The sequence below is a fragment of the Chitinophaga sp. YR627 genome, from assembly GCF_900114995.1.
In the GTDB taxonomy this organism is placed as follows: Bacteria; Bacteroidota; Bacteroidia; order Chitinophagales; family Chitinophagaceae; genus Chitinophaga.
In genome coordinates this window covers 1,614,802-1,672,472 of sequence record NZ_FOUX01000002.1, presented here as the reverse complement: position 1 = coordinate 1,672,472, position 57,671 = coordinate 1,614,802, and the positions used below count along the sequence as shown (strand labels likewise).

Here is a 57,671-nt window from a genome sequence, read left to right as displayed (position 1 = left end):
TGGGACAGGAAATAGAGAAAGCTAATCGTGTATATACAGCTCCCCGTAGCGAACAGGAAAAGTTGATTGTAAAGATCTGGGGTGATTATCTCTATGTCGGGAAAATAGGTATAAAAGACGATTTCTTTGAATTAGGAGGCACCTCCATCGTCGCTATGCAGATCATGGCACGGATAGAAAAAGAGACCGGAAAAAGACTCCCGCTGGCCAGTCTTTTCACCGCTAACACCGTTGAGAAATTAGCCACCGAAATGGAACTGGATGATCAATCTATTTCCTGGGATCTGCTCGTTCCTGTTAAACCTACTGGTACCAAACCTCCGATATTTATCGTGAACGGACTGGATATGAATGTGCTGTTCTTCAATAATATCGCCCGTAATATGGATCCTGATCAGCCAGTATATGGTTTTCAGCCCCGCGGACTCAATGGTGTAGACGAGCCTTTCGAAACACTGGAAGATATGGCTGCGGAGTATATCGCCGCACTACTCGAAAGAGACTTCCCTGATGGGTATGCACTGGCGGGATATTCTTACGGCGGAGTGGTGGCCTATGAAATGAGCCGGCAATTACAGGCCATGGGAAAGAAAGTAAAAATGCTGGCCATGTTTGATACCTACGCCTACAACAAAGGCCACTTTGAAATGGGCATGCCGAAGTACATCCGTAAGATCAAACGGCAGTTTCCTAAATTCCTTTTTATTACGCAATCTTTAATCCGGCATCCAAAGGAAACGCTGGACTATCAACAAGCTTTTTTTGTAAGGAAATACAATGAGTTAGCCGTCTATATCGGACTGCAAAGACCGCCCGAATCTGATAGCGCAGAAGATAAGATCAATGAGAAGTACGAAGCTGCTTATCGCAAATACCATATGCAGACATCTGACGCATGCGCTATTGATCTGTTCCGTGTAGATACCCGTCTTTATTATTTAGATGATCCGCTTTATCTCGGATGGAAGCCCTATGCATTGAAAGGGATCAACGTGCATGATGTAAAAGGTGACCACAAAACATTTCTCATGCCACCTAATGATAAAGATTTCGCTATCTTGCTGCAACAATTGGTAGATGAGCGAATGAAAGCCTGACGCCAGTTGCAAAAACTGATGACCTAAATGAAAAATCGTATCCTATCGTGCTCCTTAGCACTGCCATTCCTGTTGTTAAGTTTACACAGCTCCGCACAGGACAATACCAGACAAAAAGTAAATGAGATTGCAGCTACCGCCCGTGGACATGTGGGTATGGCAATGATGTCCCTGGAAAGTGGAGACACCATGACGCTCAACGGAAATGACCATTTCCCGATGCAGAGCGTATTTAAAGTACCGTTGGCGATCGCTGTACTGGATCAGGTAGATAAAGGCAAATTGTCACTCGATCAGGTGATTCATATCACGAAGAAAGAATTACTGCCCTTCACCTGGAGTCCGATAAGAGAAAAGTATCCGGAAGGAACTGATCTGAAACTGAGAGAAGTATTGGCTTATACCGTATCACAGAGTGACAACAACGGTTGCGATATTTTATTTAATCTGGTAGGCGGTACCGCTTACGTTGAACAATATATCCATGGCCTGGGTATCGATAGCATGGCTATCAAAGCAAACGAAGAAAGAATGGCATCAGCATGGAAGGTGCAATATACCAACTGGAGTTCTCCGCTGGCCACATTGCAGTTATTGAAAGGTATCCATACCGGAAAGTACCTGTCTAAGAGCAGCAATGATTTCCTGTTAAAGATCATGAAGGAAACAACCACTGGTCCTAAGAGACTGAGAGGCATGCTGCCTTCAGATGCAGTGGTCGCACATAAAACTGGTTCTTCTGATACAAAAGACGGTTTGACTGCCGCTACCAATGATGCCGGTATTATTACATTACCTGATGGATCGCACCTGGCGATCGTTGTTTTTGTAAGCGATACCAAGGTAAATGAAGCAATCAGGGAAGGTGTTATCGCGAGAATGACCCGCCTTTTCTGGGATGCTGCTAACTAAGCTGCTGCTGCTTTAGCATTGCTACCCTGGATTCATAATATTTACTCAGAAAATGATAGATCACCAGTTCATGTTTCCGTTGATTAGATGACAACATCCTGTTCAGGAACATGTGAATATAGCTGGATAATAAGTCGTCCCATGTGCGAACAGCCACTTCCTGTATAGTGGATCGTATATGGGACGATCTTTTTTGCAGCAACTGAATAGCTTCTTCGATCTCATTATCAGCGTCCTGTTGCGGATCAAGGAAACTACTGATCTGCCGCATATGCTTCCGGTAACCGGTATTCAGTTGTGTCTGCAGCGCCTGACCGCCACCAAATTCCCGGAAGAAGTAGTGTTGTAATCTTTTCAGATAGGTTGATTTATGAGTGAGTGTATATCCGAAATCATCCATCAGCATATCCACGCCACGTATGGCCAGCAACCAGCGGAAATGCTCTCCTTCTTCTCCTTCCAGGAGGTCTATACAACCTAATACTGCTTTGCTGTCATAAGAGAAAATGTGTTCACTGACAGCCATCGTAGTTGCGCCATATCGTTCCAGTTCCCTTACATAGGTATCTGTCTGTATCCTGTGGATCAGTCCCGGATCTATCGTTTCGGCTAAGCGCGCATGTAATGCAGCCAGTACAATTGTCCAGAAGTCTTTGCGCGAAGAATGATGAAAGCGTAACCTGATATGATCTTCCGGATCGGTATACCGGATGAAAAACCATTGGTCAATAATGCCATTTTCCTCCAGTTGCTCCACCAGTGGTTTAATAACGCTTGTCAGTATTTTCTCAGCCGTATTGATCCCCGCATAGATCTTCACATACAGCCACTCACTACCAGGAGGAAAGTGTCTTTGTGTATGGGTTGTTGTCAGTCCCCTTGTTATAGCCGCCGGTTGTACCATACTGCTTTTAAAAGGGAGGATGATCTCATTGGTAAACCTCCCCGCAACTCCCGCTACCCAGCATTGTTCCGGTGTCTGTAACACCTCCTGTAATGTCAGCTGCTCCCTTTTCAACAGGGTTGTCACCAGCAGATGTACACAGGAGGTATTTTCAAGGTCAATAAACAGCTCATTGTCCCCGTCGGCTATACTTATGTACCTGGGAAGCTTTAAGGCTTCTTTTATGGCTGAAAATGCCTGGAAATGTAATTGTACGGAAGCGTTCTTCTGTAGTGCAGGATGATCTTTACTGTGGATAAGCCAGGTAGATTTTTGCAATACGATATCTTTATATCGTACTCTCGGCAGAAACGGTGCCTCTACCGGCAACTGCCATTGCCATCCGGTTGCATGCCGTAATTGCTGGAATTGTAAATCACAGAGGAACTTGTACATAGGTAAACTACCCTTCGTGAAATTATGTGCCGTGCTTAGTCTTGGGATGATCCTTTTATTGAATCGCTTTGAGCGTAATATCACCTGCTCATTTTGTACACACACCATCAGATCCGTCACGGGGATCTGATTTTCCTCCGCAACACTGCCATTGCCCAGATAGACAATTTCATAATCCCGCAGCTGTGGTCTTAACAGAATATTGCCCGTCCTGGCTTCCGGTAAGTGGATAATCTCTGCATAGATCACGTCTGGTTGCTGATCCGCCTCTTCGTCCAGACACTCCCTGACCAGCTCTTTTAATGCCGGATCACCATGACAAAAACGCCCCAGCAGGTTACCCGCCGATGGTCCGCCACAGGAAGTGAAATCAAAGAGATAATCCCCTTTATCCATAGCTGCTGCGCTTTCGCTGACAATACTCCCCATCATATAGAAACTATCAGGAATGGGGACTGTTACTGCAGTAGCGAGACTGTCAATATCCTCATCCGTCAGTACTACTTCTGATTGCTGCGCCTGCAGACAGGCCATATACTGCTTTAGCTGAAATTCCCGCATATTGTTCCAGGGGATCGTATCTGGTGTCCCGGTGGTTTTGGTCACTATCTCTTCCAGTAATGGAGCATAAGCCGCATAATGGCTGGTATAAGCGCCATAACCGATACCGGTCTCTGTATCCAGCGCAAGCGCCAGGGAGATTTCCTGCTCCTCATAACGCTGACTGAAGGCCTTGCAGAATTGCAGCAGATCGCCTTGTTTATTTGCCGCAGATAGTTTCCATAACATTTCCATCTGGGCCTGTATATTATTGATAACAGTGGTGCTGATCGTGTTGGTAGTAGTAGCCAGAAAAAGATCTGTCTGCACCAGGTCTTTATTTTTCGTTTCCGGTAATAACTGCTTTACCAGTGCATGTGTATGCAGATACTTTTCTATACCTGGCTGTGAAACGCCCAGTTGCTCCCGGATAGCATAGAGTACCTCATATACAGGCCGTACGTCTTCCAGCTGGCTCAGTTTATCTATCAGTACATGAAAGAATTCTTCACCGGTAACAGTTGGCTCCAGTTCACTGATCAGTATTTGACTGTCAATTAGTTCATCGATAAATACACGAAATTCTTCTACTGTGATATCATCATCTGTAATATGTTGATAAAGCGCCTCTCTGGTGACTCCTTTCTCCGCCAGTGTCAGTACGTTTTCCAGATAAACGGAATGATTCACCGCCGTCAGATCATACTGACGGAATTTATTCTTTACTGTAAAGGCAGCATAACGATAAGTATCTCCGGTCCGGTAAATGGAATTATTAGGGAAATAACGTAGTTGCTCCTGTACAGCTGGTATGCGTGCGATCGTCTCCGCCAGTTCGGCGACATAATTCATATCCAGGCGGCAATGCTGTTTATGTGCCTCGACAGGTTGTATGTACACGTCTGTGACTGATCCTGTATAGCCGGTACTGCAACCGGCAAACAATCCATAAGGCGTGCAACGGGTGCTCATCCGTAAAAGGTAGCGGAAGAGCGATAAAACCAGTTTTTCCTGGTCCTTTTCACTAAAAACCTGACCTTCCTGCCATTTCCTCAGTTCACTGCTCAGTTCCGGAGAAGCAATATAGATCGCTTCAGCAAGATAGGGGGTAGTAAATACCTGTTTTATTTCATCAGCCAGCTCTTCGTAAGGCAGCTGTAAAAAGCGGGTTAAAAATTCTACCGGCATCAGCGGAGCCCTGAGCAGGTAAAAGCCTTTATTAGTTATCATAGTGTTCCGGATACAAACAATAAGTTAACTTTTATCCCTATAGGGACAGCCCCCCTTAAAAGGTGATATTTCAATAACTCGAAAAAAAATACAGAAAATCCCCCTTTCCAGTGATAGAGCCGAGCGGCCTTTATCCTTATCTTTAAGAAAGATGAAACCCGGACCCTCATTGCCCACAATAAACCTGACTGCTAAAGAACAGTATTCATTTCTTAATATTTAAACCACTTGTTAACTATGAAAAAAGCGTCAAGCCGTAAGCTGAACCTTGGCAAGATCAAGATCGCCAGACTAAGCACAACAAAGCAGGAAGTTGCCAATCAGCAAGCTAATGCGCCAACTTACACTGGTTGCAGCCTGTTTAAATGTCCTCCTCCTCCGGATGCCAGAAACTAAGTACAGCAGTTTATTCAAAATCTAAAACCGCATTCTTATGAAAAAGAAAGTTGAAAAGAAACTCGATCTCGGTAAGATCAAATTAGCCAGTCTGAACCGTGAAAAACAGGACGCTATGAATGGTGCAGCGTTTGCTCCTACCACTACCGTGCTCTCCTTTAAAGTGTGTACAGACGATATTAGCCAGGGCGCGCCAATTTGCAGCGTAGATTCCTGCCGTTTCTAATTTTACGATCATGGTGCGGCGGTGTAGTAACGCAGACCGCACCATGATTTGTTGTGATGATCGTATATGGATTATAAGAAAAGTGCCGGGAAGATCTTACAGGATATCAGCAGCTCGCTGGACAGTTTTACAGAAAAGGATGCCACTCCCGGTTTACTGGGAGGCTATACAGGCGCAGCTTTATTCTATGCTTACTACTATCAGCTGACAGAGAAAGAAGAACACCTGAACAAAATACATCAGCTGCTGGAACGTGCGGTGCATGATCTGGCGGCTACTGCATTGCCATTCTCTCATTGTAATGGTATTGCGGGAATGGTTTGGGGTATACAACATCTTATCAAAGCAGGCTTTGCCGGTGAAGATGAACTGGAAGATATCTTTGAGGAAGTAGATGAAGTGCTTGGTAAAGAAATGCTCTCCGCTTTACAACAGGGTGGTTATGATTTCCTGCACCAGGGCCTTGGTATTGCCCTGTATTTTCTTGAAAGGAACCATTACACTGCTGCTGATAAATGGTTGCCCGCACTGGTGGATAGCCTCCAATCCACCGCTATTGAAACGCCTGCCGGTATTACCTGGAAAGATCAGCTGACCGGACTGGCTGAGCTTCCTGCAGGGACACATTCATTCAACCTTGGACTTGCCCATGGCGTACCGGCTATTATCGCTGTACTGGGAATGATCCACAGTAAAGGTATCGCTGTTGCACAAACAGAAAATCTGGTCAGGAAGGGCCTCAGCTGGCTGGAAGCCTGTCAGAATCTGCCTGAAGAAGAAAGCGCTTCCCTATACCCCGTACTGGTAGATCAGCACCATAGGGCGCTTACTGGTAAACAAAGCCGTTTAGGCTGGTGCTATGGTGATCTGGGTATTGCCACAACGCTGCTGAATGCGGGTAACTGGCTACAGGATGATAATTATACAGAAAGTGCGCTGCGCATCTTCCATCACGCTATACGAAGCAGGAATCAACATAACAGTTATGTACATGACGCCTGCCTATGCCACGGAAGCGCAGGTATCTCACATATTTACAGACGCGCCTGGCTGAAAACCAAAGAATCCTTTTTACTCAGTGGCGCAACGGATTGGTTACAACACACCTTACAAATGAATACACATAAGGAAGGCCCCGCAGGCTTCCGCTTTTTAGGTAAAGATGACTACGAGAACAGCTATGGCATCCTCGAAGGCGTGGCTGGGATAGGACTTTCACTCATGGCGGCTATCGATCCCGACACGGATCCTGCATGGGACCGGTGTATCTTATTATGCTGATATTTTCCCTATATTACATATAAAGCCGGTTGCCTCTTGTAAGTCGAATGTTACCCATTACTGTCCGCATTGGCATATTTTAAATGGATACACAATGATCCGCCTGTATTTCGTAAACAATCATCCCCTCATCCTCGAAGGCCTGCATTCATTTTTTGATGACGAAAATGATATACTGATCGCAGGACACGCCAGGAGTGGTTATGGTTGTCTTAAATTCCTGATGCACAACAGCGTCGATATTATCATTATTGATACCTGCCTGCCTGATATAGACAGTGCAGCATTATGCGCCAACATCAGAATGGAATATCCAACTGTGATGGTACTGGTACTGAGTTTTCTGAAAGAAGAAAGGTATATCGACCGGCTATTGCAGAGTGGTGCCGGTGGTTATGTACTCGATACTGCTGATAAAGATGAGCTGCTTTATGCCGTTCATTCCGTGTATGCCGGAGATGTCTATCTCTCCCCGGCTATCAAACAGGCCATGAGTAGTGAACGGGTTGGGCTACAAAAAAATTTCCCTCCTCTGACGAGAAGGGAAAAAGAAGTTTTGAGTCTGATATCTGAAGGAAATACAAATGCTGAAATTGCAGAAAAGCTGTTTATCAGTGCAGATACTGTGAATAGTCACCGGAAAAAATTACTGGCCAAACTGGAAGTAAAAAATACGGCTATGCTGATCAAGTATGCTGTTGATAACAAACTGCTGGTCTGATCAGTTGCTTACAAAAGTGATCTTTTCTATCACAACGCCCAGTTTCTTCATCGCTGAAGCATCACTTTTCACTTTCTTATCACCAGTAACCTGATCGTATAATTTAGGATCGCTGGAGTTGTTGGCTTTAAACATGATGTTCACACCTTTACCTGCGAAGGCGCCGCCTTCCCAGTCTGCTATTTCTCCACCGTTATCCCATTCGAAACCATTGATTCTGAAGTCACGGCCGTTCACTTTCACTACTTTATCCAGCGGGTCGCCTACCTTGATACCAAATGGTGGTTTCCATTTTGAGTTTTCTTTCGTGAAAGTAACACCGGTTTTAGTGCCTTCGAATGATACTTCCATCTCATTATCAGTATCGGGGAATATAAAGTAGGCAGTACCTGCATCATTTCCCTGGAAATCCTGTGCAGAACGTGCTACCACATTATCCTTTCCGTAAAGTGCATATAATTGCTCCGGCTCACGCACTTTGAAGATAGGTCTTACATCCCAGTTAAAGTTATCTGCTGAAGCATTCGCAGGGGCAGCTGGTGCACTTCCTGGTTCCGCAGGTACGGCATTACCGCTGGCGGTAGTCGTTGCTGTACTTGTTGATGACTCGCTGGTAGTACTGGTGGCATCCGGAGAGCTGCTGTTGCCATTGTCAGCAAGTGCCGGTGCCGGCAGCTGTAATGGCGGCAGGGTAGCCGGAATAGCACCTGTTGTATAAAGGGTCGATTTTTCTTCCAGGAGGGCCTTGTTTTCACCCTTGAACTTATTCACCGTGTAAGTTGCCAGTGGAAATACGCTGTTGGTTTGCAGATTCATCGCGCGCAGATGGGCAATGAACTGTTGCCTGTTGGCATTACTGTACTGGTAAATAAACTTCAGGGAAGCATCCAGCGCAGCAGGATCTTTCACCAGTTCTGTCATTGTCTTATCAATATCCAGTCCGGCAGCCCCGCTTCTTGACATCTGTTCGGTCACAAAAACGATGAGAGAGTCATTCCTCACTTCATAACGTTTTGCAAACTTAGTGGCATAGTCTTCTGCGATCTTGTCCTCCAGTTTTGTCTGCGCTTGTATGGTAAGGGGTAAAGTGAATGCTAATATGGCAATGATGCGTTTCATGCATGGTCGTTTTAGTAACAGGAAATTGGCCTGGTAACAACCAGACTATTACCATTACTAAATTATAGAATAATCCTGATTGTTAGTGCGGATATAGCTTTTTTACCTTGCGAACCGGCTGAAGGGTGAAGAAAACTGCCATCCCCCCGGCCAGTATCCCTGAGAGCACCGACAGTAATATTCCGTTAAAACTGTAGTTCTCCGGTAAACAGAGATATACTCCAACCATAGCGGCTAACGTCAGAACCAGCGTAATTATTGCGTTAATGGTAGCCGTTTTTAGCATGAAACGCAGCTTTATCTGTTTCGAAGGAATAAAGCTGACCAACTGCCGTTTTTCCAGTAATGTGGTGGTTTTGTTTAATATATCTATGGTGATAAAGAATGGTAGCAACAATGCCATCGGTAACAGGAACCTGGCAACAGGATGCTCGCCCTGAAACAGGTATACATTATTCAGATCATCAAACCCATAGTAGGGTACCAGCGCATTGATCACCAGGTTGGTCGTAAAATAAAAGATCGCCTGGCGTTGCGAGAACTTCTCCAGAACATTATTGATGCGCGGGTTCATGCTGATGGTTTGTGGATAGTAAAACCTGCATTTGCTGCAGAATGGTCCGGGCTTTTTCTTCGGGTAGAAACAATTCCTGTGAGATAAAAGAAAAGTCGGCCTCTCCGCCGAAAGTGCTGATCACAAGTGTGTTGGCATTCCTCCAGGGGAAGGCGGCACTGGGGCTATAAATAGTTTCCAGGACAAAATGTTCATACTGCTCCGGAATATCCAGTCTGCCCATATTGGACAGCGTAACGTCATGTGTACCGTCTGTCTGTCGTAATAACCTGACCATATATTTGCCTGCTGAATGAAAATAATCACTGGTGAACAGGAGTTTTCGTATATCCATTTTATCTATAGCATCCGTCAGGTCGTTTTTCAGCTGGCGTGCCCTGGCCCAGAAATCAGCGCCTTTTTCTGCACTGGTTGACAATTCGGCTATCGGCGCAAAAGCAAATAACTGATCCTGTTTGATCTCAGGAATAAACCGGCGGATATCCACAGGAGAGATCACCTTCCCATAGGAGGCTGCTCCCATGACCTGCCGGTGCGCTTCCATAAAAGCTACGGCAAATGCGGCATGCATGGTCGTTTGTTCCGTTTTACAGCGGGCCGCCAGTTGTATAGTTGCCGCTTTGTCCATTTTAAAGTGTACCAGGTAGTGATTACCCGGCGCCGGTATTTTCCCGCGTGTTTTAAAACGCAATACCAGCCAGGCAAGTCCTGACAGTAAACGTAACCTGATCTTTAGCCCAACATTATTGATCAGGGTATTGGGAATAAATGTCCGGATGTCTTCAAAGGCCGGATAGGCGATCAGTCGTGTCTCCGGTTGATCCAGCACCTGCAGTAACTCCCGCATCAGGGTCAGAATAGAAGTGCCATCACAAATGCAATGTGCACACACCAGCATCAGCTCCGAAACCTCCGCTGATCGCAGCCATATCAGTCGGGCCAGCGGCCCTTTACCCACATCAAACGATTGCCGCCATTGCTCAGCAGATATACGCTGCCAGTCTTCATCTGAACGACGCTCTGTTATCTGTACCGGAATAGGGGGAATCTTGGTATCCGACACGAAATAGGGCCTGCCTTTCTCGTCCTCCCTGATCACAACACCCAGCAAAGGATGTTTCTGCTGGATCTTTGCCAGGGCATAGATCAATCCTTCCAGGGTGAGCTGACCAAGTACCTTCGCTGTAAAAATACAGTTCACGGTAGCTGAGCTGTCCACATACATGATCCGCTCACCCAGTATTAGTTTTCTGTTCATACGCTGGTTATATAATTGATGACAGGGCCTCCGCTGGCGCCTGTACCGGTAAATCTTCCGTCAGCAATGCCATCGCCTTTTCCTTTATAGCCAGTGCATCCTGGTAATCCAGTACTTGGTAATTGGATACAAAGGAGAAATCAATCTGTCCTTTATAAGTGGAGGCAATGATGGTGGTCGGATTGGAAAAAGGTCCTATCACCGTCGGACTAAAAATCGTGTCTACAGCGAACGTCTGATACTGCTCGGGTACATCCAGTTTACCCATATTGGAAAACATCAGGTCATACACCGGTTTGCCATAGGTCAGGAACTTCCGCATATATTTAATGCCGCCATGTGCATATTCAAAAGGCAACATAAACGCATAAGGATTCATCTTTTTTATCTTCCGGGATGCAACCGCCTGCAACAACCTGGCTCGTTGCCAGAAAGAAACATCCTGTGCATTATTGAGTGATAATTCCAATGACAACCCAAAAGAGAAGATCACGTCTTTTGTGATCTCGGGAATAAATCTTCTGATATCCACCGGACAGATGATCTTATTCATCGCTTTTTCTCCTTTCACCAGCTTAAATGCACGCAGAAAAGCCACACAAAGTGCCGTATTGACTGTTACCTCCTTTATCGCACAATGCTGGAACAACGCTGCTGATACCTGCTTGTCCAGTTTCCAGTGTAACAGATAATCCTGTTGCCGGCTGATGGGCTGCTTACCCCGGGTATTGACAAAGGCGGATATAGCTGCCAGTGCTCCCTTTATAAACAGCGCTTTCAGTTTCGCTTTTAATATCTCCTTTTTACCCTTGAGTATGTGAGCCGGCACAATATCTTCCAGGGTAGTAATAGAAGCATGCATCCCGATCTTTTTGTCCGGATCATCCAGTACAGCCAGTAGTTCTTTTACCAGCATCAATCCTCCGCCTCCATCACACATGCTATGATGAAAGGTTAATATCAGTTCCGATTGTTCTTCCCCCTTTAACCAGGTTAAGCTGATCAGGGGGCCTGTTTCAATATTGAAAACACTTGCCCATGCATCCCGGACTTCCTGCTGCCAGTCGACAGAAGAGGTACGTCCTTTGACGATCAGCGGGATCGGCTCACAGATCGCCGGTATCTCAAACCACGGAGCACCGGTCGGATCATGGTGAACGGCTGCCCGTAACAGGGGATGTTTCGCCTGTATGCTGGCTAATGCAATGGACAGGCCGGCTGCTGTGATCACGCCGTTTATCCTGATCGCATAGACACCGTTAAAAGGTGCTGTCCCGTCTCCAAGCATGAGTCTTTCGGGAAGCAATAGTTTTCTTTTCATAACGCTGGATTTATTAAACAGATAGGGTACTTTGTTTCTCCTTTGCAAATGTTTCCAGTAATGCGACCGCCTTGTCGTTGCCGCCTGCCTTGATGAATGTCTCCCTGATATATTGTGCTGATTTCCGGTACTTCGGATTGTCCAGTACCTCCCACATGGCCGCTTTGAGAGCAGGGACGCGTAGTCTTTTATAACGTAGTTTGATGCCGCAGCCTGCGTTTTCAATCAGGGCAGCGGTGTGGAAATGGTCGTAGGCGATAGGGGTGATCAGCATGGGCAATCCGTTCACAAAAGCATCGTTCACCGTATTAAAACCACCATGACAGATCACTGCCTGCATATGTGGCATTAATGCCGACTGTGGCACAAAGCCCTGTACGATGAAATTGTCCGGCCATTGCTGAAAGATCGCCGGATCAGTTGCCGCCACTATAGTAATAGGTTCATCCGCAAAGGCATCTATCAGCTTCTGAAAGAACTCTTTCCTGATATCTACCAGTAGGGTACCCAGTGATACAAATACCTTTGGTGACATGACCCTTGCCAGCTGATCCCAGTCAAAAGGGGTATTATTAGGCCTGCCTTTTACCGGTCCTACAAAACGCATATGTGGCAGCGGATCTTTGCTACCTGCAAATTCCTGTGAAGTGAATACGATGTTCATCTCCCTGGAATGGATCACATATTCATCCGTATAGATTCCTACCTCACGCTGTAAGGACCTGATCAGGTTTTGCTGCCATTCAAATATCTTCGGCGACTGCATTGCGTCTCCGGTTACATCCGGGGGAACCGGTGTCGTCGTCACACAGGGTATATCTTTGATATGTGCGCACAGTGCACCTGCAAAAGTGATACAATCACTGATAATCACATCTGGTCTGAATTCATCCGCTATTGCCGATACACCTGCCAGCATATATTTCGCAAATGGGATATAGGTATCTTCCAGCGCTAGCTTCAATGTCTCCACACCTGATAGTTTGGGCCCTTCATCCTGTAGTTTGAGTATGGCCTGTATCGCAGACTGATAAGGCGCAAGTTCTTTATGCGGAACAATGAATCGTCCGCCGGCAGGGATATGTTCTGCTCCAAGTTCTTTCAAACCTACCCATATCACCTCATGACCTCTGGCCAGCAGACTGCCGCCCACACTGAGGGTAGGACTGATGTGCCCAAAGAATGGCGGCACTACGAACATAAATTTTGACATGTGTTGACATTGATTAATGATGGAAATGTTTAGGGATAGCCAGTTTTTCCAGTAAGGCGATGGCAGTGGCAGCGCCGCCTGCCTGCGCAAAGGAATGCTGTATGCGTTGTGCTGCTGTTTTATAAGATGGATTGGTCAGTACGTCCCAGACAGCTGTTTTCAGATGTTCCGCCTTAAACCTTTTGTAGTTCAGCCGTACACCGCTTTCCGCCTGTATCACTCTTCCTGCCACGTGCGATTGATCATAGGCTATAGGGATAACCACCAATGGCAGGCCATGAGATAAGGTTTCACATACGGTATTATGACCGCCATGGCACACGACTGCATCCAGATAAGGCAGGAGCTCCAGCTGCGGAACTTTCTCCTGTACGATGAAATTGTCAGGCCACGCTTCAAACAGACTGACATTGGAAACAACGATCACAGAAACAGGCTCTCCACCCAATGCTGCTATGACCTTTCCGAAAAACTCTTTTTTATAACTATGATCGAATGTGGTACCGATAGACACCAATATCCGTGGTTGTTTACCCAACTGTCTGAACCGCTCCCAGTCAAAGGGATGCAGGGATTGTCTGTTCAGTATCACCGGGCCCACAAACTTGTAATGATCCGGCAACGACATATCGCCAAAAAATGTTTTGGAGGTATATACCAGTGTCAGTGCCTCCGATGTGGCCACTGAAGCATCTCCGGGAATACCCAGTTCCTGTTGTAAGCTCACGATCTGTCTGATCTCCCATTCATGTATACCCGGCAGGTCTTCCATCATCTTAATAGCCGCTGGTGCGGTAACAGAGGTTGCATAGGGGATTTTCAGCTGCCAGGCAGCCATCGCACCGGCAAACAACTGATGATCATGGATGATCACATCCGGCTGATAGCGATGCAATGTGCTGACGATACCATCATACATAAACCTGTTCAGGGGGATCAGTACGTCCTCGTACAAAAACTTGATGCTCTCAATACCGGAAACATTCTTTTTAGTGATCTGATCAAGGTATTCGGCGTTGTCTTTTTTCGCAGCATCATCCTGGTCATACTGTATGTGTAACAGTTCGCCTCCTTCCGGTAGTTTGTCGGCCAGCGTAGCATCAAGGCTTATCCAGCCTACCCGGTGCCCGCGTTGCAGCAATGCGGCTCCCAGACTCAGCGTTGGATTGATATGCCCCATGAGTGGGGGAACTATAAACGCAAAGCTTGCCATAATCTGTTATTGATCTGTTTGATTTTGACCTGCCATCCTTCAAAGAAATCTTTCAGTTTACCTGCTGTTTCTGCCGGCTGTTGTATCGGCAGATTATGGTCGCCCTCGATAAGGATCAATTTGGAACGGGGTACAGTGTGATACAGTTTCCTGCCGGAGGGGAGGCAGTTGGATGATTTTCCATAGATCAGCAGCGTCTCCTGTGGAATACTGTCCAGCGCTTCAGCAGAAAAGAAAAAACGTTCATTGTGCATATCTTCTTTAATACTGGTCTGATAGAACAGGTATTCATACATCCGGTGATTCTTATCCAGCTGCCGCTTACCCACGCGCATCCGTGTAGTATCTGTATAGTTGTTGATATAATCTACCAGGAATTCTTTGCTGTAGATGTCAATGATGCTCAGCGTCTCACTGTCACTGGGGTCAGGTGCTTCGATCACCGCGAGCTTCTTTACCCTGGAGGGATACCGCATCGCCATTTTCATGGCTACCAGTCCGCCATAGCTATAACCCGCCAGGTGTACCGATTTCAGGTGCAATGCATCCATCAGGTCGCGCAGGTCATCTGTCATGGAAAGCAGATCATAACCATATTCGCAGCGATCGCTCATTCCATGGCTTTTCATGTCATATAACACAACATGAAAAGACTGCGCCAGTACAGGTGCGATATTGAAATAATACACGGAGAGATTGCTGAACATACCATGGATCAATACAATCGTTTCCTTCGCACCCTTATTGTATTCCTGGATATGAACGCTTTTGTTTTTTACTTTGATGACTGGCATGATTCAATGTATTTAATGATGTCATCCAGTTTAAGGTTGATCAGCTGGTCCAGGTCCATGCCAGAGAGCCAGCCGGTAAAGTCAATGTGTTCACCGAAGTGAGACTTTACCTTTTCAGAGAAGGAGACGATCTCGATGCTGTCCATTTCAAGATCTCTTGTAAAAGAACTTTCACGGGAAATATCCAGGTCTTCTACAAATTCTTCTCCGATGACTTCAGTAATGAAGGTTTTAAGCAGACTGAAGATCTGTTCACTGCTTAAAGGTTGTTGAGTAGTTATAGCGTCCATCCTATGATATAGTTATTGTGTTTAATTGTTTGAACAGTGACATCGCCGATCTGAAATGTGTCGCCATTGATGCTGTCTATTTTGTATTTCTTCGGATTGCCCTGTAAGCCTTTTCCCAGGTATTTGCCATAGGCTTCCTTCGCTACCCAGCACCGGATGATCCATTCCGTCCTGTTGGTGGTGGGCAATAGTGCCAGCTCCTCCGGATGGAAAGACAGCTCAATAAAGCCATCCGTCTTTTCTGCGATCAGCTCTATGTCAATACCTGCTGGTCTGCCGGATCGGGCAATACCCACGGCTTCCTTGTCTTTATGGGCGAGTGAAATATGGAGGTTTTGGGTCATAGCCCCTTTAGGGAATGGTTTTCCCAGCGCATCATTCCTGATCTCAAATTCTATAGGGTAATAGGCTTCCTGCCTTTCCTGCTTTAATAGGGCCCTTACGGCGTCTTTTACGGCTACCCTTGAGATAATACGTTCCTTCCGTTTATGGGGCAACATGGCCCTTAAATCGGCCTTTTCTGCCTGGTTGAAATAACGCTTCATGATGAAATCCCAGGATACCACACGCTGATAGGAATTACGGAACAGGAAGATGCCGGGTGCGAGTTCTACCGACAAACTATTATGTAACGGCGCCATAGACACTTTCCAGAGGGGTTCATCTATTTCCAGTCTGGCATTCTGCCAGCCCCTGATGATCGCCCAGGTGCGGTTATTCCTGCGGAGAATGAAGTCTGCCGTGGCCGTATCTGCGGTCATTTCGGTCAACTGACAGGTACATTCGAACACGCCCTGCTGGTCTTCCATATCTTCATAAAAGATCACCTCCTGGATCTTCACAGGGAAAGCGATCCTGTCTTTTTCCAATGTGAGTTGCAGCCAGAGTCCGAATAACTGTCCTGCGTTATCCAGCAGGGAACCTTTACCTGTACTGCTTTCAATGATACCCGTGATGCCTTTATCTCCTACAGTGATAATCTGGCGGATGCCCTGATAAGCAGGTCCATGGAACATATGTTGCTCATAGATCTCAGCTGGTGTCCTGCTAAGGGACAGTGGTGTGCCGGCGTGTAAATGCAGGGCAGGGGCGATCTCCTGTTTGTCTGTCAGGGTAACCAGTGCCTGGGCATATTTGTCAATGCTCATGGAGATGGTATGCTGGTCCTGCCATGCTCCTTTCACTACTGCTTTGAAAGGCGCTGCTACATTCATCCACTGGAATACCTGTATCTGGGAGATGCTGCTGACTTTACTACCTGCTGCATGTTCAGCCGCGATATCGGCAAACAGTTCAAAGATCATCGTCATCGGAATAACAGGATCCATATCATCAGGACAATGCCAGCCGGGTTTCTGCCTTAGCAATGCATGGTCAATGAGATAAGGTGTATTTTCCAGGGAAATGTCCAGTTGCCTGGACACGGGTGTCCGCCTGGCTGGAACAGTTGTAGTCGTATTAAACAAGGCGATGATCTCTTCCTGTATAGCCGTGATCTCTTCACAGTTTTCGAGGAATGACTGCATGACAGGTGTAGGTGCTGCCGGAACGGCTGTCCTTGCGTGTGTGGGCCGCAGAGACGCCAGTGCTGCGATATTCCTGACGATCGGTGAACCCAGTTGTAGTTTAACAGGCGTGCCTTTTGGTGCGGTTTTAACTTGTACGTTGCTGATGCCGAGGAAGGAGAGATCTACTGCTTTTCCTTCCACAAACAGGGCGGCCAGCACCCTTTGCAGTTGTTCTAATCCGGTACGGGTAGGGATATTGGCTGATAATGCGCTGTATGACTGTCCTTTCAGGGTATCATCCACAAAGCCGGTCAGACCGCCTGATCCTGCCTGTACAAATACCCTTGCGCCCTGATCATACAATTGCGTGATCAGCTGCCGGAAACGTACCGGTTTGATCAGATGATCAATGCTGAGTTGCCGGATGGCTTCAAAGTCATTCGGATAGGTACTTAGCGTAGTTGCAGACCATAAAGGAATGGTCGTTTCCTGAAACTCCACCTGACTGATACCTTTGAGTAACATGTCCAGCTTCCCTGCCACAAAGGGCGAGTGGAAGCCGGACTGGAAAGGAAGTACCTGGTGGAACAGTTGTGCGGATCTGAGTACCGGTATCAGTTGATCTACGGCTTCATTGGTGCCGCAGAGGATCACCTGCTGCGGACAATTATCCATGGAAAGATGAATATCTGCAATGTTTTCCAGCAGAGGAGCCAGGCGTTCATAACCGCAGCCCACTACGAGAAAGCGGGTGTTTTTTTGTTCGAATGCCGCCGGATTGAGTTCCTGTAATAACATCCTCACGGAACTTTCTGCTGCCAGTCCTGACGAACGGCCAGCCAGCCATTCCCCGAGACTATGTCCCGCATTCATATCCGGATATACCCCTAGTTGTTTAAGGGCGGAGTCCAGTACATGGCTCTTTTCCAGTAACTGTACAGCTGAATCCCAGACGCCTTCTTTATCGGAAGCACCTGTAGTAGTCAGCGGTAGCCGGAAGTATTCCGCCACACTATCTGTTTCTCCGCCTGCCAGTCCATCCAGACCAGGGAAGAGAAAAGCTACTTTACCGCCTTTACTGATGAGTGGTGTATTGGTAAACCAGATGTCCTGTTTATTGCGCCAGGGGGAATTCCGCTCTACGATCTTAATGGCTTTACGTATACGCTCAGGTGTAGGATCAAAGAGGGCAATACGGTAGTCGCCCTGACCAGGATTGGTCTCCTGTTGCTCCAGTGCCTGTATCAATGCCTGCTGATTCTCTCTGGCCAGTAATAACAATGCCGGTGCAGCAGGAGCATTCCCCTGGAATAATTTACGGACAGGCATCATTTCTTCACTGATACCTTCTACCACCACATGCGCATTGATCCCACCAAAGCCAAATGCATTAATGCCGGCACGTTTTGGTAATCCTGTTTCCTGCCAGTCGAGCGGAGTTGTAACAGGGGCAAAACGTGTCTGTGCCATTATATCCAGTGGCGTATCGCAATGCAGGGTAGGAGGCAGTTTCCCATGATACAAAGCCAGTGCTGTTTTGATCAGCCCTGCAATGCCTGCAGCGGGCATGGTATGTCCTATCATTGATTTTACAGAACCAATACCGGCTTTGGGTAATTTTCCCTGCTGACCAAACACGCCCGCCAGTGTTTCCAGTTCCGTTTTATCGCCCAGGGGTGTACCGGTGCCATGGGCTTCTATATAGCCTACTTCTTCCGGTGATATGCCCGCGGCTTCCCAGGCTTGTCTGATCGCTCTGGCCTGTCCTTTTACCGAAGGACTCATCAAACTGGTACCTGCCCCATCACTGGATATGCCCGTTCCTTTAATGACTGCATAGATCCTGTCCTGGTCGCGGATAGCATCTTCCAGCTTTTTCAATACAACAAATCCACATCCTTCTCCAATCAGCAGGCCGTCCGCTTGTTGATCGAAGGGACGGATCTGCTGACGCCGGGATAGTGCGCCCAGCTGAGTAAAAATGCTCCAGAAAGGGGCGTTTTGTGATACGTGTACACCACCGGCAATGATCATATCTGACCTGCCGGAGCTTAATTCCTGTATGGCGTGATCTATGGCAAGCAATGAACTGGCGCAGGCTGCGTCAATCGTATAGGCCGCTCCGCCGAGATTCAAACGGTTAGCGACCAGTGAGGCAACCAGGTTAGGGATCAGTCCCATGGCAGTATCCGGACCGAAACGTCCTTTCTGCTGCTGGAACTCTTTTTTTACTTTGTCCAGGGCTTCCTGTCCCAGATCGGGCAGCAGGTTTTGCAGGACCTGTACGATCTGCTCTCCGGTACGCACGATCTCGATCGCCCTGGTGGCTCCCGGACCTGTATAATTCCCCTTCCCGATGATAATGCCCGTCCTGTCCAGCGGCGCATGGCTGTCTGTTACGCCGGCATCCTGTAATGCTTGTCTGGCCAATGTAAGGGTGAGGAGTTGTTCCGGTTCCGTCCCTTCTACCGCCAGGGGCAGAATACCAAACTGGATAGGATCGAACCAGGCATAATCATCGATGAAGCCTCCTTTCCGGCAATAGAAACGATCTACATCGGTGGAGTGGGCATCAAAATAACTGGCGTCCAGCCGGTGGCCCGGCACGGGCTGGATCGCGTCTCTTTTATGAATAATGTTCTGCCAGAACGTATGTATGTCACCGGCGCCCGGAAATATGCCGGACATGCCTATAATAGCAGCGTCAACCTGTTTTTTCATTGTCACAACTTTAATTCTGGTAATAGCCTATTCCGCCATGATCAGTACCTGACTCTCGTTGCCGTATTTCAGTTCGTTTACAAAGGTTTCCATACCTGCCTGTAAAGGGATCAGGGCAATGCCTCTGCGCTCGTATTCCTTTTCCAGTGTTGGTGATACCATGCCGGTACCTTTCCAGGGGCCCCAGTTGATAGTCGTCACCTTTCCTTTGATCAGGTTTTTCAGTTCCCACGCATACCTGTCCAGTACACTATTAGCCGCAGCATAGTCGGTTTGTCCGCGATTACCATATACAGAAGCTACACTTGAAAACAGTACGACAAACTGGGTATCTGCCTGTAGTTTTTCCACCAGTATTCTCAGTGGGGTCACTTTGGTGGAGAACACTCTTTCAAAGGAGTCTGCCGTTTTCTGTCTGAAGAGTTTATCCTCCAGTAATCCTGCTCCATGTACCACGCCGTCTATGCGGCCATGGGTTTCATACAGGGTACTGATGAGGGTATGGAGTTCCGCTTCATTTCTCAGGTCCAGTGAATGATAAGACACGGCGGAACCATTGTCTTCCAGTGCCCGGATCGTCTGTAAGATCTGATTCGACTTGTGGATATCTGAAGCACGTTTTTCAATCGCAGCCGGTGTTGTGATCTCACCTTCCCTGATCAGCTGTTGTTTGATATCCTCCTTTGTTTTCAGTGAAGAATAATTCGGGAGGTCCAGTTGACGGGGATCTGGAGAACGGCCTACCAGCACATAGTGGCAGGGATAATCTTTGGAAAAACGTACCATCAGTTCTGCTGTAATGCCCTGAGAACCACCCAGTACCAGTACGACTGCCTCTTTTTCCAGCGCAATACCGGCAGTATCGCTGACAGGCAATTGCTTAGGCACCAGGTCGAAAATGTGCCGTATGCCATCGTGGTAAATAACTTCAGCAGGTGTATCCGGATGGAGTAATTCTCCCAGTATAATGGCAGGGATCTTTTCGGGGAATAGTTGTCCCGTCAGACTGATGCTTCTGCATTTTGCATGGTCCCATTCCTTGTCCAGGCTTTTCAGGAAACCAGGATACCCCTGTACTTCGCGCAGCTGTTGTATATCGCCGCTGTTCAGACCAGAGATCGCATACACCCATTGTACGTTTTCCGGATGCAGCTTTTTAATAGTAGCAAAAGTGGACAGTATATCCGGTCTGTCAGGAGCTGCGACCATGTCAAGTATGATCAGGCCCTGGTAGTATTCGAGTATATCTTTTTCGGTAACGATATCCACCTGCGCGCCCTGTTGCTCCAACAGTTTCTTAATGGCCAGGGGCAGGTGAGAACCATCGTCTGTAACGGCAAACTTTTTACCGCTGATGCTCACCGCATCTTTTTCATTGAATGCAGAAGGGATTAGTGAAAAAGTAATTCTCGACAGAGATGCCGGCGCTGCGCTGATGGTGGGTGCAACAGTCGCTTCGATGGCAACAGAGGTGGTAACCTGGGTAGGCAGATTACCTGTCATCCAGCTAACCAGTCCGTTTAAAGTTTTAATGCCTGCCAGCGCTTCTGTGTTGCCAGCGGACTGTCCAAGTCCGCCGATCTTCACTTTCAGTTCACCCAGTATTTCCATCCGTTTGATGGAATCAATACTCAGGTCAGCTTCCAGATCAAGGTCCATACCCAGCATTTCAGTTGGGTAACCCGTCTTTTCGCTGACGGTCAGCAGTATGGTGCTCCTGATATCATTTTCGCTCCAGGAAGCGCCGGCAGGTGGAATATTGGTTGGTTTTTCAATAGCATGTTGTAAAGAGATACCGCCGGTTTCCGCCTGTGCATCGCCGACATTGTCAGCGATCCATTCCAGCAGTCCGTTCAGCGTTTTAATACCTGCAAGTTGTTCTACCGCGCCTTCATCGCCTTTACCGCTTTGATTAAAGCCACCCATCTGCGTTCTCAGTTCGCCGATGATTTCCATACGTTTGATAGAATCGATACTCAGGTCAGCCTCCATGTCCATTTCCATGCCCAGCATCTCATGTGGATAACCAGTCTTGGCACTTACCACTTCAATGAGGATCTTTTTCACATCCTGTTTTCCTTTTACAGGCTGTGTATTGACAGATACAGTGATCTGTGTGGGTGCAGTCTCTTTTCTGGCTGGTGTGACCGGTAATGCAGTTGGCGTAGCAGGTATATCCAGGCGATTGATATGTGCAGGATTTTGTCCCAGGTAACCGAGGATCACATCGCGCTGTGCCTGTACGAGGTATTTCACGCTGTTCAGGTATTCCTGTACCATCAGTTCTGCATTGCCGGAAGGAGCTGTCACTACCTGTGCCGCCGCTGTCGCTTGTAACCGGATCGGCTGTAACACCGGCATCGCGCCATGTGCAGGAAGCTTACCTACGGAAGGAACGGCCAGCTGACCATTTACATGCCAGATCGTAGCACTCTTTTTATATTGTTCAGGAGCATCCAGATTGATCGCGCGGATGTTCCTGTCTGCAAACAGTTTATCCAGCTGCACATTTCTGCCGGTAGCCATGTACTTTGCGATAGTATGCAGCAGGTGTGTGATCGCATTTGGTTCTGTATCTTCTGTATGCAGCAGTACATTATCCTTACCCACGATGGAACGGGTTAAGCCTGTCAGTATTTTACCCGGACCTACTTCCAGGAAGATCCTGGCCCCGTCAGCATACATCTGCTGTACCTGTTCGGAGAAGAGTACCGGATTGACAAGATGTTCCGCCATGCGTGCTTTAATAGCAGCAGGTGTATCCGGATATAATGTGGCAGTCGTATTAGACCATACGGGTATAGATGTCTGATTGAAGGTAACATCACTGATGGCTGCAGTATAGAGGGCTGCTGATTTTGCGATCAGCGGACTATGAAATGCGCAGGCGACTTCCATTTGTTTAAAAGAGATCTGCTGTGCTTTCAGTTCTTTCATGAGGTTTTCCATGGCCGGTGTCGCACCTGCCAGTACCCATTGCTGCGGAGAATTATGGTTCACGGCATAAACACCGGTACCTTGTGCGATAAATGGCGCCAGTGCTTCTTTATTGCTGTTCAGCGCCACCATGATACCCTTATCTTCTTCTACCGCATCGACGATCGCCTGTGCCCTCTTCTCGCTTAATGGTACCAGTTTGTCAGCCAGGAATGCACCTGCGAAACAAAGCGCCGGTAATTCACCATAACTATGTCCTGCCACCATATCGGGCTGAATGCCCAGGTCCTGTAAGAACTCCGCCATTGCCAGATCTACAATGCCCAGCAGTGGCTGTGTGATACGGGTGTCTTTGATCTTTTCCTTCTGTTGATTGCTCTTCGCTTCGCTAAAAGCAGCTGCCGGGAACAGTAATTTTTCATACTGCGGATATTGCTTTAACAGCTTACGCATCTGCGGGAAAGCCACAAACAGTTCTCTCGCCATATTGACGCGTTGACTGCCCTGTCCCGGGAACAAGAAAGCTACTTTCCCTTCGGTGTTACCGGTTACATAGATATCCTTGGACGTGGCGCCGGATAGTGCCAGTTCTGTTTTCAGCAGGAGGTCTTCCCGCGTACCGGCAACTACAATCAGGCGTACAGGCGCATCATTGTAATGATAAAGGCTATAGGCGATATCTTTTAATGCAATCTGATCATTATTGGAGAGTATAGTATGGACCGCCTGCATCAGCTGTTTTACATCCGTATCGTTCTCTCCGCGGAATACAAATAGCTCTGCAGGCCAGTTGGTCAGTGTCGTTGCTTTAGTGCCGGTTGTCCGGTCATTGCTGATGACTGCGTGGAAGTTGGTACCTCCGAATCCGAATGCGCTGATACCAGCAAACCGTTCTTCTTCCAGCCATAGACCGGCGGCAGTATTGAACAGAAAAGGACTGGTATTTTCATTATAGAAAGCATTTGGGTTCCGCATATGCAGGGTAGGAGGCTTTACACCATGATACACCGAAAGCGCTGCCTTGATAAGACCTGCAATACCGGCGGCACATTTGGTATGCCCTATCTGCGTCTTTACAGAGCCCAGGTAAGTTTGTCCGGCGGTAGCGCCTGACTGGACCAGCATATCCGATAAGGCACTCAGCTCTGTTTTATCTCCCACAACAGTACCGGTACCGTGTGCTTCTACCAGTCCAAGGGCAGCAGGGGATATCCCGCTTTGCTCATATGCCCTTTCTAAGGCCTTTATTTGCCCTGCTTTACGCGGAGCGGTCAGTCCTAAGCTTTTGCCATCGCTGGAGCCGCCAACGCCCTTAATAACAGCATAAACGTGATCTCCGTCCTGCTTCGCATCAGCATATCTTTTTAAGACCAGCATAGCGACACCTTCACCCAGGGCAATGCCATCGGCGGCGGAATCAAAGGTCATACACCTGCCTTTGCGGGACAGGGCATGTGTGCTGGCAAACATGAGATAGTCATTGATACCGTTGTGCAGGTCAGCCGCTCCGGCCAGTACCATGTCTGATTTACCTAAAATCAGTTCCTGGCAGGCCAGGTCAACGGCTGCCAGTGAAGAAGCACAGGCGGCATCGACAGTATAATTGCGGCCACCCAGATTGAGTCTGTTGGTGATACGCCCGGAGATGACATTGGCCAGAACGCCGGGGAAGGAGTCTTCCGTAAGTTTAGGTAATGCATTATCCAGTTCTTCCGGCATTTCTCCCAGGAATTGTCTGTAAAGGGAACGGAAGCCATAATTATTGGCCAGATCATTTCCTCCTTCTGCACCGATGATTACCGAGACGTCTTCTGTATTATAATCGCTGTTACCATAACCGGCATTTTCCAGTGCCTGTCTGGCAACAAGTAAAGCTAACAGTTGTGTGGGGTCGATCGCTGCCAGTGATTGCGGAGGAATGCCAAAAGCAACCGGATCAAAGTCTATACGGGGAATGAAACCGCCCCATTTGGAAGGTGATTTATCACCATCATTGGAGTTGCCATCGTAATACAGTTCTTTATTCCAGCGTTCATCCGGTACTTCCGTTACGCAGTCTTTCCCTGCCAGTATATTGGCCCAGAATTCTTCCACATTACGTGCGCCGGGATAAATACAAGCCATACCGATAATGGCTACATCCAGTGCTTTTTCTGATGTAACAGGCAGTTCAGGTAAGGCCGCCGCCTGTATATGGTTGAGGTATTCTTCCGCCACATCCTTGTGCAGATCGGTCATCGATACAATGGCCTGTCTCATGGCCGCCACCTGACCGATCATATACATACCATCCTGTAACTGTTGGGTGGCATCGATGTGTACCAGTCCGTTCTCTTTCCGCTCGACACCTTTGGCGGCAATACGGAGTCTGCCGACATTAAGGTCTTCCAGTTTGGCCCAGATCTCTTTTTTATCCAGTTGTGCTTCCTGCAGACGCGCTTTCTGTTGCAGGAAGAAGGACGTAAATGGTGATTGCAGACAGCGGGTTTCATGACCAGGAGCTGTTTCCAGTAGGACCGTACTGTTATGCAGTATGGCCTGATCCTGGAATTGTTGCAGGATCGCGCCTGTGCTTACCGCTTCTTTGGTATAGATATAGGCCGTACCCATCAATACGCCGATCTTAGCCCCTTTGGTGGCCAGTGAAGCCGACATTACCGCAATAAAAGCAGCAGAAAGCGCATCATGGATACCACCTGCAAAGAAGATACTAAAGGCACTGGCCTGTTCTTCCTGTAACAGGCGTTCGATCTGTTTTTCCCATAATACAAGGCTGGACAGCGGACCAACATGCCCGCCGCATTCTCTGCCTTCAAAGACAAACCTTCTCGCACCTTCCTTAATGAACATATCCAGTAATGAGGCAGAAGGTACGTGCAGGAAAGAGGTAATGCCCATGTCTTCCATTTCCTTCGCCTGTGAAGGACGGCCACCTGCGATCAGTACCATCGGTGGTTTCACTTCTTTGATATAAGCGATCTGTTCATCACGTAGTTCAGGAGGAGCAAATCCAAGTATCCCAACGCCCCAGGTTTTTTTATCTGCCAGTGTTTTGGTTTGTTGCAGGAGTGTTTTTGCAGTGTCTCCTTTTAACAGAGATAGCGCTACAAAGGGCAATGCGCCAGCATCTGCCACCGCTGCAGCAAATGCGGGAACATCGCTCACGCGTGTCATCGGACCCTGGGCAATAGGGTATGTGATGTTGAGTTCTCTGGCCAGTGCATTATCCGGAGATAAGATATTGCCGGCTTTGGCCTGTACGATGTGGCCGCGGATCGCTTCCTGCAATCCGCGGATCATCCGGCCGAGTTTTTTGTAGCGTTTCACCAGGTCTATAGAAATGGCTACATCCTGTCCAAGCGGCAGCAGGCCTTTGTCCAGGTCAATGATATCAAGATATGGTGTAATGTCTTTCTGCGTGGCATGCTCCGGCAGAGCGGGAGAATTAGGGCGTATCAGTACACGGAACTGATCGATCACACGGGCTTCGTTCCCATTCAGTTTTTCACAGACGTTCTTGATAGCGGCAGGTGCTTTACACTCAGGGAAAAGCAGCAACTGACTATCCAGTACAACACCTGCCGCACCGGTAGCGATGAGGGCCGCAGTGGTATGGATACCTGCGCCACCCTGTACCCAGATCTTTGTATCCGGGAGGGCTTTGACGATCTGCTGAAAGAGAATGAAACTGGATTCCTCCGCTACTCTTCCGGCGCCTTCGTTCCCCTTTATAATAATACCATCTGCCTGTTCCTGTGCGGCTGCTAAGGCTTCTGACAGGGAATGCACCTGGTAATAGGTCGTAATGTTTTGCTGTACACTGGTTCTTATGGCAAAAGGTGCGATGACCAGTGTAACCTGTATTGGTAATGGGATGTCTGCCATCTCACTAACGGAGTAGCATACACCGAATGTATAGTGGTGTTGAGATAAAACGTTTAATGCTTTTTCAGCGGCTACTTTATTGCGTCCGAGATGTAATACAGGGAACGCGCCGGTCTGCGCCAGGGCAAGGGCTAATGGTGCATCAGGATGCTCCATCGGGGTAATACCGATAATTGTAGGTGTATCCATAGTTGATGTTTAATAGGTAACAGGCATGACTCATCCTGACCATGATTTTTAAATCATCGTGAGATGTTATACCGCGTGTATTAATTTCAAATTTCTAAGGTATCTCTGGCTGTAATTCCTCGTTATGCTTTGTCAGACGTCGTTTACAAGGCATAACACTCCTGTTTCTCGATTAGGATATCAGCTTTTTCATAGCGCAGAATTATATAGGCTAAACGGCCCGATCTCTCACATGAGCATTAATTATAATCACTGTTCACTGTTCGTTGATTAATTAAATCCGAATTATATGTGATAATATTTTTTTGCTGAATGTTTTAAGTGAAAAGTGAAATGAATCAGTGGTATACCCTTACGGGTAGCGTCTTTTGCTCGGGTTATAGGATTCATAAAAAACAAATATGGTTGTTATGGTTATCTGAGATGCATTCCTGAAAATGGAAGCATATGTCTTAAAGGTCTGTTAAAAATAATAAAATAAATTCTATAAAAGAAGAGGTGATATGAATTATAAGTCGGTTAACATGAACTTAATATATACGTGCTTTTACATATCGTCTTAAAAAGACAAGTGGAACATAATGGCATCGCGCCACTATGTTCCACTTGCTCATTTAGTTAGAAGAAGGATTAATTGTCAGCAGACATTTTACCGACAATTTTATAACCCCGTGAATTATCGGCGTTGGTTACTTCCTGATAGTACATACCGTCCGGAGAAACATACAGTTGCTGACCGTTGATTTCTACACCGCGGCTACCATCAGGTAATGTCGCATATATTTCATCTTCAGGAGGCGCCGTATTTTCATTTTGTCCATCCTGATTGTTACCTGTATTGAGTTCTCCATTCTTACCTACTACAACATATTTTGTTTGCCTGTCCTGTTGTACTTCCTGGTAGAACGTACCATTTTTTTCGTAGTAGGTATTGCCATCGATGACAACTGTTTTCGCTCCGCTTGGCAGGGATGGTATCACGACACCCATAGGTGGGTCTACCACTTCATACTGTTCGGTTTGCGTTTGCGTATTGGCATAAGGACGGTAGAAGAAACCATCAGAATAGTAATAGGGGCCCCAGCCTGTGTTAAAGGTCAGGAAGCCGTAAGGCAGTATGCCGACACGGAAGCCGATAGGCGGACCGTAATAGCGGTAAGGACGATAATAATAGCCCGGACGGTAATAGTGACCACCGTAATAATGTGAAGGGCCGTGATAATACCCTCTGCCACCCCAGCTCCGGTATCCGCCATAACCCACGCCTACTCCTACGCCGATCCTGGTGGATACACGTGGTGCAGAAACGACCTGTCTGCTTACACCCCGTCCTACAGATACATGTCCACCACCTCCGAAACGTCCTCTCTGGGCTGATGCGCTGTTTACTGAGCTCACGGTGGCCAGGGCAATGAGCGCGCCCAGTAAAAATATCCTGTTTTTCATTATTGATGTATTTAGTGTGGTGCCACAGCCTGATTGGTTGGCCGCAAATCAAACTGTATTACTACGCGTTAAAGAGAGTTCTGTGTTCCCCCTGTTATTGATATTTAGACACCTGTCTAACTCCAGAGTTTAACAACTAATTTTAATTTAACAATTCCTATACCAAATAATTTTTGACTGATAATCAATTATATGTGCAATGATGAGACTGGATAAAGCCAGGTGCGGAAGCTGTGAGCGGAAAGGGGTAAATAAGTTAAAACAGGTAGCAGATAATCCCTGTGCTGAGGTGAAGAGTTAAAGAGCAAGGGGAGTGTGTGTAATTGCGTAATCATGACAGGGTGCATCCCTATATATGCAATGATGAGACTGGATAAAACCAGGTGCGGAAGCTGTGAGGATAGAGGGGTAAATAAGCTAAAACAGTTAGCAGATAATCTCTGTGCTGAGGTGAAGAGTTAAAGAGCAGGGGAGCGTATATAATTGCGTAGTCAGCCAGAGAGCATCCCGTGTCAGCGGAGGTCTATGTAGTCCACATGCAGACGTCAATACAGGGGGATAGCGGCTTTTCCGGACTAATACAGCTGGTTCCGGAGTATTCTTTTGATCATATGTATCGTGCTGCGGCTGATCTGACCTTTATACCTTTCCAGGATGGCATTTTCGCTCGATCCTGCACCCAGGTCATTTACGACCAGCAACCATTTACTCAGGAATTCGGAGTTAGGCGTACGGTATTTCAGGAGGCGGCGTACGGTTTCGATCACTGTTTTGCTGACCAGGCCCTCGTTGAGTTCAAAGATCTCATCTGTACTCAGCCCCAGCTCAATATCCTGCGCTACCCGGGAATAATCCTGCAGGTATTTTTCGTTGGCTTCCATAACCTGTAACAGCGGATTATCGCTATAACGGATCACGTTATATTTTCTGGCCTGTTTATGTAATTCGGTCAGCGCGTAATTGCGTGCAATATTATCGCAGATAACAAGGTCCTCTTTGCTGAGTTCAAACCATTCACCTTTCACCCGCTTATGCTGGAATACGATATGCAGACACTCTTCCAGCTCCGTCATGTTCGCAGCAGCATATTGCCTGATCACCCGGAACATTACAGGCAGATGGGTATGATAGGCCGCCAGTCTTTTCTGAAGATCCTGCGTCTTGCCTATTTTAAAAAGGTTCTTGCCCGTATTGATGATATAAACACACTTTCCGATCTGTACCTGTTCCATCGGTTGATAAGTTACGAGGGTGTCATAAAAGGTTACGGCTGCAAATTGCCGATTTTTTTTGAGAATCGTCCAGTTTATATGAATCGGAGGGTATCTGTTTAAACAGCTATAGCTGGTTATCAGGGTCTGTGACAAGATAATTGACACCGGATTGGCGGCAATATACTGCTGCTGTAAAGAGCTCCCTGCATGAAACAAGGTAACAGTGAAATTATTGCGGTATCACGGCAAACCATAAATGTTTTCAGTACGTCCTGACGATTCAGGCTGTTCAGGACGTGTAACCTATATCAGGACCAGGCCTTGTAAAAGCTTTATCATGGCTTAATCAGCAACATTACCCGTACATAAGCAATAGATAATTCGTAGATAAGCCGTAGATAACCCGTATCTATAAGAATGGCTTATATACGGCTTATCTATGGCTTATCTACGAGTTATGTACCGGAGATCTACCCGAAGCAACCCTTATTTAGACGACTCCGGGATGGCATCTTTAATACGGAACCTTATTTGCCTGACTTGTGTGCCAGGTTGAGAGGAAAAATTGGTTAGACGCATATTTTATATGTGTCATGATCAAATTGATAAAAATAATATCAAATTGATAAGTAATTGATTTTTAATTGTTTATTTCCTTTGTTTAAATAAATTGCAGGTATGAAACCTGCGAAAATCTATGATGTCAGGGGAGGCAATCCTGACTATCATAACCTGTTATCCCACGACAAGACATTCATTTTCTGGAACGACGCTGAGCTGGGTGATGCCACACCCGGTGAAATTGTCTTTTTTGTTAACCGGGAGGAAATGGAAGCCTTATACACCATTGCGACAGCGGTTACCTGTACGGCAGTCCGTAATAAGCTGACGATGCTAAAGGAGTTCGATTATGACGATGCTACCTATGCCGGCATGGAAGGCGACGAATTCCGTCAATATGAGATACAACAGATCGTGACTATTCCGAAAGGCTGGAAATGGCAAAAGCCACTCCGTCAGGTAGCCGTTACAAGTTTGTGGAGCGATGAGGGAGAAAATACCAACCGGCTGGAAAGGGTCGGTGATTTACAGCAGCTGTTTACTGACGGTCCTGCCTGGGATGCATTAGAGGGATATAATATGCACGTAGAGGCTATAAACATACCTGTTAACCAAACGAACATACAAATGAAACTGGTAACTCCTGCCAAAAGAAAAGAGGGCTTAAAACAGCCTCAAAATCGCATTACGGGAAAAGTATCTGCTCCCGCATTTGGACATCCTTACCGCAAACTGCTAATGGCTTTAAAGACAAAGCCGTTCGTGCTACTGGGTGGCAACAGTGGGACCGGAAAGTCCTGGACGGCACGTAAACTGGCTTATATGACCTGTTCTGACCCTGCTCTCCGTACAGGGAACAGGCCGGGCAATTTTGAGATGGTCAGTGTAAGGCCTGACTGGCACGAACCAGACGATCTCCTGGGCTATGCGGTTACGCACAACGGGATATTACGATACCATTGTACGAAACTGCTGCGTTTTATGATAAAGGCCTGGAAATATCCGGAAGTCCCTTTCATCTTGTGTCTTGATGAGATGAACCTGGCGCAGCCCGAACACTATTTTTCGGATTTTCTGAGTGTGTTGGAAACTGCCAGGGTACACGATGGAAAAAGAATATATGATCCGTTCATCGATGCCGGGGACGTAGCTCATTACAGCCATGGTGATCCCACTTTCTGGCAGCAGTTGGGTTTGTTGGGGAATAGTGATTTGCAGCAGCAGTTCCTTGAAAATGGGATCAGTATGCCAGCTAATTTATTTGTGATAGGTACTGTGAATATGAATGAGATCACCCGCACCATCAGTACCAGGTTACTCGACAGGGCCATGACCATTGAGGTGAAAATGAAACCGCTACAGGAAAAACTGGTTAGGGAAGCTGAACAATGGGAATATCCGCCAACTTATGAGCCTGCAGCGTGGCTTATGGCGCCTCCTCCGGACAGGTTCATTGCCTATCAGAATCATCCGGATATTGGTATGCGTATCTTTCGGCATCTTGAAAAACTATATATCATACTGGAAGACACAAAATTTGCATTAAGCGATCGTGTGCTGCATCAGACACTGGTCTACTGCTTCCTCCATTGCGAACAAAAGAAAACAGATTTACCGGCAGACTGGATATATGCCTTTCTGGACGAAGTGATCGCTATGAAGATACTGGTAAGAATAGCTGGGGACAATGATACCTGCCGCGTACTGCTCGATCGTCTGCTACCAGAAATGACACCTTTCCCCGCCAGCCGGCAGAAGGTACTGCAAATGCAGTCTGTTCTTGAAAATGTTGGTTATACTTCTTATTGGTAGTACATGCATATACTGTCTGTTAAACATGAACATTTTAGTCTGGTGGTAGCACTGGCAGATGGTAGAGATGCGGCAGCGTTTGAAGAGATATTCCAGATTGCCAAACAAAGGCATCTGGAAGCGAATTTAGTAACAGCGTATGTTTGTTCTGCGGGCAAATGTGTCTTTTGTATATGGAATCCTAAAAGCCATTGCTTTGAGGAGATAAGTATGCTACAGGCAAATTATCCGGTTATCTTCGATAATATCAGGTATAAGTTTACGCTAAGTTTCCATCGGGACGTATTACATCCTTCTGTTTATACGAAGCTTGATAGTCTGGATAATCTCTTTCAGATGCAAAAAACGAACGAGAACACTTTTGTATCTCCAGCTGTACTTGACTTCAGGAATGAACCAGGTGATTTTGAACTGATCCTGCATTATCAGTTCAGGACCGTTCCGCACCGTGTTTCTTTCAAGTTTCAGGTATACGCTGTAAATCTGGACTTTAAGCGGGATCTGCCTGCCATGCAGCGAAGTGTCGAGGTGATCCATCCCCGTTTATTCATCGACCATCTGAAAAAGACCTCTCAGCCTTTTGAACCTTGTGGAACGGATGATAGTGCCATACTATGGTGGACAAACTTCAGAAATCTTTTTAGAAGTATTGTAAGGAACGTGAAGGCGGTAGTTAACGACCCTCACACGAACCCGGAGATTGGAATGAAAAGGGTAAAGGGAACAGCATTGGTAAATCCGGGAAGTAAACTTTCCGGTAAGATGGAGATGTTTGTGGGCAAACCAGGACACTTCTTTGCTACGATAGGGCAAAGCCCAATGAAAGATAACGATGAGAACCGTTTTATAAAACATATCATCAAAGATATCCTGTCAACGTACCGGGACGTCTACCAAAAATTGACCCGGGACAGCAGTTTTAAGAGAATTGCACGTGAGTATCGTATACAGCTGGAATTTTCGGCAGAAGCATTGAGTAGTTTACTGAAGCGAAGTTTTCTGAAAGACGTCAGATCCTTTGATGGAGAGCAGCCACATTCACAGGTGATGCACGCGCATCCGGGGTATGCGGGGCTTAAAAAAGACTGGGAAACTTTGCGGAAAGGATATCAGTTACTGGATGGTCTGTATGAAATGGAGCTGAAAGACGTCGGGTATATGTATAAGGTCTGGACCTTTTTCGGAATGGCAGAACTTATAAGACAGATTACGGGGGTTTCTCCTGAGATCCATAAAATGGCTGCGATTAAAAAGAAAGCAGCCGGCATCGTACCACAAAAAGATGTACAATCGAAAATGACCTTTCATTGTCCCGATGAAATAGTGGTAGAATTGTACCAGGAACCGCATTATACAGGTGATTTTACGGATACAATTGCCGGTGGACAGGAAGAGGAAATATGCCTGCATATTGTTATGAAGGTGGGAAAGAAAGGTCAGCACCCCGATTTATATCAGACATACCTATTTGATCCAAAATATAGATTGATAGCGTCTAAGGAATACGATCATATAGACATCCCGCTGGAATCCGATATCCAGCAATTGAATAATTACAGACGAGTGTTTTATAACAGGCCGGAATGGGACGGAGGACATGGGTACAAGAAGGAAATAGCCGCTGCCTACGTTCTGTTCCCCGGCAGGGAAGCGGGTGCCGCTTACAGGAAGTATTACGAAGAAGTGATCCTGCCTAAGGACGAAGGGGGCTTCGCTTTTCTTCCTTATCACAAAGAAGGAAAAAACCTGTTGAAGAAACACCTGCGTAAGCTGATCAAAGAAGACAGTAAAAAGCATTTACAGCATATATTAAATCCCGAAGGCCCTGGCATTCAACTGATGGAGGCTTATGTGATTGTTATTCCTGTAATGGTAAATGATGCTTCATTGATTGATACAACCGCCTCCCAGGTAGCCACATTATACCCGATCAGACAGCTCGATCCGGCAATAGGAGGGGGCATGGTGCGTCAGGTGGCGCCCTATTTTGAAGGACAGGGCATCATTTGCTATTATGACATAACCGCGATACATATAAAGGCATGGCGGGATATTTATCCCCCGACGCATCCTTCATTCCGCGATGAGGGCAGAAAATACGTTGTGCTGACCCTGAAGAACAAGGTGATGCTGAACGATTATGTGCGCATAAAAGGTATGGCTAACAATAAACGCTATACGCAGATAAAGTCCCTGTATAGCCCTGTAGGTGGATTTATCAGGACGGTCACCAGTGCGGAAGTGCTGGGTACTACCCGTAAATCTCCCCAAAAAGGATAAGCAGAATTGCTTAAATTAGGTGTATGAACTACAATATACTTGGCAATTCTAATCTTGATATCAGTGAGATCGCATTTGGGTGTATGTCCCTGAGTGGCAACGCTACTGAAAATGAATACCTGATCGCACAGGCGCTCGATAAGGGTATTAACTTCTTTGATACAGCGGATCTTTATCAGCAGGGAGAGAATGAAAAGCAGCTTGGCAAGGCCTTAAAAGACAGGAGGAATGACGCGATCATTGCCACGAAAGTGGGTAATCAGTGGCGGGCGGATGGAAGCGGCTGGGACTGGAATCCGAATCCTGAGTATATCAAAAAGGCGGTGGAAGATAGTCTCCGCAGACTGAACATCGAATACATTGACCTCTACCAGCTGCACGGTGGTACCCTGGAAGACCCTATTGATGATATCGTAGCGACCTTTGAGCAGTTACAGCATGAAGGAAAGATCCGTTATTATGGGATCTCGTCTATCAGGCCCAATGTGATCCGGGAATGGATACAGCGGTCCAATATGAGTAGTGTGATGATGCAATACAGTCTGCTGGACAGACGTCCGGAAGAGGATATGCTGCCATTACTGGATAAGCATAATATCGGTGTACTGGCGAGAGGCAGTGTTGCTAAAGGACTGCTGGCAGGAAAGCCTGCAGAGTCTTATCTGAATTATAGCGTAGAAGATGTGCATAAGATGGCTAATGCCGTACAGCAGATTTCGGCAGATAAGCGTACGCCGGCACAGACCGCGATGTGTTATATTCTGGGAGAACCGGCTGTAAGAGCGGCTGTGGTAGGAATAAGAACGCTGACGCAACTGGATGAGGCGGCAGGATTGCCGTTGACCACTCCACTCACGTCAGCGGAAAGAGTATTGTTAGGATACGAGCTGGTCGCCAACTATTACGACCAGCATCGCTGATAAAGATTAGTGAATACGGTTGCCGATACGGTAGTCCACCATCCCGTTGAATTTCGGAGAGGTAATGGAGTACTGGATAGCAGCACGTTGATTGGCAGTGCTTTGTGTTAACACCCGCGCATTGGCGCTGGTTCTGGCAAAGCTGCCGGTATTGATATAATTGAAGATCTTGTCCAGGTTGTCGTCATCTGTACGATATCCCCAGGGCACATTGATATAGTCATTAGCCGGTTCATCAGGCGCGATACCTGTATAGTATCCCCCTGCATGATTGGCATTTTCCGTCGCGAAGTTGATAGCATACAGATCGGCAAGGTAATGCTTGGTATGTGTGCTATCATATTTTGAGATATTGAACGTAATGAATCCCACCGGTTTACCATAAGTGGTATCTCCTACCAGTTTCACATTCATATAAGGCAACAGGTTGTTCAGCGTCAGTTCGCTGGCAGAAGCCGTGTGCGAGGAAGTGATAAAGAAAACATTCCTGAGTGACAGTCCACCAGTATTGGCAGGGAATGCCACACTGCTTTCCAGTCCGGTACCATCCAGGTCAGCGGTCAGCTTATCATTGTACTTATAATAATACATTGGTTTACCAGCAGCAGATGCCGGTGCAATAGCGCTGTCCAGGTATTCTGCTGTAGCTACGGAGCCGCCGCCATTATAACGAAGGTCTACGATCAGGTTGGTGATACCTGCCGATTTGAACTTAGCGAATAGGGCGTCCAGGGTACTTTTGGTCAGCGTCGCAGCTCCCTTACTATTCTGTGTGTTGGTAAAGGTATAGAAGGAGAAATAGCCCGTCTTCTGGCTATTCACCGTATATACTGTATCAAACAATACCGGGTTGATATTGTAGGAACCTGACTGTAAGGTATAGTTGGCAACGGTACCGGTCACGGCTTTTTTTACCTGTAAGGTGACGGAGGTAGAATTATAGATGGCATTGGTTACCTTCTGTACATTGGTATTACCGTCATAGGAGATATTACTGTCACCGTTGATGGCTACGATCTCATCTCCGCGGTTCAGGCCTTTCTGACCGGCAGGAGAGTTCTTATCAGCATAAAGAATGTAGAGGTAGGTCTTGCCATTGGCATCGGATGCATAGCTGACCTCCATCCCATAGGTACCGGTAGCACTGACCTTATTAAAGGTTTCAGATAAGCCATCCTGCAGGGAGCTGGACAATGAACCGGTTCTGTCGAGGAAACTGTAACGGTCCAATGCCTGTCCATTAGAGACACTATAGGTCTTCATGGTCGCCAGCAGATCGTCGGCAGTGGCATAGATGCTGGCGGAAGGATCCAGTTGTGGTACCTGGTTGTACCAGAGGTAGGTTGGCAGGTTGGTTGTTTTGTTACGTCCCCCGTCTACATATGTCACCTGCATAATGCGGTACATCAGGTATTTCAGGGAATCTTCGTCACTGACAACCGAAGAGGAAGTTGGCGTGGAGTTGTCGACTTTGGCGTCGTTTTTATGGCAGGCGCTGAGCATAGCACTGCCAAGCACACCAACTATCGCCATTTTCATGGCTAACGTAAAATGTTTATTCATATGTTCAAATGTTCTTTAAAAGAAACTTTGTCAAACGGGAAACTAAAATGAATGCTGATATGGAATGGTGATTTGCATCGAACGATACTAAAACGACAGATCTGCGCTTCTGGTATATTAAATATTCACATGGTCTTTTTTTGTCTGCCGGATCGCTAAATTCATCATTTGACTACCAAAGATGGGGCAGGTTTATTCTCATGACAAAAAACATATTAGGTTTAAAATAAAGATGGTGCTAAAGCTACACGAAGCTAAAACATTTTAGCCTCGCTGTAGGTCATGGTATCGCCATTTATAAAATAAACTAGTACTTTTCGCGTGAAACGCTATTTTTACAGACTTATAAAAGCTAAAATTCCATTCAGTCTCAACATGAAAAGAGTTATCTTATCCGCCCTTATGCTGGCATCCTGCTGGGTAAAGGCGCAGACAGTCAACAGCGTCACTGATCCGGTAGAGTGGGTCAACCCGCTGATGGGTACCGATTCCAAAGGTTCCCTCTCTACAGGAAATACCTATCCTGCTATTGCTACTCCATGGGGTATGAACTTCTGGATGCCGCAGACAGGCAGAATGGGAGACGGCTGGGCTTATACCTATGCTTCTGATAAACTGCGTGGTTTCAAACAAACTCACCAGCCAAGTCCATGGATCAATGACTACGGTCAGTTCGCCATCATGCCGGTAACCGGAAAGGTGAAATTCAAGGAAGATGACAGAGCCAGCTGGTTCTCTCACAAAGCTGAGGTGTCTAAACCTTACTACTATAGCGTATATCTGGCAGATCACAATGTGACTACCGAGATCACGCCTACAGAAAGAGCAGCCGCTATCCGTCTGACTTACCCTAAGACTGACAGCGCTTTCCTGGTGATCGATGCACTGGATAAAGGCTCTTATATCAAAGTTTTACAATCTGAGCACAAGATCATAGGTTATACTACCAAAAACAGCGGTGGCGTACCTGCTAACTTTAAGAACTACTTCGTGCTGACTTTCGATAAGCCATTCACATATGTAGCTACATTTAAGAATGGTGAGCTGAAACAGGGTGAAGCGGAAGCACAGGACAAACACGTAGGTGCTGTAATCGGTTTTGCTACTGCAAAAGGCGAGAAAGTGAACGTAAAAGTGGCTTCTTCCTTTATCAGTCCTGAACAGGCTGAACTGAACCTCCAGAAAGAGATCGGTAACAGCAGCTTTGATCAGATCAAAGAAAAGGCAAAAGCTGCCTGGAACACTGAACTGGGCCGTATCAAGGTAGAAGGTGGTACTTCTGAACAGACCCGCACTTTTTATTCCTGTCTGTACCGTACTATGCTGTTCCCGCGTAAATTCTATGAATACGATGCGAAAGGTGCTGTAGTACACTATAGCCCATACAATGGTCAGGTACTGCCAGGGTACATGTTCACCGACAATGGTTTCTGGGATACCTTCCGTGCTACCTTCCCTTTCTTCAACATGATGTACCCGTCTATGAACGCACACATCATGGAGGGTATGGTCAATGCTTACAAAGAAAGCGGCTGGTTGCCTGAGTGGGCGAGCCCTGGTCACCGTGACTGTATGATCGGTTCCAACTCTGCTTCCCTGATCGCTGACGCTTACTTAAAAGGCGTAAGAGGTTTCGATATCAACACTGCTTACGAAGCCCTGCTGAAAAATGCTGATAATTCCGGTCCGCTGACTTCCGTTGGCCGTGCTGGTGTTAAATATTACAACGAACTGGGTTATGTACCTTACGATGTGAACGTAAACGAGAATACTGCCCGTACACTGGAGTATTCCTACGATGACTTCACTATCTACAAACTGGCAAAGGCGCTGAACCGTCCTGCTGCTGAAGTAGAGAGATTCGCAAAACAGGCACGTAACTACCGTAACGTGTTCGATGCTGAAACAAAACTGATGCGTGGTAAAAACAAGGATGGCAAGTTCCAGACACCGTTCAACCCATTCAAATGGGGTGATGCCTTCACTGAAGGTAACAGCTGGCACTATACCTGGTCTGTATTCCACGACGTACAGGGCCTGATCAACCTGATGGGTGGTAAAGAAACTTTTGTTTCCATGCTGGATTCCGTATTCAACATGCCTCCTGTATATGATGACAGCTACTATGGTGGTACGATCCACGAGATCCGCGAAATGCAGATCATGAACATGGGTCAGTATGCACATGGTAACCAGCCTATCCAGCACATGATCTACCTGTACAACTATGCAGGTCAGCCATGGAAATCACAGTACTGGATCAGAGAGGTGATGAACCGTCTGTATTCAGCTACGCCCGATGGTTACTGCGGTGATGAAGATAACGGTCAGACTTCTGCCTGGTATGTATTCTCCTCTCTCGGTTTCTATCCGGTATGTCCTGGTACACAGCAGTATGTTGTAGGTGCTCCTTTATTCAAAAAGACCACCGTTACCCTGGAATCAGGTAAGAAAGTGGTAATTGCCGCTCCTAAGAACAGCGATGCTAACCGTTACATCAAAGCAGTTACCGTTAATGGTAAACCTTATACCAATAACTGGCTGGATCACAATGAACTGATGAAAGGTGCTGTGATCAATGTAGATATGGATGCGGTTCCTAACAAGACAAGAGGTATTTCTGACAAGTCAGTACCTTACTCCCTGACGCAGGAACTGAAATAAGATACAGGTAAGGGGATGTAAGTCCTCCAGACCACACAACAAAGCCCGGCTTCCTTAAAACGAGCCGGGCTTTGTTATTAATTAACGGATAATCATTAAATTAAACTACCAAAGAAGTATTCGATGAAGCCATATTTCCGTTTACTGTTATGGGTAATAGCCGCAACCGTATATGGTTGTGCTCCGAAACCCTACGCGACGACCAATAAAATGTACCGCCAGCAGGCAAAACAGTATGCCGCCACCCTGCGTACGGAACCGGCAGCCATACCTGCTGCGGGTGCACCGACCGCAGTGAACTGGATCGGGACGACCAATTTTAATATGCGTAAGCCCAACTATGTGATCATTCATCACACGGCTCAGGGTTCCTGCGATACCACCTTTAATACATTCACACTGCCCCGTACGCAGGTGAGCGCGCACTATGTGATCTGTAAGGATGGGACGATCAATCATATGCTGAATGATTACCTGAGAGCCTGGCATGCTGGTATCGCCAAATGGGGAAATGTGACGGATATGAACTCCTGCTCCATTGGTATCGAACTGGATAACAACGGTCTGACGCCTTTTCAGCCCCAACAGATCAACAGTCTGCTGGTATTACTGGACAGCCTGAAACACCGTTTTAATATCCCCGCAGCCAACTTCATCGGACATGGTGACATTGCGCCTGGTCGTAAGGTAGACCCAAGTGCCTGGTTCCCCTGGCAGCAACTGGCAGAAAAAGGCTTTGGATTATGGTATGGCGATACGGCAAAGATCATCGTACCAGCAGATTTCAGTAATAAACAGGCTTTACGCATCGTAGGGTATGACACCCGGGATACCGTGGCCGCTATTAAAGCATTTAAAAGACATTTTGTGCCGACTGATACGACCAACAGTACCAGTCTTGATGAAGGGGAGAGGAAGATCTTATTCAGTCTGATGGAAAAAAGCGAATAAACCTTTTCAATCATATACATATGCGATCCTTATCACTCCGGCCCTGTTATCTTTTAGTCATAACATGTATGATGGCCGTTTCCGCGTTTGCTCAGAAAGGAGACTGGTATACCCTGACCACAGGAGCGGTACCAGTCTGCCATATCAAAATCGACGATGATGATCTGGCGGTGGAAAATGCAGGTACCCCATCCAGGGAAGTAAAGCTGGCAGGCGCCGGAGGGAAAGGAAAGGCGGATGCCATGGCGCATATTGATGTAAAGAAGATCAGTGCCAATGGCAGGTTCTATATGATCCTGCTATCAGAAGATAACCTGTACTTCTGTACCACTTTCAAGTATTTTAAAGACCGGGATTCCCTGCTGATGTACTGTGCAGATGGGGTGGACGATGGCTATAAGACCATGCAGGAAGCACTGAATGCTATTAAAAAAGATACAGGATCACATTTCAGCATTACCCTGTACAGAAGAGAGCAACTGGATGTACAAAAACGTAAAACCCCGATCTCCAAGGTGACAGAAGAAGATTTCAGCACAGGGCTGACCCGTTTCACCCAACAGATGGACCAGTTCTGGCAATATCGCGGCTATGGCCGTTATGAACCATTTTATCTGTGGATGGGGCTTATCTATGGAAATGCCTTTGGCAATGCGTTCAATGAAGGCTACAGTACATTGAGCCTGGACGCGAAGAATTTAAAGGTGCCTATCAGTAAATATGGGGGTAATCCTACGATAAAAAAGCAAATTGAGGATGCCGGTCTGGCAGGTGCCGGAAATCAATAGATATTATCTTGTTCATTATCAATACTATTCGTAAAGAAATAAATATTATTTCAGTCTATTTAGTCTACTCGCTTTGTAGATTACTAAATGTATGTTAATTTTGACCCCATACTTAAAGCCATACATTAAAAATGTTTATAGCCTATATGCTACATAAGGGTGCTGCAACAGGGGTCTGTACCAACGTCGTAAATTCAATGTCCGGGTGTTGTCCCATGACATTCTACTCTTCTTGTTCGTGCATGTAATAATGCCAGCTTCAGGTAAATAAAAATCAAACAAAACCAACTGACAGTAACTACCGGTCTTCACCGGCAGAAGGGGAATTCCTTTGCCTTGACAGATCTGTAATCCTTCTTATAACAATCTGATAAATTCTGATACAATGATCAAACAATTACACAGAACAGCCGTGATACTGTTATTGGTGTTACTGGGTCTGCAAGGGGCTCAGGCGCAGGATAACAAGGTGTCCGGTGTGGTAACTGCCCGCGCTGATGCACAGCGCATTCCGGGTGTTATCATTACTGTAAAGGGGAAAAACCGCGGGACAAATACAGATGCAGATGGTAAATATTCCATCGTAGCCAATCCAAATGATACACTTCACTTTTCCTTTATTGGTTATGGCGCTGTTGACCAGGTAGTGGGTACCGGTAAAGTACTGAACGTGGGGCTGGAAAGCACCGAAAGTAAACTGAATGAAGTAGTGGTAACGGCATTAGGCATTTCCAGAGAAAAACGTTCCCTGGGTTATGCGGTGCAGGAGCTGAAATCCAAAGATATTGCAGATGCAAAGGAAACCAACCTGGTAAACGCACTGGCAGGTAAGATCGCCGGTGTAACGGTTACCAACAGCCAGGGTAATATGGGTTCTTCCCGTATCATTATCCGTGGTGAAACTTCCATCGCAGGTAATAACCAGCCGCTCTTCGTAGTGGATGGTGTGCCGGTAGATAATAGTCAGCTGGGTATCGGCACCGGTCGTGACTTCGCAAACGCGATCTCCGATCTGAACCCGGATGATATCGAGTCCCTGAACGTACTGAAAGGCCCGAACGCTGCGGCCCTGTACGGTTCCCGTGCTGCGGCAGGTGTATTGGTGATCAAGACCAAAACCGGTAAAAGCGCAAAAGGACTGGGTGTTACTTTAAACTCCAGCGCAACTTTCGAAAGTCTGCTGGTACTGCCGAAGTTCCAGGACGTATACGGACAGGGTTCCGGCGGACAATTCTCCTATGTAGATGGTAAAGGCGGTGGACTGAACGATGGTGTGGATGAAAGCTGGGGGCCTAAAATGGATGGCCGTCTGATACCACAGTTCTTTTCCAACGGACAGCCTGCACCTTTCGTAGCGCATCCTGACAACGTAAAAGACTTCTACGAAACAGGCTATACCCTGAACAATGGTGTTTCTGTAGCTGGCAACAGTGAGAAGATCGATTATCGTTTCTCTTATAATAATACCAAACAGGAAGGTATCCTGCCTAATACAGGTATTACCCGTAACTCATTTGCTTTAAACAGTACTTACCGTATTGCGCCTAAGCTGACACTGAGCACTTTTGCTAACTATACAAGAGCAGGCGCTGATAACCTGCCTGGTGTGGATGGCCGTCGTGGTAACAGTGTCACCTTACAGTTCATCTGGTTTGGTCGTCAGGTAGATACCCGTTTACTGCGTAATTATAAAGCAGCTGATGGTACTGACTACAACTGGAACCACAGCTACTATAGCAACCCATACTGGATCCAGAATGAGAATACTGTTGGTCAGGGACGTAACCGTTTCTTCGGAAATGCACGCCTCTCTTATGAGATCACCAACTGGCTTTCTGCTAACCTCCGTGTAGGTACAGACAGTTACAATGACAAGCGTAAATACAAAGTAGCATTCTATACCAATGGTACGCCATTCGGTTCCTACACAGAAGACAACTATGTAGTACAGGAAACTAACATCGAGTTTACCCTGAATGCGAAAAAGAAAATAAACAGCGACTTCACTATCGACGGACTGGTAGGTGTGAACGAGCGTACCAACCAGTTTGAACAGAACTATCAGCAGGCGCCTAAACTGGCAGTGAGAGATGTGTATACCCTGAACAACTCCAGGGACCCATTGATCTCTACCAGCTATTTCTCCAAACTGAGAGTATACAGTGCATTTGCATCTGCTCAGCTGAGCTTCAGAGACTGGGCGTTCTTAAACGTAACAGCGCGTAACGACCGTTCTTCTACACTGCCTTCAGAAAACAACTCTTATTTCTATCCTTCCGTGAACGCAGCAGTTGTACTGAGCGATGCACTGGGTATTAAGAGCGATGTATTAACCAGTCTGAAAGTAAGAGGTGGATGGGCACAGGTAGGTAAAGATGCAGATCCTTACCAGCTGGTAAATACCTATCCTTTCAGTCAGCCATTCGGTGCTTATCCGCTGCTGACCGTGAATGATAAATACCTGAAGAAAGACCTGAAACCAGAGATCACCAGAGCCAGTGAGTTCGGTCTGGAAGCAAACTTCCTGAATAACCGTATCCACACGGATGTGACCTATTATACTTCCAGCAGCTACAACCAGATCCTGCTGGCCGACGTAAGTGCGACCACCGGTTATCTGAAAAAACTGCTGAATGCAGGTAAGATCAATAACCATGGTGTGGAAGTGACCTTAGGCGGTACACCGGTCACTACGGCTTCCGGTTTCATCTGGAACATCAATTTCAACTACGCGAAGAATATCAGTAAAGTGATCGAGCTGGATCAGGAAGGATACCTGAACGACTACGTACTGGGTAGTTCCGGTAACATCCAGGTACTGGCCAGCAAGGGCAAACGTTATGGCGCCCTGTATGGTAAAGCATATGCACGTGATGCACAGGGTCGTATCCTGGTAAATGCAAACGGTACGCCGCAGATCGCAAATGATAAAAAAGTACTGGGTTACTATACACCGAAATGGACAGGTAGCGTAAACAACGACTTTGCCTTTAAAGGTTTCACACTGGGCTTCCTGATCGATACAAGACAGGGTGGTTCTATCTGGTCAGGTACCAACTACACAGGTATCTATACCGGTGTACTGGCAGCGAGTCTTCCTGGTCGTGATGCAGAACATGGTGGTCTTCCTTACTACTATGCAGGTAACAATACCAACGGAACCGCGGTGAAGCTGGCTGACCACAATGCAGCAGCACCAAACGGAGAAACTGTCTACCATGATGGTGTCGTTTTCGACGGTGTAACCGCAGATGGTAAAAAGAACGAAGCGATCCTGCCGGCACAGCGTTATTATAAATCAGTATACAGTTCTTCCCTGAACGAAAGCAGCGTATACAGCGCATCATTCATCAAACTGCGTGAAGTAAGACTGGGTTATGCACTGCCTCAGGAGCTGATCAAAAAATGGGGATTACAGGCGGTTAACCTGACAGTGACTGCACGTAACCTCTGGTACATCGACAAGAAGGTGCCTAACATCGATCCGGAAACAGCGTTCAACACAGGTAACGGACAAGGTCTGGAAACATTGCAGATCCCAACTACCCGCAGCCTGGGTCTTAACCTGAGGGTATCCTTTTAATGAACCGATTAAAGCAGTAAATCATGAAACTAGTTAAATATATATTGGGTCTGGCCGGTGCCGCAGTGATACTGAGCAGTTGCCAGAAACAGCTGGAGGACATCAACAAGAATCCGAACGAATCAGAACAGGTACAGCCGGATTATCTGCTGACCAACGGTATCAAAGCAAACGTGGATACTTACTGGGGTACTGATGCGGCGATGGAAACGAGCCTGCTGTATGTACAGTACTGGGCGAAGATCCAGTATACTGATCCTGACAGGTATATTCCTGCTGGGACCAGTATCCAGACAGTATGGAACAACTTTTATGCACAGGGCGTGGCGGATTTCACCAAACTGGTAGAGTTAGGTGATACACTGCACAACCCTAACTATAAAGCGGTAGGTATCATCATGCGTTCCTGGATATTCCAGGTGCTGACCGATTACTATGGTGATATTCCTTACTCTCAGGCTGCACAGATCGATAAATATCTGACACCTAAATATGATGCGCAGAAAGATGTTTATCTGGGATTGCTGGCAGAACTGAAAACTGCTTCAGGCCTGATTACCCCATCTGCCAATACGATCGCCGGAGACATCCTGTACAATGGCGATATGAACAAATGGAAGAAGTTTGCGAATTCCCTGAGACTGCGTATCGCACTGCGTATTTCTGACAAAGAGTTTGCTGCGGCAAAAGCTGTATTCGACGAGATCGGTGCTGATGATAATAACCTGATCGTTAGCAATAGCGATAACGCACAACTGGTATACCAGGCTTCTCCGAACCAGAATCCGGTGGCAAAGAACAGGGAAACACGTAATGATTACAGGATCAGTAAAAGCATTGTTGATAAACTGAATCAGCTGAATGATCCCCGTTTACCGATCTATGGTGCGGTACCAAGAGATACGAATAAGATCGTTGGTGTAACGAATGGTCTGGCAACGGATTCAGCTGCACGCCTTGGTTTCAATAAAACTTCCGATGTAGGCGCTGTATTTACGGCGACTGCTGCACCGGCCGTATTATTCAATGCATCAGAATTATTGTTCATCAAAGCAGAAGCGGCGCAGATCGGTTTATTATCCGGTAATGCAGCTACTCTGTATGCACAGGCAGTGACAACTTCCCTGAAACAATACGGCGTAAGCGATCTGAATGTGACTACTTATCTTGCACAACCGGCAGTATTGTATGATGCGGCCAATTACAGGAAATCAATAGGAGAGCAGAAGTGGCTGGCTTTGTTTGGCGACGGACTGGAAGGTTTTGCAGAGTGGCGCAGACTGGATTATCCGAAGTTACCTGCTGCCTATACAGGTGCACTGGGTGGCAAGATCCCTACCAGAATGACCTATCCTTCTTCAGAGCAGGCGCTGAACGGGACTAACTATAAAGATGCGGTTGGCAGACAGGGCGCTGATGCGCTGACCACCCGTCTGTGGTTTGACAAAGAATAAAGAAAGCGGGATAGTTTTCCCGCTTGCGTAAATAAATTTCCGTTTTTGCTTTACAGAATGAGACAGGAATGTAGATTTTTGTTAAATCAGATACACACTTGTTCAATTTGTAATAGTAAAAAGTGATGAATTAGGCCCCGGTTTTTGCCGGGGCTTTTATTTTGTAATAAGCTTAGAGTACAGGTGTTCTGCCTCCATCGACACAGATGTTTGTACCTGTGATATAGGCAGCGGCCGGAGTGGCCAGGAATGCTACCGCAGCAGCAATTTCTTTAGGGTCGCCAAAACGTTTCATGGGGATCTCTTTCAGATACTCTTCCTCTATATTGTTCAGTGTCGTATTACGCTTGCTGGCGTTATACTCCAGCATGGATTGCAGGCGTGCCGTGTTGGTCATGCCCGGCAATACGTTGTTCACCGTGATACCATAAGGGGCCAATTCTCCTGCCATGGTTTTGGCCCAGGAAGCGACACCCCCGCGGATGGTGTTGGATACGCCGAGATTCTTCAGCGGCGCTTTCACAGATGTTGAAACAATATTGATAATGCGGCCATAGCCGGCGGCTGTCATGCCGGCTATGACTGCCTGTACAAGTATATGATTGATGATGAGGTGTTGCTGAAAGGCATCCGTGAATTCGTGGATATCTGCTTCCATTACCGGACCAGCTTTCGGACCACCGGTGTTGTTGACAAGTATATGTACTGTCTTCTTTTCGGTGATACTTTTGATGGCCTGATCCACCTGTTGGGTGTCCCGGAAGTCAGCTACCACATAACTATGCTCCTGCAAATGGTCTGTGGCCAGTCCTGCGACTGCTGCCTTGAGACTTTCTTTATTCCTTGCCAGGAGGATGCATTCTGCGCCTAACGCAGCCAGTTCACCGGCTGTAGCCAATCCTATTCCCTGAGTGCTTCCACAGATAACGGCGGTTTTCCCCTTTAACGATAGTTCCATACTATTAGATAACTGATAATTACACAATGATCTGCAAAAGCCGTTGAGATTGTTTTAGCTAAGATAGCATATCCTGTCCTATTCTAAACACGTACGTATATACGCTTTTTGTCAAGTATCTTACCAACACTCCAACAGAATAACATATATACTAACGCAAATAACAGGGAACCCGGTTTACCCGGTGCTATCGGCTGGAAGATATTTGTATTGATCCATTTGTATACGCTCATACCACCTGCCTGGAAGAAGAAGAGGAATATCACCAGTACTTCTGAGAGCAGGTAAAGGAACAGCGGATTTTTACCAAAAACGGTAAAGAAGCCTGTCCATCCTTCCTGTTTTTTAAAGTCGATCACATAGATCAGCAGGGAGATGATCAGTAAATCGATACCTACGGTATACAGCACATAAGAGCTGGTCCAGAGCTTCTTGTTGATCGGGAATACCATACTCCATACCAGTGCAACGAGGATCAGCAGGGCGCCCATCTGCAATAATTTGCCCAGGCCTTTTCCTGTCTTTCCTTCCTGCTGGATGAATAAACCGGTATAGTAACCAGCGATCACATTGACGATGGCCGGCAGTGTACTTAATAATCCTTCAGGGTCGAAGGCGATGCCTTCTCCATGATACAGGTGACTGTCTCCCATGATGAGTTTATCAAAATGCAGGGCGGCATTACCAGTCAGACTATAACGGTCCGCAGGGTCGCCAAATGTGTACATGATCGCCCAGTATCCCAGTAAGAGGACAGCACTTACTATCCATACTGCTTTTTTAGGCAGGTAGTGGATCAGGAGGGAGGCAAAACAATAACACAGCGCAATACGCTGTAATACCCCTAAAATACGTGTATCAGACAGTGGGATGAATTCCAGTCCAGACTCGGTATGCCTGACGAAAGGCAGCCAGTACATCAGGAAACCCAGGAGGAATATCAGCAGGGTACGACGGAAGATCTTTGATAGAACAGCCGTGTTTTCCAGTTGCTGAAATTTACGCATACTAAAGCTCATGGCATTACCTACCGCAAAGAGGAAGGAGGGGAAAACCATGTCAGTAGGCGTACAACCGTTCCACTGTGCGTGATTCAGTATGTAATAGGAGGTGTCCCAGCCCGGCGTATTCACAATGATCATAAAGCATACGGTCAGTCCCCTGAATACGTCCAGTGGCAGGAAGCGCTGCGGTGTTGTGTTAGTCATAGCAATCTGTTGGATATTCTATAAATATAATACAACCATTTTACTACGCATAGTGAGAAATTTTGGCGTATCCGGAATGATTTTTTTACTTTAGTGGAAAGCATCCCCTTCGTTGAATAACAAAGTCACCATAGCAGACATTGCCCGAGAACTGAATTTAACAGGTGCAACTGTTTCCAGAGCCTTAAACAACCGCAAAGGTACAAGTGAAGAGACACGTAAGCTGGTACAGGCCGCTGCGGAGAAAATGAACTACAGGCGGGACAGAATAGCCTGGTCGCTCCGTTCAGGGCGTACCAACATTATCGGCGTAATTATCCCCAGTGCGGAGATCAACTTCTTCGGATCTGTTGTCCACGGTATTGAAAGTCTGGCCAACCAGCATGGCTATAATGTGCTGATATACCAGTCGAATGAACAGCCGGAGTACGAAAAGAAGGCAATTGAGACCTTCCTGAGTACCCGTGTGGATGGGATCCTGGCGTCTATCGCCAAGGAGACCATGGAGTTCAGTCATTACCTGGAGATCACGGAACGCGGTGTGCCGCTGGTCTTTTTTGACCGTGCGAATGACAGTCTGAATATTCCTTCTGTGGTGGTGGATGACTTCAAGGGGGCTTACTATGCAACGGAGCATCTGTTAAAACAGGGTTATACCCGTGTGGCACATATTGCGGGGCAGCAGCACCTGAAGATCTTCAAGGACCGTCTGGAAGGGTATAAGGCTGCGTTAAGCGCCAGCAATGTGCCTTTTGACGAGTCCCTGGTCTACTTTGGAGACGTGTCCATCAATGCCGGCCGTCAGGCCATTACGCACCTGCTGGCTTTGCCTGCTCCGCCTGATGCGGTATTTGCCGTGGAGGATTTTACCGCCCTCGGTGCTGTCAAAGAACTGAAAGACAGACAGGTAGATATTCCTGCTGATTTTGGGGTGATCGGATTTGCCAATGAATCTTTTGATGAGCATATAACGCCAAGTCTTTCCAGCATCGACCAGCAAACGGTTCAAATGGGAAAAGAAGCATTCCGCCTGCTCATGGAACTTATCGAGGGAACCGGGGCAGTCAGCACACAGGCACGCACTAAAATTGTACTGGAGCCGGTACCCCGTTTCAGGCAATCTTCACAGAAATAACGTGTCGCTTAAGGGCATTCCTATTTACCCGGGAGTGGTTTATTTTATCACATACCAGCTGATGCCGGGCACTGCCTTAGCGTAAGCGACCCTAAACCTGTTACAGGCATTTGCAAAATTGAAAGTAAACGATTACATTTATTGTCTATTCCACATTCTTTTTTCTTACAGTGTTGTTTATCAATAGTTTAGTTTTAATAGATGCCAATAGCAAGAGAATGCCACACCGTAATTTTGAGAGAAGTATTGTAATCGTTTACGTAAATCTTTAACTTTGAGAATTATTCCACAAAAACTGAATTCCATGGATATATCCACAGTCAGAATATAGATGTCAACAGCGTTTCTTCATACTTAACATACAAGCTCCACACAATTTGAAAAAACACATGAAAATGAAAGTATTTCTGACTGTACTGCTCGTAGCAACAATGGCCAATGTTGCTTTTGCGCAGGAACAATCCAGAGAGATCTGGTCTAAAAAGAAAGCAGCTAAATGGTATAAGCAGCATGCCTGGCAGCGGGGAAGCAATTTTATCCCCAGCTATGCCATTAATCAGCTTGAAATGTGGCAGGCAGAAACTTTTGATACTGCCATAATTAACAGGGAACTGGGTTATGCGGCTGGTATCGGGATGAACTCCATGCGCGTATTCCTCCACCATGCAGCCTGGGAACAGGACCCGGCAGGATTTAAACAGCGTATCGGTACTTACCTGGACATTTCAGACAGAAACGGCATCTCCACCACCTTCGTACTGTTTGATGACTGCTGGAATAATACTTATGCTACAGGCAAACAGCCGGCGCCTAAAACCGGTATACATAACTCCGGCTGGTTACAGGACCCTGGTGTACGCCGGGAAACGTCTCCTGCACTGACCGATACCCTGGAACGCTATGTAAAAGACGTGCTCACCACCTTCGGGAATGACAAACGCATCCTGTTGTGGGACCTCTATAACGAACCGGGTAACTCTAATTATGGCGATAAAAGCATGGACCTGCTGAAACAGGTATTTGTATGGGCAAGACAGGTTCCCGTTACGCAGCCGGTATCAGCAGGCGTATGGAATAAAAGCCTGACTGACCTGAACGTGTTCCAGCTGAATAATTCAGATGTAATCACTTATCATAATTACGCGGATGAAAAGGAACACCAGCAGACGATTGACAGTCTCCGGAAGTTTGGCCGTCCGCTGATATGTACAGAATATATGGCCCGTACAAGGGGCAGCCTTTTCCAGAATATCATGCCGTTACTGAAGAAAGAAAAAGTAGCTGCGTATAACTGGGGACTGGTATCCGGTAAGACCAACACGATCTATGCATGGGATACGCCGATGAAAGATGGCGGTGAACCGACAGTATGGTTTCATGACATTTTCCGTCAGGATGGTAAGCCATACAGTACAGAGGAAGTAACAGTAATTAAATCTTTGACGGGAGCGCAATAATCTCTCTATAGTTATATCATCAAAAAAATAAACACAGTGGAGCAAGCAAAATTAAATGCCTTTTCTCAACAGCACTTCGACCAGGAACCTATTATGGTGAGGGCGGCAGGACGTATTAACCTGATCGGAGAGCACACCGACTATAATAACGGGTTTGTATTGCCCGCTGCTATAGATAAAGCTATTTACCTGGCTATTGTAAAACGCAATGATAACAAGATCGTACTGCATGCGCTTGATGTAAACGATCGTTATGAAGGTACACTGGATAATCTGGTTCGCTCCCCCAAACAGTGGCCTGATTATCTGTTGGGCGTTGTACAGCAGTTACAGCAGGCAGGTCATATACTTGGTGGTTTCGAATGTGCTTTTTGCGGTAATGTTCCCCTGGGCGCCGGCCTTTCATCCTCCGCAGCAGTAGAATGTGCAACCATCTATGCATTAAATGAGCTTTTCGGACTGGGAATCGGCCGTAAGGATATGACCCTGCTGGCACAGGCTGCAGAGAACCACTTTGTAGGGGTTCGTTGTGGTATCATGGACCAGTTTGCGAGCATGTTCGGTAAAAAACAACAGCTGATCAAGCTGGATTGCGCTTCACTGGATTACGAATATATTCCTTTCAACTTTGATGACGTCAGCCTGGTATTACTGGATACGCAGGTAAAACACTCCCTGGCTTCTTCTGAATACAATACCCGTCGTGAAGAATGTGAAGCAGGCGTGGCGCTGATCAAAAAGCACCATCCGCATGTGAACAGTCTGCGCGATGCGAACATGGATATGCTGGATGCTTATGTAAAAGGACACAATGCAACCGTATACGATCGCTGCCGCTACGTAGTGGAAGAGATCCAGCGTTTGCAGGATGCCTGTGCTGACCTGCAGCGCAATGACCTGGAAGCATTTGGTAAAAAAGTATTTGCTACACACGAAGGACTGGATAAGCTGTATAACGTTAGCTGTCCGGAACTGAACTGGCTGGCTGAATTTGCTGCCGGTCAGCAGGGTGTACTCGGCGCCCGTATGATGGGTGGCGGTTTTGGTGGTTGTACGATCAATATCGTGAAGAAATCTGCCGTACCAGCATTACTGGAAAAAGCAGCTGCCGGTTACGAGCAGGCTTTCAAAACACCATTGAAAGCGTATGTAACCAGCATCGAAGACGGCTGCCGCACTGTGAATAATCTTGTCAATAACTAAGTCTATAGCAGAGGATAGTCCGTTACCACGTCCCGGACTATCCTCTATTAAATGTTCTGAGAGAATGTCTGAAAATACCTTTGATCTGACGGCACATCCTCATACCCGACTGAATATTCTCACCGGAGAATGGGTATTGGTGTCGCCACACCGTTCTAAACGCCCATGGCAGGGAAAAGTAGAAGCTCCTGCACTGGCGCAGCGTCCCGCCTATGTGGAAGATTGTTATCTGTGTCCGGGCAATACCCGCGCAGATGGTACGAAAAACACACAATACGATGGACCGATCGCTTTCACCAATGACTTCTCTGCCCTGCTGGCCGATACGCCAAAAGGAGAAGTGGATGAAGACGAATTGCTGATCGCACGTTCACAGAAAGGCATTTGCCGCGTGATCTGTTTCAGTCCACGTCATGACCTGACCTTACCCGAAATGGAACTGCCGGATATCCGTAAAGTAGTAGATCTCTGGCATACAGAGCTGGAATCACTGGCCGCAGTACCATTTATCAAATACATACAGATCTTCGAAAATAAAGGAGAGATCATGGGTTGCAGCAATCCGCACCCACATGGTCAGATCTGGGCTTCCGAAGATGTGCCGATGGAGCTTGAAAAAGAAACCCGTCAGCAACGCAAATACTTCCAGCAACACGGACGCAGTCTGCTGACCGCTTACCTGGAAAAAGAGCTGAAACAGGAAGACCGTATCATCGCAGAAAATGAGCATTTTGTTGCGCTGGTGCCTTTCTGGGCAGTATGGCCATATGAGGCGATGATCATCAGCCGCCGTCATGTACAAAGCCTGCTGCAGTTCACGCCTGCTGAACGTGATGGACTGGCTGCGATCCTGAAAGATCTGACTACCCGTTACGACAATCTGTTTGAAACATCATTCCCATATTCTGCAGGTATGCACCAGATGCCTTTCAACGATGGTGACAGTCATCTGGAATGGCATTGGCACATGCACTTCTATCCACCATTACTGCGCTCTGCGACAGTGAAGAAATTCATGGTAGGATATGAAATGCTGGCACATCCACAGCGAGATATTACGCCGGAATTTGCGGCGGCACGTCTCAGGGAACAGCCGGTAGTGCATTATAAAAAACAAGCCGGTGTGCCTGCTTAAACTGTTTATTTTTTTGAACCAATAATGTGTGCGAGGACTGCTTTTTAGCAGTCCTTTTCCATGTAAAAGAGATGGACTATGATGTAGTCAGACTACACTCATCTTACCTTAGTGCTGCCTTTTTTTCGTAGCATTAGCGTAAGATAAGTATAGTCTGACTATAGCTATACACAGATAATATGCAGGAGGGAATATGTAGCTGGTTAGCCCCGCTATTTGATTAAATAGCTGATTATAAGGTCACTCTCACGCCGCCATAATAGTTTCTGTCAGGAGCTGGATTGTAATAACGTGCACCGACTGCATTCAGGTCATTACCCAGGTTATAACGCTGGTTGAGCAGGTTGTCAGCACCGGCATATACGGCCAGCCATTTATTCACCCCCCAGTTCACTTTTGCCTGTACAAGGTGATATTCATTTGCAAAAGCAGTATTCGCATCATCCAGTGGTAAGCGGTCAACGAAGTTATACTGACCATACAGGGAAACCCGGGCGGGCAGCTCTATCAGCAGACTGCTTGTTACGACTGTTTTCGGTACGCCTGTAAGGGCATTACCGGAGAAGTCTTTGCCGGCGCTGTTATAGTTGCTGAAACGGAAATGGCTGTAAGTGAAACTTTCCTGTAACTGTATACCACGAAGGAAACCCTCGCGACGAGGCATCTGTAACCATGCGCTTCCCTGGAATTCTACGCCCGTCTGGTTGGTTCCACCGGCATTGGTGAAGAACTCTGTGCCATTGTCATGGAGCTTGCGGACGATCGCATCCTGTAATTTGTAGTAGAAGACGGCCGCATCTGCCATGAAACGGTTATTACGGGAGTTCAGACGAAGACCAGTTTCATAGTTCCAGCCAGTTTCCGCCTGGAGACCGGTATTGATGATATTATCAGAAGCCCTTACCTCCGCAATAGAAGGAGGGGAGTAGCCCCTGCTTACGGTCGCCCGTGCAGCCAGTGCTGGTGTGATCAGGTAAGACAGGGAGAAACGGGGCATCAGTTCTGCCGTGAATTTCTTTTTGCCATCCACACCTGCTGCTACGTCATTGAAGTGATAACGGTAGTAGTTCACACTGACAGCAGCTTCTGCTACCCATTGTTTACCTGGACGCAAGGTCAGGCCGGTAAAATAGAAGTATTGTCTGGCGGTGATATCACTGGCTGCCTGCAAGGTATCTCTAACACCCGCGCGGTTGCCATAGTTGTCGATATCAGAGGTGGTCTGCTGCCACTCCAGGCCTGTGGTCCAGTCGAGACGCATCCCGCTGTTGCCCAGGGGCTGGTCCTGTAAGGCGATATAAGTACGTGCGCCGGCCGTATTCTCGTCCCTTGCTTCATAGTTGGTGATGAAGGGGTTCTCGAAATGCGTATTGCTACCATACACGGAAATAACATGCTGCCAGTGTTCAGAGAGCTGGGAGGTATGTACCAGGCCACCGAAAGCGGTCTTATTACGGATACCGGCTTTCTGGGTAATGGCGCCAGGTAATGCAGGCGTCGCAGGGCGGGCCGCCTTTGGATTGGCGTCCATTTGTGCTGCTGTAAGACCGCCAGGCGTACGATAATCCAGGTCGCTATAAAACGCGAGCAGTTTCAGTTGATTATGTGCGTTGTATTGCCATTGCTGGGCAGTCTGTATATAATAACGTTGCATGGCGCTGTTATCGCGATAGCCGTCGGAGCGGTGCACCGCCTGATAAACATTCAGTTGATAGTTGCCCCATTGGTGCTGCCAGCCGACCTGTTCGCGGAACAGGCCATAACTGCCCCCCTGTATATCTGCATGTAAACGGCTGCTGTCAGGAAGGGTACCCGCAGGATGCAGGAGTATCACACCTCCTGAGTTAGCGCCAAACTGGCTGCCGTCAGGTCCTTTTAATACTTCAATACCCTGAAAGCTGCCCGGATCGGAAAGGTTCAGGTAGGAGTTACCTCCGGCATCTGTCAGGGGAATTTCATCCAGGTAGATCTTTACGTTGCGGATACCGAAAGGAGAGCGTAACAGGCTTCCTCTCAGGGAGAGGCGGTAACTGCCGGGAGAACGTTCTTCCATGCGGACGCCGGGTACGGTGTTCATGGCAGGCAGCAGGGTAACGCCCTGTTGTAATGCCAGCTGCCGGGAAGTCAGTACGGTACTGCTGGTGGGCACCTGGAGCAGAGTAAACTGTTTGCCGGGATATGCCTGAATGACTACTTCGCGCAGGCGATGTGTAGTATCAGAATATGATTGTGCGTACGTGGCCAGCGGGAATATGCCAAGCGCCAGAAGCAGTTTTTTCATCGGGTAGTGTCTTCTATTATTTCAAAGCTAATAGTATTTTCCCTATTTGACCTGCCAAATGGTATTACCGGCATCATCCGCGACAAGCAGCGCCCCATCTGCTGCAACTGCTACACCTACGGGACGGCCGTACACTTCACTTTTATCCGCATCCGCAATGAATCCGGTGAGGAAGTCCTCCGGACTACCAGCCGGTTTGCCGTTTTTAAACGGAACGAAGACTACTTTATAGCCGGAAAGTGTTGAGCGGTTCCATGAGCCGTGTTGCCCTATAAAAGCCCCGTTTCTGTATTTTTCGGGCAATGCCTTGCCTTTATAGAAAGTAAGTCCGAGAGAGGCTGTATGAGCGCCTAATGAGAGATCTGGTACAATGGTTTTGTCAACCAGTTCGGGTTGTTGCTGTTCTTCCATTCTGGGATCCGGATTTCTGCCCCAGTAAGCATAGGGCCATCCGTAAAAGCCGCCTTCTTTTACACTGGTCATGTAATCAGGTACCAGGTCATCACCCAGACCATCTCTTTCGTTGACAGCGGTCCATAATGTTTTGGTACCGGGTGCCCAGTCCATACCAACAGGGTTACGTAGTCCGCTGGCATATATTTTTTCTCCGGTGCCATCCGGATTGATCTCCAGGATGTTTGCTCGTCTTTGTTCGTTTTCCATACCATGTTCCGCATTATTACTGCCGGAGCCAACGCTCACGTATATCTTATTGCCGGCTGCATTGGAGATGATATTGCGCGTCCAGTGATTATTATACCCACCCGCAGGCAGGTCGAGGATCTTTTTGCCTTTTGCGCTAATGACGGTATCACCGGTTTTGTAGGGGAATTGCAGGATGCCATCTGTATTGGCGACATAGAATGTCTGATCCAGCAGCAGCATACCGAAAGGTTGATTCAGTTCCTGCAGGAAGATGGTGCGTAGTTCAGGTTTGCCATCGCGGTCCGCATCCCTTAATAACGTAATACGGTCTGCACTGTTGCCGAAATTCCCCGAACCAGCTCTGCCGCTCACTACATCTTTTACCTTCTTACCTACATCTGATTTGGTGCTGGATTCTGCCACCAGAATGTCGCCATTAGGCAACACATATATCCAGCGGGGATTTTTAAGGTCTGTCGCCAGTGCTGATACGGTCAGACCTCCCGGCGCCAGGGGCGTTTTACCATCATGCCAGCCCATTACGTTGCTGTAATTATTGACGGACTTTGTTGCATATGGAGCAGGTAAAGCGTCGGCAATAGCGGTCGTATCTGTGTTGGCGGTACTGTCAGCGGAGGACTGACTGGAAGAAGGCTGGTTGTGACAGGCAGCAAATGCTAACATTACAATGGCTGCGGGTAGTAAACATTTTCTCATGTGATTATCAGTGGTTTTCTCTATGTAAAGCGTACACAATTATTCTGCCTGAAAAAAAATTATGCACTTGCATTTGGAAATATGATTTCATGCTGTATATTTGTCTACAGATTCAGTAGACTAATAAGAATTACCACCACCCGGAGAACATTGCTGAGTACTTCTCCTTGTTTTGTCTCACCAGCAGAACAATTTTATCAGCTCGTAAAAATCAAAAACTGATTTCAATATGCAGTTGCATAACCAATTATTGATACATACATATGCAGTGGGTAGGGTGGTAATGAATGATCATATTCAATACTGTAAGACAGCTGTTCACAATGGCTGTTGCTGATCACAGAAATATCTTTTGCTATAAGCTGTAAATAAAATGCCCGGTCAGGCCAGCGGGGAAGGTGTGTTGCAGATTTATTGGTGGTAAATTCTATGTAATATACCTCCCGCGCCCCCTGGCATAATAGCAGAATAATAGTATTACAACATCCTCTGAGCGCAGAAAGCTACTTACCTGCATTTAACTACCGACCAATATTATTATAGTATACAACATTTTCAACCTGTATGGTAACAGCATTATTGTTACCATTAAAAGATAGTGAATACTTCCTTTAGCAAATAGGTGATCCCGATCCGGATCTCAATCTGGAATGGTAAATTTTATTGATCCTATCTCTTTTATATTCATCACTATTTTATTCCCAGCTGCAATTATTTTAAAAGTTTTTTTGTGCATTCGTATGGAAAAGCATTTACGTCGCATCTATATTGTAAATGTTTATCCCATGAATGCAAGAACAATTATTAACGCAGATTTTCTCGACATTCTTTTTGATGGTCGTAATAAAGATTACGGCGCCTATGAGTTACGCAGAAGTGAAGAAAAGCGTGTACGCAACGCTATTGTAGGCACTGCATCCATTGCATTGGTT

At 46.9% G+C, this 57,671-nt stretch carries 37 protein-coding genes (2 of these 37 only partly in view); 19 read left to right on the top strand and 18 right to left on the bottom strand.

What is annotated here, in order from left to right; genetic code table 11:
* Positions 1 to 1,097, top strand: partial view of a non-ribosomal peptide synthetase gene (locus BMZ72_RS15380; protein ID WP_089809726.1) — the end only. The gene continues 1,537 nt to the left of window position 1, outside the view; 1,097 of the gene's 2,634 nt are visible here — the last part of the coding sequence; the start codon falls outside the window, past its left edge; its stop codon occupies positions 1,095 to 1,097.
* A gap of 27 nt (positions 1,098 to 1,124) precedes the next feature.
* Positions 1,125 to 2,009, top strand: coding sequence for a class A beta-lactamase, subclass A2 (bla, locus tag BMZ72_RS15375; RefSeq protein WP_089809724.1), 885 nt, complete (start codon positions 1,125 to 1,127; stop codon positions 2,007 to 2,009).
* On the opposite strand, the gene BMZ72_RS15370 is transcribed toward bla, so the two are convergent.
* The gene (locus tag BMZ72_RS15370) at positions 2,002 to 5,118 is read right to left on the bottom strand and encodes a lantibiotic dehydratase (RefSeq protein WP_089809722.1); all 3,117 of its coding nucleotides are present in this window, start codon (positions 5,116 to 5,118) and stop codon (positions 2,002 to 2,004) included. The genes bla and BMZ72_RS15370 overlap by 8 nt on opposite strands.
* A gap of 237 nt (positions 5,119 to 5,355) precedes the next feature.
* On the opposite strand from BMZ72_RS15370, the gene BMZ72_RS36570 reads away from it, so the two are divergent.
* From BMZ72_RS36570 to BMZ72_RS15355, 4 genes are all read left to right on the top strand, one after another.
* Entirely contained in the window at positions 5,356 to 5,514 is a 159-nt protein-coding gene (locus BMZ72_RS36570; protein ID WP_012789110.1) for a hypothetical protein, read from the top strand.
* Between the two features lie 37 nt (positions 5,515 to 5,551).
* A complete protein-coding gene (locus BMZ72_RS15365) occupies positions 5,552 to 5,740 on the top strand; it encodes a hypothetical protein (protein WP_012789111.1) in 189 nt (62 codons plus the stop codon).
* Between the two features lie 66 nt (positions 5,741 to 5,806).
* Entirely contained in the window at positions 5,807 to 7,021 is a 1,215-nt protein-coding gene (locus tag BMZ72_RS15360; protein WP_089809720.1) for a lanthionine synthetase C family protein, read from the top strand.
* Between the two features lie 94 nt (positions 7,022 to 7,115).
* A complete protein-coding gene (locus BMZ72_RS15355) occupies positions 7,116 to 7,742 on the top strand; it encodes a LuxR C-terminal-related transcriptional regulator (protein WP_089809718.1) in 627 nt (208 codons plus the stop codon).
* Here the strand turns inward: BMZ72_RS15355 and BMZ72_RS15350 are convergent, their stop codons facing one another.
* From BMZ72_RS15350 to BMZ72_RS15295, 12 genes are all read right to left on the bottom strand, one after another.
* A complete protein-coding gene (locus BMZ72_RS15350) occupies positions 7,743 to 8,861 on the bottom strand; it encodes a hypothetical protein (RefSeq protein WP_089809715.1) in 1,119 nt (372 codons plus the stop codon). It lies immediately after the preceding gene.
* 82 nt (positions 8,862 to 8,943) lie between these two features.
* A complete protein-coding gene (locus BMZ72_RS15345; protein ID WP_089809713.1) occupies positions 8,944 to 9,435 on the bottom strand; it encodes a hypothetical protein in 492 nt (163 codons plus the stop codon).
* Positions 9,416 to 10,693 (bottom strand): condensation domain-containing protein, encoded by a 1,278-nt coding sequence (locus tag BMZ72_RS15340; RefSeq protein ID WP_089809711.1) that lies wholly within the window; start codon positions 10,691 to 10,693, stop codon positions 9,416 to 9,418. Before BMZ72_RS15340 ends, BMZ72_RS15345 begins: the two co-directional genes overlap by 20 nt.
* Positions 10,694 to 10,700: 7 nt before the next feature.
* On the bottom strand, positions 10,701 to 12,014 hold the full coding sequence (locus tag BMZ72_RS15335) for a hypothetical protein (RefSeq protein WP_143087701.1): 1,314 nt from the start codon (positions 12,012 to 12,014) through the stop codon (positions 10,701 to 10,703).
* Between the two features lie 13 nt (positions 12,015 to 12,027).
* A complete protein-coding gene (locus BMZ72_RS15330; RefSeq protein ID WP_089809707.1) occupies positions 12,028 to 13,227 on the bottom strand; it encodes a glycosyltransferase in 1,200 nt (399 codons plus the stop codon).
* A 13-nt stretch (positions 13,228 to 13,240) separates the two neighbouring features.
* Positions 13,241 to 14,440: a glycosyltransferase gene (locus BMZ72_RS15325; RefSeq protein WP_089809705.1), complete on the bottom strand. Its 1,200-nt coding sequence runs from the start codon at positions 14,438 to 14,440 to the stop codon at positions 13,241 to 13,243.
* Complete coding sequence (locus tag BMZ72_RS15320) at positions 14,419 to 15,234, bottom strand: alpha/beta fold hydrolase (RefSeq protein WP_089809703.1); 816 nt, start codon at positions 15,232 to 15,234, stop codon at positions 14,419 to 14,421. The genes BMZ72_RS15325 and BMZ72_RS15320 overlap by 22 nt, the downstream gene beginning before the upstream one ends.
* The gene (locus tag BMZ72_RS15315) at positions 15,216 to 15,524 is read right to left on the bottom strand and encodes an acyl carrier protein (RefSeq protein WP_089809701.1); all 309 of its coding nucleotides are present in this window, start codon (positions 15,522 to 15,524) and stop codon (positions 15,216 to 15,218) included. The genes BMZ72_RS15320 and BMZ72_RS15315 overlap by 19 nt, the downstream gene beginning before the upstream one ends.
* Positions 15,512 to 19,753 (bottom strand): type I polyketide synthase, encoded by a 4,242-nt coding sequence (locus BMZ72_RS15310; RefSeq protein ID WP_089809699.1) that lies wholly within the window; start codon positions 19,751 to 19,753, stop codon positions 15,512 to 15,514. Before BMZ72_RS15310 ends, BMZ72_RS15315 begins: the two co-directional genes overlap by 13 nt.
* A gap of 27 nt (positions 19,754 to 19,780) precedes the next feature.
* Positions 19,781 to 26,764, bottom strand: a complete 6,984-nt coding sequence (locus BMZ72_RS15305; RefSeq protein ID WP_089809697.1) for a type I polyketide synthase — start codon at positions 26,762 to 26,764, stop codon at positions 19,781 to 19,783.
* Positions 26,765 to 27,394: 630 nt separating this feature from the next.
* On the bottom strand, positions 27,395 to 28,210 hold the full coding sequence (locus tag BMZ72_RS15300) for a DUF6515 family protein (RefSeq protein WP_089809695.1): 816 nt from the start codon (positions 28,208 to 28,210) through the stop codon (positions 27,395 to 27,397).
* Positions 28,211 to 28,785: 575 nt separating this feature from the next.
* Positions 28,786 to 29,442: a GIY-YIG nuclease family protein gene (locus tag BMZ72_RS15295; RefSeq protein ID WP_089809852.1), complete on the bottom strand. Its 657-nt coding sequence runs from the start codon at positions 29,440 to 29,442 to the stop codon at positions 28,786 to 28,788.
* A gap of 660 nt (positions 29,443 to 30,102) precedes the next feature.
* Between BMZ72_RS15295 and BMZ72_RS15290 the strand changes: the two genes are divergently transcribed.
* The 3 genes from BMZ72_RS15290 to BMZ72_RS15280 are packed head-to-tail and all read left to right on the top strand — an operon-like array spanning position 30,103 to position 34,997.
* Positions 30,103 to 31,797 (top strand): McrB family protein, encoded by a 1,695-nt coding sequence (locus BMZ72_RS15290; protein WP_089809693.1) that lies wholly within the window; start codon positions 30,103 to 30,105, stop codon positions 31,795 to 31,797.
* A gap of 3 nt (positions 31,798 to 31,800) precedes the next feature.
* Entirely contained in the window at positions 31,801 to 34,077 is a 2,277-nt protein-coding gene (locus BMZ72_RS15285) for a DUF2357 domain-containing protein (RefSeq protein WP_089809691.1), read from the top strand.
* Between the two features lie 23 nt (positions 34,078 to 34,100).
* Positions 34,101 to 34,997 (top strand): aldo/keto reductase, encoded by an 897-nt coding sequence (locus BMZ72_RS15280; RefSeq protein ID WP_089809689.1) that lies wholly within the window; start codon positions 34,101 to 34,103, stop codon positions 34,995 to 34,997.
* A 6-nt stretch (positions 34,998 to 35,003) separates the two neighbouring features.
* Here the strand turns inward: BMZ72_RS15280 and BMZ72_RS15275 are convergent, their stop codons facing one another.
* Entirely contained in the window at positions 35,004 to 36,560 is a 1,557-nt protein-coding gene (locus BMZ72_RS15275) for a S41 family peptidase (protein WP_089809687.1), read from the bottom strand.
* A 375-nt stretch (positions 36,561 to 36,935) separates the two neighbouring features.
* On the opposite strand from BMZ72_RS15275, the gene BMZ72_RS15270 reads away from it, so the two are divergent.
* From BMZ72_RS15270 to BMZ72_RS15250, 5 genes are all read left to right on the top strand, one after another.
* A complete protein-coding gene (locus BMZ72_RS15270) occupies positions 36,936 to 39,224 on the top strand; it encodes a GH92 family glycosyl hydrolase (RefSeq protein ID WP_089809684.1) in 2,289 nt (762 codons plus the stop codon).
* Between the two features lie 123 nt (positions 39,225 to 39,347).
* Positions 39,348 to 40,175 (top strand): N-acetylmuramoyl-L-alanine amidase, encoded by an 828-nt coding sequence (locus BMZ72_RS15265; protein WP_089809682.1) that lies wholly within the window; start codon positions 39,348 to 39,350, stop codon positions 40,173 to 40,175.
* Between the two features lie 68 nt (positions 40,176 to 40,243).
* Positions 40,244 to 40,963, top strand: coding sequence for a hypothetical protein (locus BMZ72_RS15260; protein WP_143087700.1), 720 nt, complete (start codon positions 40,244 to 40,246; stop codon positions 40,961 to 40,963).
* Positions 40,964 to 41,348: 385 nt separating this feature from the next.
* On the top strand, positions 41,349 to 44,546 hold the full coding sequence (locus BMZ72_RS15255) for a SusC/RagA family TonB-linked outer membrane protein (protein ID WP_089809678.1): 3,198 nt from the start codon (positions 41,349 to 41,351) through the stop codon (positions 44,544 to 44,546).
* Between the two features lie 23 nt (positions 44,547 to 44,569).
* Positions 44,570 to 46,000 carry a SusD/RagB family nutrient-binding outer membrane lipoprotein gene (locus tag BMZ72_RS15250; protein WP_089809677.1) on the top strand — a complete coding sequence of 477 codons (1,431 nt, stop codon included), beginning with the start codon at positions 44,570 to 44,572 and terminating at the stop codon, positions 45,998 to 46,000.
* A 172-nt stretch (positions 46,001 to 46,172) separates the two neighbouring features.
* Here BMZ72_RS15250 and BMZ72_RS15245 read toward each other — a convergent pair whose 3' ends face one another.
* Positions 46,173 to 46,958 carry an SDR family oxidoreductase gene (locus BMZ72_RS15245; RefSeq protein WP_089809675.1) on the bottom strand — a complete coding sequence of 262 codons (786 nt, stop codon included), beginning with the start codon at positions 46,956 to 46,958 and terminating at the stop codon, positions 46,173 to 46,175.
* 83 nt (positions 46,959 to 47,041) lie between these two features.
* Positions 47,042 to 48,166 (bottom strand): acyltransferase family protein, encoded by a 1,125-nt coding sequence (locus BMZ72_RS15240; RefSeq protein ID WP_089809673.1) that lies wholly within the window; start codon positions 48,164 to 48,166, stop codon positions 47,042 to 47,044.
* 112 nt (positions 48,167 to 48,278) lie between these two features.
* Here BMZ72_RS15240 and BMZ72_RS15235 point away from each other — a divergent pair, with 112 nt between their 5' ends.
* The 4 genes from BMZ72_RS15235 (at position 48,279) to BMZ72_RS15220 (ending at position 53,096) form a co-directional block, all read left to right on the top strand.
* The gene (locus BMZ72_RS15235; protein WP_089809671.1) at positions 48,279 to 49,301 is read left to right on the top strand and encodes a LacI family DNA-binding transcriptional regulator; all 1,023 of its coding nucleotides are present in this window, start codon (positions 48,279 to 48,281) and stop codon (positions 49,299 to 49,301) included.
* Positions 49,302 to 49,696: 395 nt separating this feature from the next.
* Complete coding sequence (locus tag BMZ72_RS15230; protein WP_089809669.1) at positions 49,697 to 50,758, top strand: glycoside hydrolase family 2 TIM barrel-domain containing protein; 1,062 nt, start codon at positions 49,697 to 49,699, stop codon at positions 50,756 to 50,758.
* 36 nt (positions 50,759 to 50,794) lie between these two features.
* On the top strand, positions 50,795 to 51,961 hold the full coding sequence (gene galK / locus BMZ72_RS15225; RefSeq protein WP_089809667.1) for a galactokinase: 1,167 nt from the start codon (positions 50,795 to 50,797) through the stop codon (positions 51,959 to 51,961).
* A 64-nt stretch (positions 51,962 to 52,025) separates the two neighbouring features.
* Positions 52,026 to 53,096: a UDP-glucose--hexose-1-phosphate uridylyltransferase gene (locus BMZ72_RS15220; protein WP_089809664.1), complete on the top strand. Its 1,071-nt coding sequence runs from the start codon at positions 52,026 to 52,028 to the stop codon at positions 53,094 to 53,096.
* A 232-nt stretch (positions 53,097 to 53,328) separates the two neighbouring features.
* Here the strand turns inward: BMZ72_RS15220 and BMZ72_RS15215 are convergent, their stop codons facing one another.
* Positions 53,329 to 55,377, bottom strand: coding sequence for a TonB-dependent receptor family protein (locus BMZ72_RS15215; RefSeq protein ID WP_089809662.1), 2,049 nt, complete (start codon positions 55,375 to 55,377; stop codon positions 53,329 to 53,331).
* Between the two features lie 42 nt (positions 55,378 to 55,419).
* The gene (locus BMZ72_RS15210) at positions 55,420 to 56,739 is read right to left on the bottom strand and encodes a PQQ-dependent sugar dehydrogenase (protein ID WP_089809660.1); all 1,320 of its coding nucleotides are present in this window, start codon (positions 56,737 to 56,739) and stop codon (positions 55,420 to 55,422) included.
* A 785-nt stretch (positions 56,740 to 57,524) separates the two neighbouring features.
* Here BMZ72_RS15210 and BMZ72_RS15205 point away from each other — a divergent pair.
* Positions 57,525 to 57,671: the 5' portion of an energy transducer TonB gene (locus tag BMZ72_RS15205; protein WP_177222798.1), read on the top strand. Its footprint extends 696 nt past the window's final position; only the first 147 of its 843 coding nucleotides appear in the window; the start codon lies at positions 57,525 to 57,527; its stop codon lies off the right edge, out of view.

Coding starts and splice junctions, on each gene's coding strand:
- bla (WP_089809724.1), top strand. CDS start 1,125: ATGAAAAATCGTATCCTATCGTGCTCCTTAGCACTGCCATTCCTGTTG.
- BMZ72_RS15370 (WP_089809722.1), bottom strand. CDS start 5,118: ATGATAACTAATAAAGGCTTTTACCTGCTCAGGGCTCCGCTGATGCCG.
- BMZ72_RS36570 (WP_012789110.1), top strand. CDS start 5,356: ATGAAAAAAGCGTCAAGCCGTAAGCTGAACCTTGGCAAGATCAAGATC.
- BMZ72_RS15365 (WP_012789111.1), top strand. CDS start 5,552: ATGAAAAAGAAAGTTGAAAAGAAACTCGATCTCGGTAAGATCAAATTA.
- BMZ72_RS15360 (WP_089809720.1), top strand. CDS start 5,807: ATGGATTATAAGAAAAGTGCCGGGAAGATCTTACAGGATATCAGCAGC.
- BMZ72_RS15355 (WP_089809718.1), top strand. CDS start 7,116: ATGATCCGCCTGTATTTCGTAAACAATCATCCCCTCATCCTCGAAGGC.
- BMZ72_RS15350 (WP_089809715.1), bottom strand. CDS start 8,861: ATGAAACGCATCATTGCCATATTAGCATTCACTTTACCCCTTACCATA.
- BMZ72_RS15345 (WP_089809713.1), bottom strand. CDS start 9,435: ATGAACCCGCGCATCAATAATGTTCTGGAGAAGTTCTCGCAACGCCAG.
- BMZ72_RS15340 (WP_089809711.1), bottom strand. CDS start 10,693: ATGAACAGAAAACTAATACTGGGTGAGCGGATCATGTATGTGGACAGC.
- BMZ72_RS15335 (WP_143087701.1), bottom strand. CDS start 12,014: ATGAAAAGAAAACTATTGCTTCCCGAAAGACTCATGCTTGGAGACGGG.
- BMZ72_RS15330 (WP_089809707.1), bottom strand. CDS start 13,227: ATGTCAAAATTTATGTTCGTAGTGCCGCCATTCTTTGGGCACATCAGT.
- BMZ72_RS15325 (WP_089809705.1), bottom strand. CDS start 14,440: ATGGCAAGCTTTGCGTTTATAGTTCCCCCACTCATGGGGCATATCAAT.
- BMZ72_RS15320 (WP_089809703.1), bottom strand. CDS start 15,234: ATGCCAGTCATCAAAGTAAAAAACAAAAGCGTTCATATCCAGGAATAC.
- BMZ72_RS15315 (WP_089809701.1), bottom strand. CDS start 15,524: ATGGACGCTATAACTACTCAACAACCTTTAAGCAGTGAACAGATCTTC.
- BMZ72_RS15310 (WP_089809699.1), bottom strand. CDS start 19,753: ATGAAAAAACAGGTTGACGCTGCTATTATAGGCATGTCCGGCATATTT.
- BMZ72_RS15305 (WP_089809697.1), bottom strand. CDS start 26,764: ATGGATACACCTACAATTATCGGTATTACCCCGATGGAGCATCCTGAT.
- BMZ72_RS15300 (WP_089809695.1), bottom strand. CDS start 28,210: ATGAAAAACAGGATATTTTTACTGGGCGCGCTCATTGCCCTGGCCACC.
- BMZ72_RS15295 (WP_089809852.1), bottom strand. CDS start 29,442: ATGGAACAGGTACAGATCGGAAAGTGTGTTTATATCATCAATACGGGC.
- BMZ72_RS15290 (WP_089809693.1), top strand. CDS start 30,103: ATGAAACCTGCGAAAATCTATGATGTCAGGGGAGGCAATCCTGACTAT.
- BMZ72_RS15285 (WP_089809691.1), top strand. CDS start 31,801: ATGCATATACTGTCTGTTAAACATGAACATTTTAGTCTGGTGGTAGCA.
- BMZ72_RS15280 (WP_089809689.1), top strand. CDS start 34,101: ATGAACTACAATATACTTGGCAATTCTAATCTTGATATCAGTGAGATC.
- BMZ72_RS15275 (WP_089809687.1), bottom strand. CDS start 36,560: ATGAATAAACATTTTACGTTAGCCATGAAAATGGCGATAGTTGGTGTG.
- BMZ72_RS15270 (WP_089809684.1), top strand. CDS start 36,936: ATGAAAAGAGTTATCTTATCCGCCCTTATGCTGGCATCCTGCTGGGTA.
- BMZ72_RS15265 (WP_089809682.1), top strand. CDS start 39,348: ATGAAGCCATATTTCCGTTTACTGTTATGGGTAATAGCCGCAACCGTA.
- BMZ72_RS15260 (WP_143087700.1), top strand. CDS start 40,244: ATGATGGCCGTTTCCGCGTTTGCTCAGAAAGGAGACTGGTATACCCTG.
- BMZ72_RS15255 (WP_089809678.1), top strand. CDS start 41,349: ATGATCAAACAATTACACAGAACAGCCGTGATACTGTTATTGGTGTTA.
- BMZ72_RS15250 (WP_089809677.1), top strand. CDS start 44,570: ATGAAACTAGTTAAATATATATTGGGTCTGGCCGGTGCCGCAGTGATA.
- BMZ72_RS15245 (WP_089809675.1), bottom strand. CDS start 46,958: ATGGAACTATCGTTAAAGGGGAAAACCGCCGTTATCTGTGGAAGCACT.
- BMZ72_RS15240 (WP_089809673.1), bottom strand. CDS start 48,166: ATGACTAACACAACACCGCAGCGCTTCCTGCCACTGGACGTATTCAGG.
- BMZ72_RS15230 (WP_089809669.1), top strand. CDS start 49,697: ATGAAAGTATTTCTGACTGTACTGCTCGTAGCAACAATGGCCAATGTT.
- BMZ72_RS15220 (WP_089809664.1), top strand. CDS start 52,026: ATGTCTGAAAATACCTTTGATCTGACGGCACATCCTCATACCCGACTG.
- BMZ72_RS15215 (WP_089809662.1), bottom strand. CDS start 55,377: ATGAAAAAACTGCTTCTGGCGCTTGGCATATTCCCGCTGGCCACGTAC.
- BMZ72_RS15210 (WP_089809660.1), bottom strand. CDS start 56,739: ATGAGAAAATGTTTACTACCCGCAGCCATTGTAATGTTAGCATTTGCT.